Below are 56,262 nucleotides of genomic sequence, written 5' to 3' on the forward strand. Positions count from 1 at the left end.
CGGGCCAACGAGTGTGGAGGCGGGCGGGAGGCGGGGTGGGTGGGGGCGGGGGAGGCCCCCCAAGGCTGCGGTCAGCCTCGGACGCCGCGGAGGACCATGGCCACCGCCGCCTCCGTGATCTGGTCGGGGTCTTCCGCCGCGCCGAGTTCGATGCGGCGTACTGCGGCGTCGACGATGCCTTGGAGCAGCATCGCCGCGAGGCGGGGTTGCTCGTGGCCGAGGTCGGCCAGGGCTTCGACGATCATCGTGATGAGTCCGCCGTGGGCGGCGCGGATTTTCTCGCGTGCGCCCGCGTCCAGTTCGCCGGCCGAGATGGCGACGACGGCTCGGTGTCGTCGGTCGCCGACCAGCGCGAGCTGGCGGCGCACGTACGCCTCGATCTTCGCCTCGGCCGTGTCCGCGCGCGCCATTGCCGCCTCGACCTCGGCGGCCCATACGGGGAAGTCGACGGCGCACAGTTCTTCGACGACCGCCGCACGCGAGCGGAAGTACTCGTACACGGAAGAGCGCGCGAGTCCCGTGCGCTCGGCGAGGGCGGGGAAGGTCAGCGCTTCCGTTCCGCCTTCGGACAGCAGGGTGCGGGCGGCGTCCAGAAGGGCGCCGCGCTGCATCGTCCGGTGCTCGGCCACAGAGGCCGCTCGAATCCTTGGCACGCCACCACTCTACGGACGGCGGGCCCGTCGTGGCACTCCGCGTCGTGTCTCCGTGCCGAGGATCAGCGTCCGACGTCGGCGAGTTTCGCTCTGAGCTGCAGTACGGACTTGGTGTGGATCTGGCTGACCCGGCTCTCCGTGACGCCGAGTACGTTGCCGATCTCGGCGAGGGTGAGGCCCTCGTAGTAGTAGAGGGTGACCACGGTTTTCTCGCGCTCGGGGAGGGTGTTGATGGCCCGCGCCAGCAGACGCCGCAGCTCTCGGTCCTCGGCGATCTCGACGGGGTTGTCGGCGGCCGTGTCCTCCAGTGTGTCCATCAGGCTGAGCCGTTCACCGCCCTCGCCGCCGGCGTGGAGGAGTTCTTCGAGCGCGACGACGTTCGCCAGGGAGAGCTGGCTGAACACGCCGTGGAGATCCTCCAGGGCGATGCCCATCTCGTGGGCGACTTCCGCCTCCGATGGGGTGCGGCGCAGCTGCGCTTCGAGGGTGGCGTAGGCGCGTTCGACGGCGCGGGCCTTTTGTCGTACGGAGCGCGGGATCCAGTCCAGGGCGCGCAGTTCGTCGATCATCGCGCCGCGGATGCGGGTGATGGCGTAGGTCTCGAATTTGATGGAGCGTTCGGGTTCGAACTTTTCGATGGCGTCGATCAGGCCGAAGACTCCGGAGGAGACGAAGTCGGCCTGTTCGACGTTGGGTGGTAGTCCGACGCTGACCCGGCCTGCGACGTATTTGACCAGGGGTGAGTAGTGCAGGATCAGCTGCTCCCGCAGTCGTCCGTCGCCCGACGCCTTGTAGGAGCGCCACAACTCGTCGAGCGCAGTGGGCGCGGTGGGGCGCACGCTGCCGCGCGCGGCGGGTGGTACTGCCGCGCGGTCAGACCCGGAGGTGTGCTGGGGCATTCGTCGCCTTGAGCCGTTCTGCCGAGACGGTGGTGGGTGGGTGCGTGAAGGGGAGATTGCCTGTGAGCGTAGCGTGACCGATGTGTTGCGGTGCGCGAGGATCGGGGGTTCGGGCGTGCGCAGATACGTTCCGCTAGCCGCACCTCGTCGTCACCTCGTACAGCGTGGCGACAGCCGGCCGAGAGGTCGGACGCGTGTTCCCGGGGGGTGCGCGGCGGGATGCGGTGACGTGGCCGACGGGGCCCCGTCGGCCGGTTGCGTCCACGTCGCTATGCCCCCACGGATCGACTCCGCATGCCGAAGCGAGGCAAACCTGGATTCTGCGGTCATTCCCCTCACCCTTTCACCCGTTCGCCCCAGGTCAAGTACCGCCTCGCCGGGAACCTTCGGCGTGCTCGGCGCGTCGCGCCAACTCCCAGCGGTCACCGCACCTTTGAACGAATCCGAGGGACTGCAGCTCGAAGAGCTTGCCCTGCGTGAGGTCGCGTGGGGTGCCTGATTCGCGTGCCAGGTGGGCGGTGTCCGTTCCGCCGCGCGCTGGCAGGGCTTCCAGTACGCGGGCCGCGACGGGGTCCAGCAGGTCGCGGGTGAGGGTCGGTCCCCGGCGTTCGGGGGCGAGGTCGCCGATGCTGCCGACGAGTTCGACGACATCGTCGGCGTCGGTGACCACCGCTGCTTCGCCACGGAGGAGTTGATGGACTCCGGCGGACAGCGAGCTGGTCACGGGGCCGGGAATGCCCATGGTGTAGCGGCCCATTGCCATGGCGCGTCGGGCGGTGACGAGGGAGCCGCTGCGGAGTTCGGCTTCGACGACGACGGTTCCTCTGGTGAGTGCGGCGATGACGCGGTTGCGTTGGACGAAGCGGCTGCGGGTGGGGTGGTCTCCGGGCGGTAACTCGGCCAGCAGGATTCCTTGTTCGGCGATCCGTCCGATCAATTCGGTGTGTCCTCGCGGGTAGGCGTAGTCGACGCCGGAGGCGAGTACGGCGATGGTGGGGCCGTTCGCGGCCATGGCTCCGCGGTGGGCTGCTCCGTCGACGCCGTATGCGGCGCCGGAGACGACCGTCCAGCCGCGGTCGGCCAGGCCCGCGGCCAGGGTGGCGGCGAGATGGGCGCCGTACTCGGTGCAGGCTCGTGCGCCGACGATGGAGACCGAGCGCAAGGCCCAGAGTCGGAGGTTGGCACGTCCGCGTACCCACAGGCCGATGGGGCGGCTGTCGCCCAGGTCGTCGAGTTGTCCGGGCCATTCGTCGTCGCCCGGGCAGAGGAAGCGGCCACCTAGTGCGGTGACGGCGGCGAGGTCCGCGGCGGGGTCTGTGCGTTCGGCGCGGAGCCTGAGGCCGGCGAGCTTGTCCCGGCCTGCGTCTTTGGGCGGGTCGGCGTCGGGGGAGGACAGTGCCTGCCACAGGGCCACAGGACCCATTTCGCGCAGCCAGCGACCGGCGGTCTCGTCACCTGGTTCGAGGATGCGGGTGAGTGCCGCACGGGCTGTGCGCTGCGGCGTGTCGGGCTGGTGGCGCACCGGCTCCTGGGCGTCTGGCGGACGGGGAGCACGTTCCGGTGCGGTTCGATGCGTCGCGCCTCCGCTCTCGCTGCCGCTCGGGCGGCGTGGGGTGCTGTCGTCGGCTTCCTCCGTGGCGAAGCCCCATGTGTCGGTCCCGCTCATCTCTCCCCCGTCGTGCGGCCGTTGCGGCTGCGTGTATTCCCTGTTCGTGTGACCGCTCAGGCAGTGGGCTTGAGCGGCCGCTGCGGCCCGCAAGGTGCGCTCATGGTCCGGCGGTCGCCGTCACCGCTCCTCGTCGTACGCCGGTGCGGAGTTCCAGTGCCCAGTTGACGTCTTCGGTCGTCGGGCGGTCGCGGCCTGCGAGGTCGGCCGCGGTCCAGGCGACGCGGAGGACGCGGTCGAGGCCACGTGCTGTCAGCAGGCCACATTCGAGGTCGCGTTCCACTTGCGCGAGTGCGCCGGGCTGGACCTGCCAGCGGGTTCTCAGTTCGTGGCCGGGCACTTCGCTGTTGGTGCGCCACGGGGTGTCGGCGAAGCGCGCCGCTGAGCGTTCGCGGGCGGCGCGTACGCGTTCGGCGACTGTCGCGGAGGATTCGGCGCCACGGCCGAGGGCGATGAGTTCGGAGCGTGCGACGGGTTCCACGGCGATGCGTAGGTCGACGCGGTCCATCAGGGGTCCGGACAGACGGGCGCGGTAGCGGCGGATCGAGGACGGCCTGCATTCGCAGCCGCCGCCGATGGTGCCGTGTCGTCCACAGGGGCAGGGGTTGGCCGCGAGGGTGAGGAGGAAGCGTGCGGGCATGCGCATCATGCCCGCGGCGCGGGCCACGACGACGTGTCCGGATTCCAGAGGCTGGCGCAGGGCGTCCAGGACGCGTGCGTTGCATTCGGCTGCTTCGTCGACGAAGAGGACGCCGTGGTGGGCGAGCGATACGGCGCCGGGGCGGGGCAGTCCGCTGCCGCCGCCCACGAGGGCGGCCATGGTCGCGGAGTGGTGCGGGGCGCAGTAGGGCGGGCGGTCGACGAGCGGTTGCCCTGGTGGAAGGGTGCCGGCTACCGAGTGGACGGCGGTGACCTCCAGGGATTCCTTGGGTGACAGGGGTGGCAGCAGCCCGGGTAGGCGTTCGGCGAGCATGGTTTTGCCGGCTCCGGGTGGGCCTTTGAAGAAGATGTGGTGGCGTCCCGCGGCGGCCACCTCCAGGGCGCGGCGGGCGGTGTGCTGGCCCGCGACGTCCGACAGGTCGAGGGTGCGGTCACCGGGGGGCAGGCCGGCGCCGGCGCCGGTGCCGGGCACGATGAGCCCGGCGAGCAGGGGGTCGGGGCGTCCTTCGCCCGGGGCGTCGTCCTCCTCGGGCACCGGTTCGTCGGTGAGGACGGCGATGAGCTGACGCAGGCTGCGGACGCCGAGGACGGAGATGCCGGGGACGAGTGATGCCTCGGCGACGGTCCTTTCCGGTACGACGACCTGGCGGTATCCGGCGTCGGCCGCGGCCAGGACGGCGGGCAGCACGCCCCGAACGGGGCGGACCCGGCCGTCCAGGCCCAGTTCGCCGATCATCATCAGGTCGGTCAGTTCTCGTGGGTCGAGGCGCTCGGCGGCGCCGAGGACGGCGCATGCCACGGCGAGGTCGAAGCCGCTGCCGCCTTTCGGGACGGATGCCGGGCTGAGGCCGACGGTGAGCTTCTTCTGCGGCCATTCGGCTCCGGAGTTCACCACCGCGGCGCGTACCCGGTCCTTGGACTCGACGAGGCTCTTGTCGGGGAGTCCGACGAGGGTGAAGGCGGCGACGCCTGGTTCGAGGTCGGCCTGGACCTCGACCACGACGCCTTCGACGCCGACGAGGGCGACGGAGCAGGTGCGGGCGAAGCCCATCACGCCACCCCCCGTGCGTGGTCGACGACCGGGGCACCGCGGGCGGGCAGCAGCACGCCGACGACATCGATGCGCACTCCGCCGGGCGGCGGCCCGCCGTGCCGCTCCAGCCAGCGTTCGGCCAGGAGGCGCAGGCGCTGGGTCTTCTCGGGACGAACTGCTGCCATGGGGTGCTCGTACCAGCCGGCGCGGCGTGTCTTGACCTCGCAGATCACGAGGGCGTCGCCGTCGGCGGCCACGATGTCGATCTCGCCGTCGCGGCAGCGCCAGTTGCGCTCCAGGATGCGCATGCCGGCCTGGATGAGGCGTCGGACGGCGAGGTCTTCGCCGTAGCGTCCGAGGGCCCGCCGGGCGTCGGTCGGCTTGGTGGCCGGTGCGTGGGAGTCGGCTGTGTCGGTCTTGCCCGGTGGGGGCGCTACGCGTTTTTCGGCGTCGGGTCGGCGGGCCCCGGCGTTACGGCGGCGCCCGGGGGCGGATCCGGGCCCGTTCCTGGGGTCCTGTGCCGGGTCCGGGCGCGTCCTGCCGTGGCCTCGGCTTGGGGTCCTGGGCTGCGCCCCGCCCGGCTCCCCAGGTGGCGTTCGGCGCCCCGGCGGTGTGCACCCGAAGGGCGCCGCTCCGCCGCCACCGCCGCCCGGCGTTCCGCCTTCGCCGGGCACTCCCCGGCCTGATGGCCCGCCGCGCCCGAACCCTTCCCCGTGTCGGCCGGACTCGCTCTCGCTCCGAGTCCCTGTGCTGTCGTACGCGCTCGGGGCCCCGTCCGGGCCGGGCATGCCTCCCGCGGCCTGTGCTCCGTACCTGGCCTGCCGGCCTGCCTCCATGGCGTTCATGCGGCACCACCTCCGGCACCGACAGTGACGCCTGCACGCCAAGCTGTTGGATCTTGGTGGATAACCCTTCAGCTGTGGATAACCCGGTCACCCACAGTGGTGATCAGCGGCGCACACGTAGCCGGCTGGGCCGTGCAGCCAACTCTGGTTTACGAGACTCAGCCGACCCTTGGGCTCAGACCAGCCGCAGGCACGCCCACCCGAGGCACAACCCGCGGCCCGCCCCTCAGCGCCCACAGCCGGCCATCCGCAGCCACCCAGCACGCCCGGCCGGCCAGAAAGGCCCACGCCCCTGAGCAACCCATGCCTCGGCGGCCCCGAGTCCCGAGGGAGCCCCTCAGCTCCCCGGCAGATCGAGGTCGCTCTTGTTGAGCTCCTCGATATTCACATCCTTGAACGTCAGGACGCGCACCTGCTTGACGAAGCGCGCCGGGCGATACATGTCCCAGACCCAGGCGTCGGCCATCGAGACCTCGAAGAACACCTCACCCTGCACCGAGTGCACCTGCATCTCGTAATCGTTGGTGAGGTAGAAACGTCGCTCGGTCTCGATCACGTACTTGAACAGCCCGACGACGTCGCGGTACTCCCGGTAGAGCTTCAGCTCCATCTCGGTCTCGTACTTCTCGAGGTCCTCGGCGCTCATGGCAGATCCCCTTCAGCCGTGCGTCCCCCTATTGTGCGTCAGACCCTCTCGGTCTCCAGGAGCACCGGCGCACTGGGGGGCCCTTCGTCGAGCAGCGTGCGCAGCAGCTCGGCGAGTCTGGTCGGATACACCGTCTCATGCGACGCGGACAGTTCCTCGAAAGTCCACCACCTCAGTCCCGAGACGCTGCGTCGCTCCAGGTCCGTCTGCCCGCTGGTGTCGGTCGCAGTCCGGTCCGTCCGCCCCAGGTAATACCACTCGTCCTGCTCCCATTGACGTCCGTCGAAGGGGAAGGAGCAGCGGCGTTTCCACAGGACGGGGCCGAGGGCTGCCCGGGTGATGCCGGTCTCCTCGGCGAGTTCGCGGCGCGCCGCCTCTTCGCGGGTCTCGGTGCCTTCCACGCCGCCGCCGGGGGTGAACCACCAGGTCTCGGTGGGACGGGCCGGTTCGAAGCCGTGCAGGAGCAGGATCCGGTTGTCGGGATCGAGCAGCACGACGCGGGAGACCTGGCGCACCTCGGTCGGCCGGTCGGCGGCCGTCTCGCCTCGGTCAGCCGCCTCGTCACGCTCGGCTGCCTCGTCGCGACGGGCCGCCTCGTCGCGGTCAGGCACGGGCGCTGCCCTTGCGCCGGGTGAGGGGCCCGTGGGCGGCGCCGCCGAGGATGAGGACGGTGCCGGCGATGACGGCGTAGGTGATGGGCCGCAGCGGGCCGGGCTGTGAGGTGCCGCCGGGCAGCTCGGAGAAGGCCGCCGGGCGGTCCATCATGCCGACGCTGCCGATCGGCCAGGCACGGGCGTCCACACGGGCGCTCACGGCGCTGCGCGGCACTGAGCCGTGGTCACCGTCCGTGAGGTGGACGCGGGAGTCGAGGGAGTCGCTGCGGTGGTCGCCGAGCAGGAAGAGCTGGCCGGTGGGGACCTTTGCCTTGAAGCCGGTGGGTGAGGCGGGCCCGTCGCTCTGCAGATACGGTTCCTCGACCGGAATGCCGTTGACGGTCAGACGGCCTTCCTTGGTGCAGCAGGAGACCTTGTCGCCCCCGACGCCGACGACGCGCTTGACCATCGGCAGGTCGCCCCACACCGAGTCCTTGAAGACGACGACGTCGCCGCGGCGTATCTCGGAGCCCTCGACCCGTTCGGCCAGGACCCGGGCCCCGGCCGCGATCGTCGGTGCCATCGAGTCGGTCGGAACCGTATACGGGCGGTAGATCAGTGCCCCCCATACGAAGCCGCCCAGGAACAGCGCACAGCCGACGGCCACGGCCAGACCGGACAGCACACTGCCCTTGGTCCGGCCGCGGCCGTCGGTCCTGCGTTCCGTACTGCTGCTCATCCCAGCGCTCCCACCCCGCGGGACCGGCCCGCGTCGAAGATCTGGGACGGCACCCTACCTGGGGGTACGTTCCGCGGTCAGCCTCCTGCGGCGCCACAGCACGATCGGCACCGCTCCGGCGAGCCCCAGCGCGGCCGGCGCCGCCGCCATCGCCTTGTTGATCCCCGGCTGGTCGAAGGTGTCCGGCACCGGCAGCGTCGACCAGCGGTTGATGGGCCAGGCGATGGTGAAGGCGCGGCCGACGACCTCGTCCACCGAGACGGTGCCGTTGCCCGGGAGGTTCTGGTGGTAGCGGGAGTCGAGGGAGTCGTCGCGGTGATCGCCCATGACCCAGATCCGGTCCTTGGGGACGTGGATCGGGCCGAACTCCCGGTCGCCGCAGGGGGTGGCGCCCGGGAAGACGTAGGAGTCCTCCTTGAGGGCCTTGCCGTTGACCTTCACCGGGCCGGTGCCGTGACACTCGACGGTGTCCCCGCCGACCGCGATCACCCGCTTGATCAGGTCTTTCTCCTCGGCCGACGGCATCAGCCCGATGAAGCTGAGGACCTTTTGCACGGGGTTCGGCTCGGGGGTGGGTGCTTCGTTGAGCCAGCCGCCCGGGTCGTGGAAGACGACGACCTCGCCGCGCTCCGGCTTCGAGCCGAACCACGGTGTCAGTTTGTCGACGAGGACCCGGTCGCCGCGTTGCAGGGTGTCCTGCATGGAGTCGGACGGAATGGAGAACGCCTGCACCAGGAACGTCTTGATCAGCAGCGCGAGGATCAGCGCGATACCGATGAGAATCGGTAGCTCTTTCCAGAAGGCGCGCGGCTTTTTCCCCGTCGTCATGCTGCCGCTCTCCTCCTCGGCCGCCGACCGGTCCGTCCTTGCTGACTGCTGCGCCTGCGACTGATGCACGGAACTCGTCGCCGCCTGCGGAATTTCACCGTGCCCTGCCGGCTCCTCGGGCTCTTCGGTTCCGGACCGCGCGCCGACCGCCAAGTCCCCCACATCTGCTCCTTACTCCACGCTCTCGCCCGCCCGTCAACCGGTGCAGGCCCACCACTCCCATAACGAGCGGGAGTTCCGCAGGGGTCGGGAGTACGGCCAAAGTCTCGGAGGACACCCTATGTGGCGCACCGACTCCGGACGCCCTGGCGCCCGGCGAGTCGTGCACGGTTGAGAAGGTGTCGGGTTCTTCGAGTTGCCGCCAGTGACTGAACGGCCAGGCGATCACCACGGCGCGGCCGACGACATTTTCCTCCGAGACCGTGCCACGGTACGGCTCGTCGAGGTGGAAGCGCGAATCCGCGGAGTCGGAACGGTGGTCACCCATCACGAAGATCCGCCCGGTGGGAACGTTCACGGTGAATTTCAGCGTGGACGGCGGATTTCCGGGGTGGACGTACGGTTCGGTGAGCGGGGTTCCGTTGACCGTCACGCGGTTCTGCTTGTCGCAGCATTTGACGGTGTCGCCGCCCACTCCGACGACGCGTTTGATGAGGTCCTGTTCATCGGCGGACGGCAGCAGCCCGATGAAGGTCATGAATTCCTTGAACTGCTTCACGCCCGGTCCGTCTTCAGCGGTTTGCGCCTGCTCGCCCTTGAGCCAGCCTCCCGGGTCCTTGAAGACGACGACCTCGCCGCGCTCCGGCTTCGAGCCGAACCACGGCGTGAGTTTGTCGACGAGAACCCGGTCGCCGATTTTGATCGTCTGCTCCATGGAGCCCGACGGAATCACGAACGCCTGCACAAGGAAGGTCTTCAGCACCAGCGCGATGGCCAGCGCCACCCCGATGAGGATGGGGATTTCCTTGATGTAGGAGCGTTGCCTGCGGCGCTTGATGCGCTTCGCCTGCCGTCGTCGCTCGGCCCGCCCGCCGGTCGCCTGGCGGCCTCCACGGCCGTCTGCGGGCTCCACGGCCTCTGCGGGCTCTCCTTTGCCGTGGCGGGTTCCTGTGCTGTTCTGCTGCCCGTGACGGGGCCGCCCCCGATTACCCATGGGGGCCTGCCGGGGCCGGTATGTCGTCGAAGGCCCGCGGCCGGTCGAGGGTGGTCCAGCGGCCGACCGGCCAGGTGATCCAGTCCGCCCGGCCGATCACCTTGTCGACGGGGACGGTGCCCCCGCCCGCCTCACCGAGGTGGTCGCGGGAGTCGCGGGATCTGGCGCGGTGGTCGCCCATCACCCACAGCTTCCCCTCCGGCACCTCGATGTCGAACTCCACCGAGGAGGGTGCGTTCCCCGGGTAGAGATAGCCCTCGGCCACGGGCTCACCGTTCACTTCGATCCGCCCCCGTTTGTCGCAGCAGGTCACACGGTCGCCGCCGACCCCGATCACGCGCTTGACGTAGTCGGTCTCAGCGGGCCGGGCCAGGCCCAGCGCCGCGCCGGCACCGCGCAGCAGCGCCGTGACGGGATTCTCCCCCGGCTCCCTGTGAACGAAAGACCCCGTGCCGTCGAACACCACCACATCGCCCCGCCGCGGGTCACCGCCGAATCCGTACGCCAGCTTGTTGACCAGCACCCGGTCGCCGATCCGCAGGGTGTTCTCCATGGAGGAGCTGGGGATCAGGAACGGCTGCGCGACGAAGGCGCTGAGCAGCAGGAGGAAGGCCGCGCAGAGGACGAGGAGGGTGGCCGGCCGCTGCCGGAGCCGGGCGGGGCCGGCGAGAAAACGCGCGGAGCGCGACCTCTGCTCCGGCCCCTTGTCGGGGGCGGGAGAGCGGTCGCGCTCCGAGAGCTGTGCGTCGTTGTCCATCGGGCCCTGAGCCTATCCGGCCGGGTCCGGACCTCGGACGTGAGCTTGGCTTTGCGTTGCTCCGGCGCAAAAAATCGCGGTCCGGAGCGGCACGACTCAGTTGTCGCGCTTCTCCTTGATCTTCGCGGCCTTGCCGCGGAGCTCACGGAGGAAGTACAGCTTGGCGCGACGGACGTCACCGCGGGTCACGACCTCGATCTTCTCGACGATCGGGGTGTGCACCGGGAAGGTGCGCTCCACGCCGACGGAGAAGCTGACCTTGCGGACCGTGAAGGTCTCGCGCACGCCGGCGCCCTGACGGCGGATGACAACGCCCTTGAACTGCTGCACACGGGAGCGGTTGCCCTCGATGACGCGGACGTGGACGTTGACGGTGTCACCCGGGCGGAAGGCCGGGACGTCGGTGCGCAGCGACGCGGAGTCGACGGAGTCGAGAAGGTTCATGACCTACTGCTTTCTTCGCTGATGCCACAGGTCATCAACGGGATATCGGGATGATGTTTCGGATGCCGTTCCGTCGGGCGGGCGTCGTTCCCCCTGTGGCAGGGGCGCGCGCCGGACGCACACAGCAGCGGCCTATTCTTCCACGCCGTCACTCGTACGCCCAAATCGGCCGTCGTCACGGGCGGACCAGCCGAGGGCGGCGAGGATCGCGCGGTCATGCTTGTCGAACGCGGTGGGGTCGGCGCGCTCGATCAGATCGGGGCGGTTGAGGTCGGTGCGGCGGAAGGCCTCGTCGCGTCGCCAGCGGGCGATCTTGCCGTGGTGCCCGCTGACCAGCACGTCGGGGATGCCGCGGCCGCGCCACTCCGGGGGCTTGGTGTAGACGGGGCCCTCCAGGAGGTCGGCCATCGCTCCGGGGGCGAAGGAGTCGTCCTGGTGGGAGGCGGCGTTGCCGAGGACGCCGGGCAGCAGTCGGGCGATCGCCTCGACCATGACCAGGACCGGGGCCTCGCCGCCGGCCAGGACGTAGTCGCCGATGGAGACCTCGCGGACGTCGAGGCGGGAGCCGTACTCCTCGACGACGCGGCGGTCGATGCCTTCGTAGCGGGCCGGGGTGAACACCAGCCAGGGCTTGGCGGAGAGTTCCACGGCGAGCTGCTGGGTGAAGGGCTCCCCGCTGGGGGTGGGCACGACGATCACCGGTTCGCCGTCTCCGGAGGCGAGCACCTCGTCGAGCGCCTCGCCCCAGGGCTCGGGCTTCATGACCATGCCGGGGCCGCCGCCGTAGGGGGTGTCGTCGACGGTGTTGTGCTTGTCGTGCGCCCAGTTCCGCAGGTCGTGGATGCGCACGTCGAGCTGTCCGCGGGCGCGGGCCTTGCCGACGAGGGAGACGTTCAGCGGTTCGAGGTATTCAGGGAAGATCGTGACGACGTCGAGCCGCATCAGGTGTCCTCGCGGCCGGCGGCGACCTCGGCCTGGCTGTCGTCGAGGAGGCCGGGCGGCGGGTCGATGACGGCGCGCTGCTCCTCCAGGTCGATCTCCGGCACGATCTCGCTGACGAACGGGACCATGACGTCGCTGCCGTCGGGCCGCTTGACGATCAGCAGGTCCTGGTACGGCAGGTGGGAGACCTCGGAGATGCGGCCGACGACGGCGCCGTCGCGGGTGACGACGTCGAGGTCGATCAGCTGGTGGTCGTAGAACTCCTCGGGGTCCTCGGGGACCTCCTCGGGGTCGACCTCCGCGATCAGCAGGGTGTTGCGCAGCGCTTCGGCGGCCGTGCGGTCCTGGACGCCTTCGAAGCGCAGCAGCAGCCGGCCGCTGTGGACCCGGCCGGTCGCGATGGTGAGCGGTCCCACGGAGGAGGGTTCCGTGGCGAGGACGGCTCCGGGCCCGAGCCGCAGCTCCGGCTCGTCGGTGCGCACCTCTACGGTGACCTCGCCCTTGATGCCGTGGGCGCGGCCGATCCGCGCGACTACCAGCTGCACTGTGGCTTTCCTTTTCTCATGCGGCGACGACAACGGGCCGGGGTGGGCCGTAGCCCTCCCCGGCCCGTGCCGGTGTATCGATGCTCAGCGGACCTGGTCCACGTCGACGAGGTCGACGCGGATGCCTCGGCCGCCGATGGCGCCCACGACGGTCCGCAGCGCGCGGGCGGTACGGCCGTTGCGGCCGATCACCTTGCCGAGGTCGTCGGGGTGGACCCGCACCTCGAGCACACGCCCGCGGCGCAGGGTGCGCGAGGCTACCTGCACGTCATCGGGGTTGTCGACGATGCCCTTGACGAGGTGCTCGAGGGCTTCCTCGAGCATGCTCAGGCCTCGGTCGACTCGGAGGTGGACTCGGCCTCAGCAGCCTCGTCCGCCTTCTTGTCAGCCTTCTTCGCCTTCGGGGTGATGGCCTCACCCTTGGGCTCGTCGCCGGAAGCCTTGGCAGCGGCCTCGAAGAGGGCGCGCTTGTCGGCCTTCGGCTCGGCGACCTTCATGGGCGCCGGGGCGGGCAGGCCCTTGAACTTCTGCCAGTCGCCGGTGACCTTGAGGATGGCCATGACGGGCTCGGTCGGCTGCGCGCCGACACCCAGCCAGTACTGGACACGCTCGGAGTCGACCTCGATGCGCGAGGGGTTCTGCACCGGGTGGTACAGGCCGATCTCCTCGATGGCCCGGCCGTCACGGCGGGTACGGGAGTCGGCGATGACGATGCGGTAGTGAGGCGCGCGGATCTTGCCCAGACGCTTCAGCTTGATCTTGACTGCCACGGAAGTGGTGTCTCCTGGTCTTGACGTGGTGGGGCACAACGGGATGCCACGTGGGGTTGCGGTACTCGGTATGCCCGATGGACGCGTCAGCCGGAGGAGAGAGGGGTCCTATGCGACTGTCGAGTACAGCTAGCCATTGTGCCACACGCCCCGGAGTCAGCCGACCGCGGCCACCTCGGGGATACGGAAGGGCTTGCCGCAGCCGCCGCACACGATCGGCGCCTGGGCGAGCACTGAGGGGACGACTCGGACATTGCGTCCGCAGTCGCAGACGGCCTTGACGCGGACGCCGCCTCCGGAGGAGCCGTGCCGGGCCGCGGGGCCGCGGAAACTGCGGGTGGTGTCGGTGGCCGTGGCGGCGGTGTGCGCCTTGAGGGCCCTGGCCAGTCGTTCGATGGTGGGGCGGTAGCGCCTCCTGGCCTCGGGGTTGAGCGTGACCAGGGAGAAGCCGCTGCTGGGATGCGGTTCGTCGACGTGGTCCAGGCCCAGCTCCTCGGCGATCGTCAGGAACCGGCGGTTGTGGTAGCGGCCTGCGCGGGAGGTGTCGCGGATGCCGCGGGCGGCGGCGATGCCGTGGACTGCCTCGTGGAGCAGCCGTTCGAAGGAGAGCTCCGCGCCACAGGCGGACGAGGACTCCCCGATCAGGGATTCGGGCGCGGCCAGATCCGGCAGCTCGGGGTGGTGCCGTTGAATATCGGCCCACGCGAGCGCCAGTTCGGCGGCGAGAACAGGCGGTGTCGTGCTCACGTCGTGACAACGAGCCGGACAGGCCCAGTGTTCCGATTCCGGGGCATCCCAAATAATTTGCACGTACCAGTCAGTTTCTGGTCATGGGTTATGCCGAGGGCCGGGTGCGCCGATCTGCGGAGAAGGCGCCCAGCGGCTACCAAGCCGGTACGTACCCCCGCGTACGCCGCACGGCGTAGTGCGGTCGTATCCCGGGACGGTGATCACGGCCGCGATGGTACGGGTGATCTCCCCTGCCCGCGCGGCCGGCCCGGGGGCGGGTTCGTGCGTGCGCCGTCGCGAAAGAGGGCCGTATGCCCCACCGTAGGGGTTCTCCACGCGGGGCTCGGCGGCGGGAGGCGCAGGTGACGCTCTTGCCATGGCGAAACTGGTCGGGCCGGGGCACCCTGGAACGGCGCTCCAGGGAGCGGGCCCGGCGCATACGGGGGCGCGCGGGAGACAACCCCGGCGCAACCCCTGGACGCCCGGACGGATGCGCAGTTGTCTGGAACTCGGGGGCGCACAACGCGCGAAAACGGGGGCGATCGGCACTGAACAGCTTCGGGTTCTCGGCGAATAGGGGCGCATTCGATGTCACCCACGCTCGTACGGCACCACCTTCCGAACTCCGGTCCCATGGGATCCGATGACCTTCCCGCACCGACCGGCACCAAGGCGCGCGCCCGTGACTGGGCCGAGATCCAAGAACGCATGCTGGTGCCGCTGTACGAAGCCGCTTACGACCGTTTGGGTGTCGGTTCCGGCACCCGGTTGCTGGGTCTGGGTTGCGGTTCCGGCCTGGCGTTGCTGCTCGCCGCGGGACGGGGGGCGCAGGTCAGCGGTGTCGACTCGGACGAGTGCCGGCTGGAGCTGGCCCGTGAGCGGCTCACGCCGGACGGTATGCCGGAGGTCACCCGGCTGGTCAGCGGTGGCCTGGAGGACGCGGCCGTGGGCGAGGCACCGTTCAATGTGGTGACGGCGTTCCACCCGGTGGGCTGCGTCAGCAGCGAGCAGGGGCTGACGGCTGCGCTGACGGCGTCGGCCGGGCTGGCGGAGCGCGGCAGCGCGATCGTGCTGGGCGGTTGGGGGCCGGTGGAGCGGTGTGCGACGGCCGGTGTGCTGCGGGTGGCGCAGCGGCTGGCCGATCCGTTGCGGACGGCGGGCGGCTGGCGGCCCAGTCGCCGGGACGACCTGGAGGATCTGGCGGAGCGTGCGGGGCTGCGGCCGGACGGTTCGGGCCGGGTGGCCTGCCCGTTCGGGTACGCGGATCTGGCGAGTGCGGTGCGTGGGCTGCTGTCGACGGGGTTGTTCGACGCGGCGCTGGAGGTGACCGAGCAGCGGCTGGTGGAGAAGGAGTTGGCGGAGGCGCTGCATCCGTATCAGCGGGCGGACCGGACGGTCTGGATGCCGAATGTGTTCCGGTATCTGATCGCGCGGACCCAGTAGCGGCTCCTCGCGGAGGGCGCAGCCGGCTGTCGTGCATGCGCGAAGCCCCCGGTCACCAGGAGGTGGCCGGGGGCTTCGCGGATGACAGGGGCCGGGGTCAGCCCATGAACTTCTTGAACTCCTCGGGGAGTTCGAAGTCCTGCGGTTCCTGGCTGCCCTGAGGCAGGCCCAGCGGGTTGCCGGACTGGGCGGCCTCGCGGCGGGCTGCCGCGGCCTCCTCGTCGGCCTTGCGCTTCATCGGGTTACCGCTCTTGCGCTTGCCCTTGGCCTGCTTGACCTGCTTCTTCTTCTTGGCGCCGCCGCCACCCATGCCGGGCATCCCGGGCATGCCCGGCATGCCGCCGCCCTGGGCCATCTTCGACATCATCTTGCGGGCGTCGAAGAACCGCTCGACGAGGTTCTTGACGGCGCTGACGTCGACGCCGGAGCCCTTGGCGATACGGGCGCGGCGGGAGCCGTTGATGATCGTCGGTTCGTGGCGCTCGGCCGGGGTCATCGACTTGATGATGGCGGCCGTGCGGTCGACCTCGCGCTCGTCGAGGTTGTTGATCTGGTCCTTCATCTGCCCCATGCCGGGCAGCATGCCGAGCAGCTTGGAGATGGAGCCCATCTTGCGGACCTGCTCCATCTGGGCCAGGAAGTCGTCGAGGGTGAACTCCTTGGGGCCCTTTTGGAGCTTGGCCGCCATCTTCTCGGCCTCGGCCTGGCTGAAGGTCTGCTCGGCCTTCTCGATGAGCGAGAGCATGTCGCCCATGCCGAGGATGCGGGACGCCATGCGGTCCGGGTGGAACGCGTCGAAGTCGTCCAGCTTCTCGCCGTTGGAGGCGAACATGATCTGCTTGCCGGTGACGTGCGCGATGGAGAGCGCGGCGCCACCGCGGGCGTCGCCGTCGAGCTTGGAGAGCACCACGCCGTCGAAGCCGACGCCGTCGCGGAACGCCTCGGCGGTGTTGACGGCGTCCTGGCCGATCATCGCGTCGACGACGAAGAGGACCTCGTCGGGGCTGACCGCGTCGCGGATGTCCGCGGCCTGCTGCATCAGCTCCTGGTCGATGCCCAGGCGGCCGGCGGTGTCGACGATGACGACGTCGTGCTGCTTGCCGTGGGCGAACTCGATGGAGTCCTTGGCGACCTTGACGGGGTCGCCGACGCCGTTGCCCGGCTCGGGCGCGTAGATCGCGACGCCGGCGCGCTCGGCGACGACGGAGAGCTGGTTGACGGCGTTGGGGCGCTGGAGGTCACAGGCGACGAGCAGTGGGGCGTGGCCCTGGCCCTTGAGCCAGCGTCCGAGCTTGCCGGCGAGGGTGGTCTTACCGGCGCCCTGGAGGCCGGCCAGCATGATGACGGTCGGCGGGGTCTTGGCGAAGCGCAGCCGGCGGGTCTCGCCGCCGAGGATGCCGACGAGCTCCTCGTTGACGATCTTGATGACCTGCTGGGCGGGGTTCAGCGCCTGGGAGACCTCGGTGCCGTTGGCGCGCTCCTTGACCTGCTTGATGAAGGCGCGGACGACGGGCAGTGCGACGTCGGCCTCAAGGAGGGCGATACGGATCTCGCGCGCCGTGGCGTCGATGTCCGCCTCGGAGAGGCGGCCCTTGCCCCGGAGGTTTTTGAAGGTACTCGCCAAGCGGTCGGAAAGCGTATCGAACACGGCGGTCGTCGATCCTCGGGGTCGGGGGCGGAGACAATCGCCTCCTAGGGTATCCGGCCCGGCAAGCGGGCCACCGCTGCCCGCCGGTCGTGGGGCCGGCGGGCGGGCGCGGGCGCGGTGGCGCGGGTCACTCCAGCGCGGTCTGTACGGCGCGGGCGACGGCTGTGGCCCGGTCCGTGGGCAGGGGGTCGCCCTTGGTGTCGGTGACGTAGAACGCGTCGACGGCGTTGGCGCCGAGGGTGCTGATGTGGGCGCTGCGGACGGTGACGCCGGCGTCCTCCAGGGCGCGGCCGATGCGGTGCAGCAGGCCGTGGGCGTCCTGGGCGCGGACCTCGATGACGGTGGCGGTGCGGGAGCTGCCGGGGGCGACGGTGACGCGGGGTGGCGGGGCGAGGACGGCGCGGGAGCGCCGGGCGTAGGCGCGTTCGCGTTCGGCCAGGCGGGCGGGGACGTCGAGGGAGCCGTCCAGCGCGCGGATCAGGTCCGCGCGCAGCAGTACGGCCTGGGGCAGTGAGCCGTATTCGGCGGCGACGCGCCAGTTGAGGAGGAGGACCGGGCCCTGGCCGATGGGGTCGAGGACGCGCAGGTCGGCGGCGCGGACGGTGAGGCGGTGCAGGGCCAGTACGCCGGCCGCGGCGGCGAGGACGCCGGGTTGGTCGGGGACTGCGATGAGGAGTTCGACGCCGACGGGCTCCTGGCCGTCCGCGGTCGGTTCGGTGTCCTCGGCGTCGGCCGGGGCTTCGCTGCGGGCGTGCAGGGCAAGGACGGGGCCGCCGGTGCGGCCGGCTTCTATGGCCAGGCGCTCTTCCTCGGCGGTCGGCTCGTCGGCGCCGCGGTTGTCCGGTACGTCTTCGCCGGCGAGTTGTGCGGCGACGCGTGTGACGAGGTCGGTGACGAGGCCGTCGCGCCAGGTGCTCCAGGCCGCGGGGCCGGTGGCGAGTGCGTCGGCCTCGGTCAGGGCGTGCAGCAGTTCGAGGGTGCCGGCGTTGCCGACGGCGTCGGCGACGGCGCCGACGGTCGCGGGGTCGTCCAGGTCGCGGCGGGTGGCGGTCTCGATGAGCAGCAGGTGGTGGCGGACGAGGGTGGCGATGACGGTGACGTCGCGGGTGTCGAAGCCGAGCCGGGTCGCCACGTCGCGGGCGATGGTCTCGCCTGCCACGGAGTGGTCGCCGGGCCAGCCCTTGCCGATGTCGTGGAGCAGCGCGGCGACGAGGAGCAGGTCGGGGCGGTGTACGCGGCGGGTGAGGGCGGCGGCTCGTACGGCGGTCTCGACGAGGTGGCGGTCAACGGTCCAGGTGTGCACGGCGTTGCGCTGGGGGCGGCAGCGGACGCGTTCCCAGTCGGGCAGCAGTTGCGTGATGAGGCCCTCCGCTTCGAGGGACTCCCATACGGGCACGGTGTGGGCGCCGGCGCCGAGGAGGGTCACCAGTTGTTCGCGGGCTTCGGCGGGCCACGGTACGGGCAGGGGCCGGGCGGCTGAGGCCAGCCGGCGTACCGCGTGCATCGACAGCGGCAGGCCGGCCTGGGCGGCGGCGGCCGCGGCGCGCAGGGCCAGGACGGGGTCCCGTTCGGGGCGCGCGGTGCGGGCCAGTACGGCTTCGCCGTCGTGTTCGACGACGCCTTCGGCGAGCGGCGAGCGTTCGCCCTTGCCGGCGGTGCGGCCCTGCAGGAGGCCGCGAATGAGGGGTTTGACGGACCGGGCGCGCAGGACCCGGCCGACCTCGCGCCAGGTGACGTCGCTGGCGTAGGAGATGGTGCGGGCGGATTCGTAGACCTCCCGCAGCAGGGTGTCGGCGTCGAGGAGGCCGAGGGCCGCGGCGACCTGGTCCTGTTCCTGGAGGGAGAGGCGGTCGGTGGCGCGGCCGGTCACCAGGTGGAGGGCGTCGCGGGTGTCGAGGAGCCGGGTGCGGGCGGCTTCCAGGCCGCCGCGTGGGGCGTCGGCGAGCCAGGAGGCGGCGACGGCCCGCAGGGCGGTGGCGTCGCGGAGTCCGCCGCGGGCTTCCTTGAGGTCGGGTTCGAGGAGGTATTGCAGTTCGCCCTGCCGGTCGGCGCGTTCCTGGCACAGCTCGTGGAGTTCGGGCAGCCGTTTGGGGGCGCTCTCTCGCCAGTCGGCGTAGGCGCTGGTGCGCAGGCCGGCGGTGAGTTCGGGGTCGCCGGCCAGGTGGCGGGCGTCGAGCAGGCCGAGTTGCACCTTGAGGTCGTCGCGGGCGGCCTTGCGGGCCTCGGAGGGGGTGCGGACGGAGTGGTCGAGGTGGAGGCCGAGGTCCCAGACGGGGTACCAGAGGCGGTCGGCGAGGGCGGCGACGGCGGCGGTGTCGGCGCGGCCGTCGTGCAGCAGGAGGAGATCGAGGTCGCTGCGGGGGGAGAGTTCGCCGCGGCCGTAGCCGCCGACGGCGACGAGGGCGGCACCGTGGACGCCGGAGGTGCGGACGGCGCCGTCGAGGAGGGCGACGAGCCAGTCGTCGGTGAGCCGGGCGAGGGCGGCGCGGCGGTCGGGTCCCGTGGGTGCGTCGTCCTGGAGGAGCTTGCGCCGGGCAGCGGGGTAGCCGCCGTCGGTGCCGGTGGTGGGGGCGGTCTCCGGGGCGGTGTGCGGGTCCGGCGCGGCGGCCGGTCCTGCCGTGTCCTCGACGCTGTCGGTCAACTCGGGCGCTCCTTGGTCGTGTTGTCCCCCGCTGCCGCCGGGCCCCGTTCTTCAGTCTGGGCCGCGGCGGGGCCTGCGGCCATTCGCCGCGCGGGCCGGTCCGCCCGGCTCCGCCCCACCGGGCGGTTGTCCGGGAGTGCCCCGGCTCCGGCTCCGGCGGCGGGTGCCGCGCGGAGGCCGGAGCCGGGGCCGCGTACCGGTTTCCCGGTGTCATGCCGGCTACGTCCCCGGGGTGGCCCGGGTGCGTAGGTCGTGCGGGTGTGTCAGAGCGCGTCGGGGCCGCGCTCGCCGGTCCGTACCCGTACCGCTTCGTCGACGGGGACGCTCCACACCTTGCCGTCGCCGATCTTGCCGGTGCGGGCCGCGTTCACCACGACCTCGACGACCTCTTCGGCGTCCGCGTCGTCGACGAGCACCTCGACGCGGACCTTGGGCACCAGGTCGACGGTGTACTCCGCGCCGCGGTACACCTCCGTGTGCCCGCGCTGCCGTCCGTATCCGCTGGCTTCGGTGACGGTCAGGCCGTGCACGCCGAATGCCTGCAGGGCGTCCTTCACCTCGTCGAGCCGGTGCGGCTTGATTACTGCCGTGATGAGCTTCACGCGTCCACCTTCTTTGTCAGGGCCTCGCCGAGTGCCGGGCCCTTCCGGGCCACCGTGCCACCGCCCGCGCCGGTGAAGTCGTACGCCGTTTCGGCGTGCGCGGCCTGGTCGACGCCGGCCATCTCCTCGTCCTCGCTGACCCGGAAGCCCATCACCAGGTCGATGACCTTGGCAAGGACGTACGAGACGACGAGGGAGTACAGCAGCACGCAGACCACACCGATCGTCTGCTTGCCGAGCTGTTCGAAACCGCCGCCGTAGAAGAGGCCCTTGGCCTCGCTCTGCACACCGCCGGTGGCGAACAGGCCGACCAGCAGGGAGCCCGCGACACCGCCCACGAGGTGGACGCCGATGACGTCGAGCGAGTCGTCGTAGCCGAGCTTGTACTTCAGGCCGACGGCCATGGCGCACAGCACACCGGCGATGACGCCGACCGCGATGGCGCCGAGGGGGCTGACGGCGCCACAGGCCGGGGTGATCGCGACGAGTCCGGCGACCGCGCCGGAGGCGGCACCCAGGGTGGTGAAGGAGCCGTGGCGCAGCTTTTCGTACGCGAGCCAGCCGAGCATCGCGGCGGCGGTGGCGACCTGCGTGTTGACGAAGGCGACCGCGCCGATGCCGTCGTCGTTGCCGAGCCAGGAGCCGGCGTTGAAGCCGAACCAGCCGAACCACAGCAGGCCGGCGCCGAGCATCACCAGGGGAAGGCTGTGCGGCCGCATCGGGTCCTTCTTGAAGCCGATGCGCTTGCCGACGACGAGGATCACGCCGAGCGCCGCGGCACCGGCGTTGATGTGCACGGCCGTGCCGCCCGCGAAGTCGATGACCCCCAGGTCGAAGAGCCAGCCGCCCTCGGCCCACACCCAGTGGGCGACGGGGAAGTAGACGATGGTGACCCACAGGGCGATGAACAGGGCCCAGGCGGTGAACTTCACCCGGTCGGCGAGCGCACCGCTGATCAGTGCGGGCGTGATGATCGCGAACATCAGCTGGAAGACCGCGAAGACATAGACCGGGATGGTGGTGGCGCCCCACAGCTCGGTCAGGCCGATTCCGCTGAGGCCGGCGTAGTTGCCGTTCCAGCCGATGAAGCCGCCGCTGTCGGTGCCGAAGGCCAGTCCGAAGCCGTAGAGGACCCAAAGAATGGTCACGATGCCCAAGCTGATGAAACTCATCATCAGCATGTTGAGCACGCTCTTGACCCGGACCATGCCGCCGTAGAAGAAGGCGAGACCCGGGGTCATGATCATCACCAGTGCGGAGCAGATCAACATGAACCCGGTGTTGGCCGGGCTCAGTGTGACCTTGTCTGCTGCGAGCGTCAGGATGCCTGGGGGCATCGGCGTCTCCTCGTCGTCGATGCGGCCCGTGCGGGCGAAACTTTGGTGGGCCGACTTTCGCCATGAGGTTGTCGCAGCGTGGTTTCGGCCAAACCTTGCCGGTGTTTCACCGCAGTGACGAAGACGGCCCCCGTGTTACGCCCCGATGAACGGCGAGATCATTGCGCCCCCACCCGTTCAACCCGCCGAAACCGGTCATCGACGACCCCGGAAAAGGGCCCGGCCACGGCTGCCACCCGCGTGACCTGGCATGGGGGAGCCGAGTCGGGCTGTACGGGGTGGATGGCCGTGGCCGGGGGCTGGGGACTGCTCTCAGACGGCCTCCGCCGCGGTCTCCGGCAGTTGGCGGGAGAGCTCCTCGGTCAGCTGGATCACCTCGGCGACGCCTTCGAACTCCCGGGCCGCGGTGTCCACGGTCTTGCGCAACCGGGTGTTGACCCGCTCGGAGCGGACCTGCCGGGCGAACGGGATCGCCTGCTGCGCCATCGCGGCGCAGGCCTCCGGCTCCTTCTGCAGCAGCCGGACGGTGGCCATCCCGATCAGGTTCAGCGCATACGAACGCTGGTGCTCGGGGTCCTTGCCGAACAGGTCGACGGCGCGCTCCATGACCGGCTCGGCCAGCGAGGCGTAGGTGGGGCTGCGGCCGGCGACATAGGCGAGGTCCCGGTAGGAGTGTGCGTTCTCGGCGTTCAGCTCGGCCTCGGAGAAGAAGCGGATCCAGTCCGGCTCGGGCTCGCCGGGCATCGCGTCGGAGAAGGTGTCCTCGGCCATCCGGACCGCCCGCTTGACCTTGCTGGGCTGGCCCATGCCGGCGTACGCGCGGGCCTCCATCGCATACAACATTGCCTGGGTGCGCGCGGTGGCCGTTTCCCGACTGCCGTACTGCGCCAGATGGATCAGCTCCAGGGCGTCGTCCGGGCGGCCGAGGTGGATCATCTGGCGGCTCATGCTGGAGAGGATGTACGAGCCCAGGGGGCGGTCACCGGCCTCCTTGGAGGCGTGCAGGGCCAGCACGAAGTATTTCTGCGCGGTCGGCTGGAGCCCGATGTCGTAGCTCATCCAGCCGGCCAGCTCGGCGAGTTCGGCGGCGACCTTGAACAGCCGCCTGGAGACCGGCTCGGGCTGCGGCTCCTGGAGGAGGTCGGTGACCTCGTGCAGCTGGCCGACCACCGCCTTGCGGCGCAGGCCGCCTCCGCACTGCGCGTCCCACTGCCGGAACATCGCGGTCGTCGACTCCAGCAGGTCGAGCTCCGGCTGCGACAGCCGGGCGGGCCGCTTGGCCCGGTCCGGCTGCGGCGCCGCGCCGCCCTGCCCCGCGGGCACCGGCACCAGCCAGCGCTGCATCGGCTCGATGAGGGTGGGGCCCGCGGCCAGCGCCAGCGAGGTGCCCAGGAAGCCGCGGCGTGCCAGCATCAGATCGCTGCGCGAGAACTCGCTGATGAGGCTGACCGTTTGCGGTCCTGCCCAGGGCAGGTCCACTCCGGAGACGGACGGGGACTGGTGCGCGGAGCGCAGCCCCAGCTCCTCGATGCCGACCACACAGCCGAAGCGTTCCGAGAAGAGTTCGGACAGGATCCGCGGAATGGGCTCGCGGGGCTGTTCACCGTCGAGCCAGCGGCGCACCCGGGAGGTGTCGGTGCTGATGTGGTGGGCGCCCATCTGACGGGCCCGGCGGTTGACCTGTCGCGCCAGCTCTCCCTTGGACCAACCGCTGCGCACGAACCACGAACCCAACTGCGCGTTGGGACGTTTGACGGTGTCGGTGCCGCCTGTACCGCCGGATCCGGCGGTGCCGCCGTTGCCGCCCACTGGAACGCCCCCACTCCGCTAGTCGCCTCGTCGCGAACCACCCACAGCATGCCGCCTGTTGCGACGCCTGTCCGGGGTACATCTACCCGAGCACGGTTTCCGGCCACACCTCCGGCCGGTGCGGGAACGGTGAATTGCCACCGGCATACCCGTGCGAACGATGCCTCTCCGGGGTTCGTGCACCGAAAGTAATCCTACGATCACGCCCCTCGCGAGGGCGATCGCGGAAACGCCACCATTCGCCACCCCTACGAATGAACTCCCCGGCGGGCTCTCGCGATTGACTTGACACGGGTTGAACAGGGCCTGTTGGAGCGGAGCGCGGGAGGGGGTGCGCACCGCACCGCACCACCCGACGCACCCCACTGCGCCACCGGCACCGCGGACCGTCGACGGAGCGTCACCACTCCGACGCCGGCCCGCCGCCTCGTAACCACAGACACGCATCACCCGTTGGAGGGGGCATGGGCTTCACGATCGCCGGCATCCGGGAGATTCGATCCGGCTCGCGGCGCCGCGCCCGCTCGTCCGAGAGCACGGCCGTGGCGGAATACACCGGGCTGTGGGGCTGGGCTGTCGCTCCCGGAGCCCGTGCGGCGCGTGCCGGCAGCGGACGTACGGACTGCTCGTGCGGTGCCGCCGACTGCCCCTCCCCCGGCGCCCATCCACTGGCCTTCGGCCGGGAGCTCGCGGCGGGGGCGACGCTGGAGGAGGCCGCCGCGGCCTGGGCGGAGACCCCGGGCGCCGCCGTACTCCTCCCGGTGGGCCGGTCGTTCGACATCCTCGACGTGCCGGAGGCCGCGGGCCGCGTCGCCGTGGCGCGTCTGGAGCGGATGGGGCTGCCGCTGGGCCCGGTCGCGGCCACCCCGACGGGCCGTGCGCTGTTCTTCGTCGCTCCGGGGGCCGCGGCCGAGCTGCCGGACCTGCTCTACCGGATGGGCTGGGACGACGCCGACCTGGACCTGCGCCCGTTGGGCGACGGCGACCACATCACCGCGCCCCCCTCCGACCTCGGCGGCCACGGCCCGATGCGCTGGCTGCGCCCGCCGAGCCTGGACACCGCCGGCTGCCCGCCCCAGGCCCGGCTGCTGCTGGGCACCCTCGCCTACGTGTGCAACCGCTCCTGCGCCTGAGTCCGGCGGCTCGATCCACCGGATGCCCCGGCCTGTCCGGGCTGCGCCGTCGGTGGCCGGCGACTCCGCCCGAGGGGCCGGCCGCGATGCCTCCGTTCGACGCCTCGGCCGGCGCCTGTGTAGCCCCTGTGGCGCCCAGGGGTCGACGGTCCGGAACGGCGACGGCCCCCGGCGCCCGCAGAGAGCGGGTGCCGGGGGCCGGGGACGGACGGGGCGCGGGGCCGCGGGCGGGCGGCCGGCGCGGCGGCGTCAGTCGAGCAGGGCGTCGACGAACGCCTCGGGCTCGAAGGGCGCGAGATCGTCCGCGCCCTCGCCCAGACCCACCAGCTTGACCGGCACGCCCAGCTCGCGCTGGACGGCGACGATGATGCCGCCCTTGGCGGTGCCGTCGAGCTTGGTGAGCACCACGCCGGTGATGTCCACGACCTCGGCGAACACGCGCGCCTGGACCAGGCCGTTCTGGCCGGTGGTGGCGTCCAGGACGAGCAGCACCTCGCCGACCGGGCCGTGCTTCTCGACGACGCGCTTGACCTTGCCGAGCTCGTCCATCAGCCCGGTCTTGGTGTGCAGCCGTCCCGCGGTGTCGATGAGGACGACGTCGGCGACCTCGGCGATACCTTCCTTCACGGCGTCGTAGGCGACCGACGCCGGGTCGCCGGCCTCCGGGCCGCGGACCGTACGGGCACCGACCCGCTCGCCCCACGTCTGCAGCTGGTCGGCGGCGGCGGCGCGGAAGGTGTCGGCCGCACCGAGGACCACGGACTTGCCGTCGGCGATCAGGACCCGGGCGAGCTTGCCGGTGGTCGTGGTCTTGCCGGTGCCGTTGACGCCGACGACCATGACGACGCCCGGGATCTCCTCGCCGCCGTTGCCGATGGCGTTGTCGGTGTGCACCGAGCGGTCGGCGTCGGTGCCGATGAGGGCGAGGAGTTCCTCGCGCAGCAGTGCGCGCAGCTCCTCGGGCGTACGGGTGCCGAGGACCCGGACCCGCTCGCGGAGCCGTTCGACCAGTTCCTGGGTGGGCGCGACGCCGACGTCGGCGGTCAGCAGGGTGTCCTCGATCTCCTCCCAGGTGTCCTCGTCGAGGTGTTCGCGGGAGAGCAGGGTCAGCAGGCCCTTGCCCAGGGTGTTCTGCGAGCGGGAGAGCCGGGCCCGCAGGCGCACCAGCCGGCCCGCGGTCGGCTCGGGGACCTCGATCGCCGGGGCGGGCGGCGCCTCGGCTTCGGCGACCGGTGCCTCGGCGGTCGGCAGTCCGACTTCTTCGATGGTGCGACGCTCTTCGTCGCTGGGGGTCTCGGCCTCCTCACCGACCTGCGGCTCTGCGGGAGGCGCGGTAACGGAGGGCGTGGCAGGGGTGGCCGGCGGGGACGGCGGCAGCTGCTTCTTCTTGCGGCCGCTGACGACGAGCCCGCTGATCGCGCCGAGCACGACCACGGCGATGACTACAGCAAGGATGACGATTTCCATAACCCCTCCAGTATCAGTCACTCGCCGCTTCGGGGGACTGCACGCGCCGAACCTGGATGTGTACTATCCGGATTCAATCCCCGTGACCCGCTCGGGGCGCACCGGAAGGTGAATCCGGATGTTTGATGTCCTGGTTCTGGGGGGTGGCTTCGCCGGGCTGTGGAGCGCCGCCGCGGCGACCCGCCTGTTGCGCGCGCAGGGCGGTACGGCCGCAGGCCACCGCGTCGCGTTGCTCACCCCGCTCCCCGATCTGACCCTTCGCCCCCGCCTGTACGAGGCCGATCCGGCGCGCCTGCGGGTGCCGCTCGACCGGGTGCTCGGCCCGGTCGGCGTCCGGCTGATCGCTGCCACCGCGACCGCGGTCGACACCCGTCGGCGCCGGGTGACCGCCGTTGCCGCCGACGGCAGCCGCACCGAGGTGGCGTACCGCCGGCTGGTGTTGGCAACGGGCAGCGCGGTGGTGCGGCCACGGTTCCCCGGCGTCGCTCAGCTGCACGACATCGACAGTCTGGACGCGGCGGTGCGGCTGGAGAACCATCTGCGGGCGCTGCCGGGCACGCCGGCCGGGCCGGGCCGCTACACCGCGGTCGTGGTGGGCGCCGGTTTCACCGGTCTGGAGATCGCCGCGGAGCTGGTCGGCCGGCTGCGCACCCGGGCGGCGACCCACGGCGCCGAGAACGAGGTGCGGGTCGTCCTCGTCGAGCGCGCCGAGGCGGTCGGAGAGGGGCTGGGGGCGGCGGCCCGGCCGGTGATCACCGCGGCGCTGGACACGCTGGGCGTGGAGCGCCGCCTCGGCGTCACGGTCAGCGGGCTGGACGAGCGCACGGTGCGACTCTCGGACGGCAGCAGGCTGCCCGCGCGGACGGCGGTATGGACCGCCGGCATGCGGGCGAGTGCGCTGACCGCGCAGATCCCCGCGCCCCGTGACGAGCTCGGGCGGCTCGTCGTCGATGCCCGGCTGCGGGTGCGGGGCGTTGACGCCGTCCACGCGGCCGGGGACACCGCGGCGGCTCCCGCGGGCGGTGGCCGCACCGTGCTGCAGAGCTGTCAGCACGCGATGCCGCTCGGCAAGGTCGCGGGGCACAATGCCGCGGCCGCGCTGCTCGGCCTGCCGCCGGTGGACTTCGCTCCCGGCCCGTACCGCACCTGTCTGGATCTCGGCGAGGCCGGTGCGGTGGCCACGGCCGGCTGGGAGCGGACGCTGCGGCAGGGGTCTGAGGGCTTCGCGAAGGAGCTGAAGCGCGCCATCAACGAGACCTGGATCGTTCCGCCGGTCGACGATCCGGCGGAACTGCTGCGGCAGGCCGACCACCGCGTCACACACCGGCGGACAGCGGCCTCCCCTGCCTGATCAGCGGGGTGCGGCTGGATCCTTCGACGATAATGGCGCGGGCGTGGCCTCGTTGTGGGATCCAAAGGGACGTACGAGTGGAAGTTGGATCAAAGTACGATGGTCCACGGCCACGCAACGCGCGTAGAGTCCTGGCAACATCCGGCCAGGCACCACAGCCGCTGCCTGCACCTCCTCTCCCCCGGGGGTGCCTCCCAGATCCCCCCGCACGGAGAGACCTGCACCATGGGCACCATGTCCGCTCACGAAACCGAAGGCGCCGTCGAGACACGAGGCATCGAGCCCGTCCCCGACCACGAGCGCCAAGGCCGCGTCCGCGAGCTCTTCCCCACCTGGGTCGCCGCCAACATCAGTGTGCTGTTGCTCACCATGGGCGCCTCGCTCGTGGTCAACAACGCACTGAACTTCTGGCAGGTTCTGCTGGTGGCCACGGTCGCCGCGGCCATCGCCTACGGCATGGTGGGCGTGCTCTCGGTCTCCGGCAAGTGGGGTGGAGCGCCCGGCGCGCTGCTCTCCCGGGCCGCCTTCGGCGTCCGCGGCAACTACTTCCCCGGCGCGATCCTCTGGGTCGCCCGCTTCGGCTGGGAGACCATCAACGCGGTCACCGGCGCGTACGCGGTGCTGACCGTGCTGCACCTGCTGTTCGGCGTCGAGAGCAACAACGTCCTCGTCGTCATCACCCTGCTCGCCTTCGTGGCGGTCACGTTCCTGGTGAGCGGCATGGGCCGCAAGGCGCTGAACGTCTGCAACAAGTACTCGACGTACCTCTTCGGCCTGTTCAGCATCATGGTGCTGGTCTACCTGGTCGCCACAATGGACTGGGACGCCGTCTTCGCCAAGAAGGCCGGCACCACCGCCATGGTGATCGCCGGTATCGGCACGATCGCGGCCGGCGGCATCAGCTGGGTCCCGACCGGACCGGACTTCGCGCGCTACCTCCCGCACTCCGCCTCCGGCAAGAAGATCGTCGGCGCGACGGTTTCCGGTGCGGCGCTGGTGCTGCTTCCGATGGTGCTGATGGGCGGCGTGATGGCCGTCTCCAGCCCGAAGCTGGCCGGTCAGAACACCGACCCGATGTCCTTCCTCGGCAACATCCTGCCGACCTGGCTCGCCGTGCCCTACCTGATCACCGCGCTGGTCGGCATGGTGCTGATCAACAGCCTCTCGATGTACTCGGCGGGATTCACGGCCCAGACGATGGGCGTCAAGCTGCCGCGCGCCATGGCGGTCAGCATCAACGCCGTCATCAGCCTGGTCGGCGGCCTGTTCATGATGCTGGTGGCCAAGGACTTCATCGGGCAGTTCATCGCCTTCCTGACGCTCCTCGCGGTCTCCTTCTCGGCCTGGATCGGCGTCTACGCCGTCGACATGGCCCGCCGGCGCAGGATGGCGGTCCGCTACGACGCCGCCTCCCTGATGGACACCGGCCCCACCAGCCGCTACTGGTACGCCGGCGGCTACTGCTGGCAGGCCATGTCGGCCTGGGCGGTCGCGCTCGCCGCGGGCCTCTGCTTCACCAAGGTCCAGTGGTTCACCGGCCCGCTGGCCACCACCTGGATCGGCGAGAACGGCCTGGGCTGGGCGGCCACGATCGTGATCGCCGCGGCGGTCTTCGCGGCCCTGCCCGCCGCCAGGGAGAACGTCACCCCGGCCGCGTCCGGGGAGCCCGAGGCGGCCCGGCAGCCGGTCGAGGCCCGCTGAGCCCGCGGCTCCTTCGGCCGCCGCCCTAGTGATCTGACGCCACGTCAGCTAACGTCCCCTTCGCCCACCTCCCTGGCGAAGGGGACGTCCGCCATGCCCGTCACGGTCCTGCGCTTCAACCTCGTCGACCCCGCCCCCACCCCCGCAGCCCTGTCCGCGCGCTATCGGGCGGCCGTCGAGATGGCCGCCTTCGCCGACGACCGCGGCATCAGCATGATCCAGACCGAGGAGCACCACGCCACCGGAAATGGCTGGATGCCGTCCCCGCTGACCTTCGCGGGCGCCGTGTTCGGCGCCACCCGCCGGATCGGCGTCACCGTCTCCGCGCTGATCACCCCGCTGCACGACCCGCTGCGGCTGGCCGAGGACCTCGCCTGCCTCGATCTCCTCAGCCACGGCCGCCTGGTGACCGTCGCCGGCCTCGGCTACCGTGCCGAGGAATACGCCGCGCACGGCAGGGACTGGCACCGGCGGGGCGCGCTCCAGGACGAGGCGCTGGAGACCCTGTTGGCCGCCTGGACCGGCGAGCCGTTCACCTACCAGGGCCGTACGGTCCGCGTGACCCCGCAGCCGTACACGCAGCCGCACCCCCTCCTGCTGATCGGCGGCAGCTCACGCGCCGCGGCCCGTCGCGCGGCCCGCCTCGGCCTACCGCTCTTCCCCAGCGCGCACCTCCCGGAACTGGAGGCGTATTACCACGCCAAGCGCGCGGAGTTCGGCACCGAAGGATGGGTACTGCTGCCTCCCGCGCGCACGTCCTTGCTGCATCTCTCAGAGAATCCGGACCGCACCTGGGCGGAGCACGGGCGCCATCTGCTGCACGAGGCCCGGACATACGCGTCCTGGCAGTCCGCCGACATCCACTCCGCCGTACGCTCCGCGGCGAACGACGTCCAGGCCCTGCGCGAGGAGGGCGTCTACCGCATCGTCACCCCTGACGAGTGCGTTGAGCTCGCTCAAGAGGCAGGCGCCGAGGGCTCGTTGATCCTGCATCCGCTGTGCGGCGGGATGCCCGTCGACGAGGGCTGGCGATCGCTCCACCTCTTCGCCGAACGCGTCCTGCCCCGCATCAAGGACTGAGCCGGCGCACGCGTCCCGCCGTCTCCTCGGGTAAGAGACCTCCCGGAAGGCCCCGGGACGACGCGGAACCCTTCGACCGGAAAAGCTACTGCCCCGGCTCATTGATGAGCCGGGGCAGTACCCAGAACTGAGGAGAAGGACTGGCGGGGGGGGGTTAGCCCATCTCCTCCAACGCCTTGCCCTTGGTCTCCTTGACGTACCGCAGTACGAAGGGGATCGAGAGCAGAGCGAAGACCATGTAGATCACGTAGGTGCCCGACAGGTTCCAGTCGGACAGGCTCGGGAAGCTGGCCGTGATGGCCCAGTTCGCGATCCACTGCGCGCAGGCGGCGACGCCCAGCGCGGCGGCACGGATCCGGTTCGGGAACATCTCACCGAGGAAGACCCAGACCACGACGCCCCAGGAGAGCGCGAAGAAGAGCACGAAGGCGTGCGCGGCGATCAGCGCGACCGTTCCCTCGGTGGCCGGCAGGGTGCCGGCCGCGGTCTTGGCGGCGAACGCCCAGGCTTCGAGGCCCAGGGCGAGCGCCATGCCGACCGAGCCGATCAGCGCCAGCGGACGGCGGCCGATCTTGTCGACGAAGAACATCGCGATGACGGTGCCGATGATGTTGATGATCGACGTCGTGAAGCTGTAGAAGAACGAGCTGCTCGGGTCGATGCCGACGGACTGCCACAGCGTCGAGGAGTAGTAGAAGGCGACGTTGATGCCGACGAGCTGCTGGAAGACCGACAGTCCGATACCGACCCAGACGATCGGCAGGAAGCCCATCTTGCGGCCGAGCAGGTCCTTGAACGTCGACTTGTGCTCACGGCGCATCGCGTCCTGGATCTCGACGACCCGGGTGTCCAGGTTGACGGTGTGACCCTCAACCTCCGAGAGCACCTCCTTGGCCCGGGTGATCTTGCCGACGGAGATCAGGTAGCGGGGCGACTCGGGAATCACGAAGGAGAGCAGGCCGTAGATGATGGCCGGCACGACCATCACGCCCAGCATCCACTGCCATGCCTCGAAGCCCGCGAGCTTGCCGCGCTGGTCGCCGTCGGCGAGGTTGAGGATGCCCCAGTTGACGAGCTGGGAGACGGCGATGCCGACGACGATCGCGGCCTGCTGGAACGAGCCGAGACGGCCGCGGTAGGCCGACGGCGAGACCTCGGCGATGTAGGCCGGGCCGATGACCGAGGCCATGCCGATCGCGATGCCGCCCAGGACCCGCCACATGGCCAGGTCCCACAGGGCGGTCGGGAGGGCGGAGCCGACGGCGCTGACGGTGAACAGCACCGCGGCGATCTGCATCACCCGGATACGGCCGATGCGGTCAGCGATCCGCCCGGCCGTCGCCGCGCCGATGGCGCAGCCGATCAGGGCGATGGCGATCACCTGGGCGAGGACGGCGGATCCGACGTCGTAACGTCCGCGGATCGCCTCGACGGCACCGTTGATCACGGAACTGTCGTAACCGAAGAGGAAGCCGCCCATCGCGGCAGCCGCGGTGATGAAGATGACATGGCCGAGGTGGTCCGGGTGAGCCTTGCGGCCTTCCGGAACCGTCGGCTGCGCGGTGCTGGTCAACGTGTACTCCAGTGGCCCGGCTGCGCTGCCGGGCGTAGGGGGCTGGCCCTACAAGTGGTGCATAGGTTGGGGGTACCCACCACTTGAAGGTAAAAGCAACGTTGCCGAGACTATGCCTTCAAGTTTCGAAGTCAATAGGGCGTAATGAATTTGTTTCCCGGTCCCGCGAGAGAGGTTTCGTTCAAGTTGTGAACAGATCCTCACGCAGGCGACGCTTTCCCCGCGCAACCCGGCTCAACGCAGCCGCTGACTGATGACCTTTGATACTCCGTCACCTTGCATCGATACGCCGTAGAGCGCGTCGGCGACCTCCATCGTCCGCTTCTGGTGCGTGATCACGATCAGCTGGGAGCTCTCCTGCAGCTCTTCCATGATCCGGATCAGCCGCTGCAGATTGGTGTCGTCCAGCGCGGCCTCGACCTCGTCCATCACATAGAACGGACTGGGCCGCGCCTTGAAGATCGACACCAGCAGCGCCACGGCCGTGAGCGACCTCTCACCACCCGACAGCAGGGACAGCCGCTTGACCTTCTTGCCCGGAGGCCGCGCCTCGACGTCCACACCGGTCGTCAGCATGTTGCCCGGATCGGTGAGGATCAGCCGGCCCTCGCCGCCCGGGAAGAGCCGGGAGAAAACCCCCTCGAACTCGCGCGCGGTGTCCTGATACGCCTCGGTGAAGACCCGCTCCACCCGCTCGTCGACCTCCTTGATCACCTGCAGCAGGTCCGTCCGCGTCTTCTTCAAGTCTTCAAGCTGTTCGCTGAGGAACTGGTGCCGCTCCTCCAGGGCCGCGAACTCCTCAAGGGCCAGCGGGTTCACCTTCCCGAGCTGCTGATACGCCCGCTCGGCGGCCCTGAGCCGCTTCTCCTGCTCGGCCCTGACGTACGGCACCGGCTGGTTGCGCGGATGCTCCGGATCCTCCGGCAGCACCTCGCCCTCGGCGGGCGGCGACGGAGCGACCGGCTGGTCGGGGCCGTACTCCGACATCAGCCCGGCCGGCTCCACCCCCAGCTCCTCCAGCGCCTTGGTCTCCAACTGCTCGATACGCATCCGCTTCTCGGCGCCCAGCACCTCGCCCCGGTGCATCGAGTCGGTCAGCTTGTCCAGCTCGGACTTCAGCTCCCGGCCCTGGTTGCGCTCGGCCACCAGCGCCTGCTCGCGCTCGGCCTTGGCACGCTCCGCAGCACCCCGCTCCTCCTCGGCCCGGACGACCGAGACCTCGACGTGCGCCAGCAGCTGCCGCGCGCCGGAGGCGACCGCCCCGGCAACCTCGGCCTCGTGCCGCAGCCGGGCACGCCGCTGCTCGGCTCGCGCCCGCGCCTCGCGCTCGGCGCGCGCACCCCGGTCCAGTGCGTCGGCCCGCCCGGCGAGCGCCTTCACCCGCTCCTCGTGGGTACGCGCCTGGAGCCTGGCCTCCATCTCGGTCTGCCGCGCGTTGGCCCCGTCGGCCGCCAGACGGTCCCGTACGGAGGTGTCGGGCTCCTCGTCGGTCACGCCCGGGGCCTCCTCGGCCACCGCAAGCCGCTCGGCCAGCTCCTCGGCCTCCTCGGTGGCCCGTTGCAGCGCTTCCTCAGCCCTGGCGGCCGCCGCGCCGGACCGCTCGGCCTCGCCCGCCGCCGCCCGCGCCTGGCCGCCGAGCCGCCCCAGATCTCCCGCGACCTTGGACTTCTCCCGATCCGCAGCGCGCCGCCGCTCCCCCAACTCCTCGACCAGGGCGGCACACTCCGTACGCCGCTCCTGCGCGGCCCGCTGCGCCCCGGCCAGCTCCTCGCAGCGACCCGCAAGCTCCTCCAGCTCGGCCGCCGCCTCGTCGACGGACGCCTGCACCTCCAGCAGGCTCGGCGCGCCGGCCGACCCGCCGTGCGCGAAATGCGCCCCGAGAAGATCACCCTCGCCGGTGACGGCGATCAGCTCCGGGCGCGCGGCCACCAGGTCCTCGGCGTCCTCCAGCGTCCCGACCACCACCACATCGCGCAGCAACCGGCCCACCGCGGCCGTCAACTCCCGCGGCCCTCCGACCAGTTCGGCGGCACGCACCGGCTCGGAACGCGGGCCCGGTACGCGGTGGGCGGCCGGCGCGGGGATACGGCCGGCAGCCTCGCCCGGCGCCCCGGCAGACGCACCACCCGCCGCACCTTCACCGGGCACCGCGGCCGCATCGTCTGCCCCGGTCGCCTGTGGGCCGATCACCGCACGCCCGCCCGTACCGCCGTCCGGCCCCGGGCCCACTCCGTCGTGGTCCGGCGCACCGGCCGGCCGCGCCGGACCGGGCACCCGCGGCACCCCGCCCTGCGCTTCCACAGCATCCACAGCATCCATGGCATCCACCGGCGCGACCGCGCCGCCCGCCGCGTCTCCCTGCGCCCCGTCCCCTGCTACCGGGGAGGACGCCACGGACTGCCCGTCCACCGTCCCCGCTGCCGCGCGCGCCGCGAGCTGCTCGGTGTCGGCCAGGGCGCCCAGCACCATCGCCGCCCGCCCCGCGTCCTGCTTGCGCAGCAGCCGGATGGCCTCGGCAGCCGTGGCGGCGTCGGTCACGGCGATCGCGTCCGCGGCCGCGCCGAGCGCCGCCGCCACCGGGACCTCGAAACCGGGCGTGACCTGCAGCAGTTCCGCCGCCGGACCGAGCACCCCGGTCAGGCGGTCCGCCGCGGCCAGGAGCGCGCCCGTCCCGTCCTTGCGGCGCAGTCCGAGCGCCAGCGCGTCGTGCCGCGCGGCGGTCGCGGCGCGCTTGCGCTCGGCCCCGGTCAGCGCCTCCCGGGCGGCGGTCAGCGCGCCCTCCGCCTCCGCCAGTTCCTGCCGGGCCGCGTCATGGCGGGCCGCGGTCTCCTCGTCGTCCGCGTCCAGCCCGTCGACCTCGGCCTTGAGCTGCTCGTACGCCTCCTGCGCGGCGGACGCCCGCTCCCGGGCGCCGTCCCTGGCCTCGGCGAGCCGGCCGATCTCCGCCTGGGCCGAGGCCGCCCGGCCGCGCGCGGCGGTGACCTGGCCGCTCAGCCGTGCCAGGCCCTCGCGGCGGTCGGCGATGGCGCGGGCCAGATCGCGCAGCCGCCGCTCTTCCTCCGCCAACTGCCGCTCCAGCCCGGCGCGGTGCTCCACGGTGTCCTCCAGCGCCCGGCTCGCCGCTTCCAGAGCGGCCTCCAGCTCCGCTTCCTGCTCCCGGATACGGGCGGCCTCGCGCTCCATGTCCTCGGGGTCACGCCCGCGCCGCTCGTCGGGCGGGGCCGCGGAGGCGCTCTTGACGCGGGCCTCGGCCAGCGAGATCGTGCCGCGCACCCGCTCGGCGAGCTGCGACAGTTCGTACCAGGTCTGCTGGGCGCGCTGCAGCCGCGGCGTCAGGTTGCGGACTTCTTCCTCCAGCACCGCCTCACGCTGCTGGGCAGCGCGCAGCCGGGCCTCCGCGGCTTCCTTGCGTTCCTTCAGTGCCGCCTCGTCGGCGATCTCGGCGCGCAGTGCGCGGCGCATGGTGACGAGGTCGTCGGCGAGCAGCCGCAGGCGGGCGTCCCGCAGGTCGGCCTGGATGACGGCGGCCCGCCGGGCGACGGCGGCCTGCCGTCCCAGGGGCTTGAGCTGGCGCCGCAGCTCGTCGGTGAGGTCCTGTACGCGGGCGAGGTTGGCCTGCATCGCGTCCAGCTTGCGCAGCGCCTTCTCCTTGCGCCTGCGGTGCTTGAGGACGCCCGCCGCCTCCTCGATGAAGGCCCTGCGGCCCATGGGGTCGGCGTGCAGTACGGAGTCGAGCTGTCCCTGGCCGACGATGACGTGCATCTCGCGGCCGATGCCGGAGTCCGACAGTAGTTCCTGGATGTCCAGCAGCCGGCAGGTGTCGCCGTTGATCTGGTACTCGCTGCCACCGTTGCGGAACATGATCCGGGTGATGGTGACTTCGGCGTACTCGATGGGCAGCGCACCGTCGGAGTTGTCGATGGTAAGCGAGACCTCGGCCCGGCCCAGCGGCAGCCGGCCGGTCGTGCCGGCGAAGATGACGTCCTCCATCTTGCCGCCGCGCAGCGACTTCGCCCCTTGCTCGCCCATCACCCAGGACAGCGCGTCCACGACATTGGACTTGCCGGAACCGTTGGGCCCCACGACGCAGGTGATGCCGGGCTCGAACCGCAGCGTCGTGGCGGAGGCGAAGGACTTGAAGCCTCGCAGGGTCAGACTCTTGAGATGCACGCCTTTGGACTCTACCGGCCACCCGTCCGGGAGCGGCCTCAACATTCCGTGCCGCGATCCGCCGCCCTGCGCCGCCGGCCTGCCGGGTACGGGCCCCGGGTATACGGACGGCGTTCACTTTCGGTTTCACCGGTCAAGGCGCAGGGCACATCATGCGGTAAGAGAGACGCCGCGCGGCTGGTGCGGCCGCTGAGGAAACAGATGGCGGGGGAATGACGAAGGGACGCCGAAGCGTCCCTTGCAGTTCTTGAACAGAGCTATGCGTCAGGCGGCTGTCGAGCAGCCCGACCGGCCCTTGGGTTGAGGTCAGGTGAGCGCGGGCTCCGCCTGGGGTACGTCGATGTCGAGCATCGAGTCGTCGTGCCGTGCGGCAGCTGCCAGCATGTCGTTCTGGGCCTGCATCCGAATGAGTTCGGATTCCAGGTCCTGGACGCGCTGCTGAAGCCGTCGCATCTCGGAGTGGACTCGGGGGTCGGAGCCGCCGACGTAACCGAGAAGCGCCTTTGCCATGATGGATGGTCCTCCACAATGAGTGACCGACCGAAGCGGTGTGGGTCGTGTAGGGATTCGCACCCGCGGTGCTTGTCATTACTGGTGCACTCAATGCCAAACAGCTAAGGTGCGCGGGGATTCCAGAGTCTCACCAAAAGGTTTGAGGGTCAACACGATCACACCCCGTATCGTCGGGCACCTGAGAGTGCGCGGCCGTGAAGGCACTGCGCCGACTCTCCAGAAAGGTCCCGCGGGGCGTGGAGATCATCCGTACAGCGGCAGCCTTGCACGGGTCGGCCGAGTTGGCAACCACCAGGGGTTATCTCCTGTGAGCTGCTGACAAAGGCGGGGCCCGCGATCACTGCCACGGGCCCCGCGGCGCCTTTCCGGGGGCGCGCTCAGCGAATGGCGAAGGTGTCGTAACCGCCCCGTGGCGTGTCCCATATCTCAGTGACTCCGTCGACCCTGCCGGGCGTGTCTCCCGTCCGCAGCCATTCCAGCAACTGATCGCAGCGGTCCTTGGACCCCTCGGCGACCACCTGGACCCGGCCGTCGCCGAGATTGAGCGCGAATCCGACGAGGTCACCGATGCGCAGCGCGTTCGCGCGGGTGAACCAGCGGAACCCGACGCCTTGGACTTGACCGCGCACCCAGGCGGTCAGACGGACATCTTCGTTCATGTGTGCACGTTAACCGGCCAATTGCTCCGTGGGCACATGGGCCCCTTGCGCCATGGCGTACAGTCCCCCGACAACGAAACTCACCCGTTCGGGTGAACCATGTTGAGCTGAGGACGGAAGGAAGACAGCGGATGGGCCGCCATCGACGCTCTGCTCCCCCCACGCCCGAAGCCCTGCGTACACCGCCTGTTGACACCCCGGCACCCGCGTCCGCCGCCTCGGCCTCGGCCCGGCACCGCGGCCGGCGTGCGGTGCGGGCAGGCCGGATGGCGCCCGTACGTACCGGCTTGCTCGGTGCCTCCGCCGCCATGGCGATGGGAGCTGTCGCGGTCGCCTCCGGACTGATCCCCGGAAACGGCCAGTTCGAGGTGGGCGCGGAGGGCGACGGCGACCGCATACGCGCCCGCGCTCTGCAGGACACCGAACAGCAGGGCGGCCGCTCCGCGACGCCCACGGACCGCGGCAGCGACACGGCCAGCCGTAGCGGCGCACGTCCGAAGGCTCCGGAGACCGACCGGCCGTCGTCCGCGGCGGCCCCCTCGACCTCGCCCTCCCCCAGCCGGACGGCCACGTCGCCGAGCGCCAAGACGCGCTCGCAGCAGCCCGAGCGGAGCGCCGACCGGAGCACCTCCGCGTCGCCGAAGCTCTCGGCGACGCCGTCGAAGACCTCGGACGGGACGTCGTCGGCGGAGTCCCAGGTGCTGTCGCTGGTCAACCAGGAGCGCGCCCAGGCCGGCTGCTCCCCGGTGACCGCGGACAAGGAACTGGGCACTCTGGCCCAGCGGTTCAGCGACGACATGGCGGCGCGCGGGTTCTTCGACCACACCGATCCGGACGGCGACACCCCCTGGGACCGCGCCCGGCAGATGGGCATCAGCGACCTCGGCGGCGAGAACATCGCCCGCGGCCAGGCCGACGCGCAGGCCGTGATGGACTCCTGGATGGACAGCCCGGGCCACCGCGCCAACATCCTCAACTGCGACTACAAGACTCTCGGTGTCGGAGCCCACTTCGGCTCCGGCGGCCCGTGGTGGACGCAGGACTTCGGCTTCTGAAGCAGCCGCCGGCAGGGCGCGTGCCCCCGGCCGGGCCGGACGTCGGGGTTCAGCCGATGCGGGTCGGGCGGGGCGGACGCTGGCAGCGGGGACAGAAGTAACTGGAGCGGTTCATCCAGGGACGGCGGCGGATCGCGGTGCCGCAGCGGCGGCAGGGCTCGTCCTCGCGGCCGTAGGCGTCCAAGGAGCGTTCGAAGTAGCCGGACTCGCCGTTGACGTTGACGTAGAGGCTGTCGAAGCTGGTCCCGCCGACGGCGAGCGCCGCGTTCATCACGTCCCGCACATGACCGAGCAGCTCGGCCGTGCGGGGACGGGTGAAGGTGGCGGTCGGCCGCTCGTAGTGCAGCCGGGAGCGCCACAGCGCCTCGTCGGCGTAGATGTTGCCGACGCCGCTGATCAGCGACTGGTCGAGCAGCGCGCGCTTGACGGTGGTCCGGCGGCGGCGCAGCGCGTCGTGGAAGGCGGCGTCGTCGAAGGCCGGGTCGAGCGGGTCCCGGGCGATGTGCGCGATCACGTCGGGAAGGTGGTCGGGGTCGCCGGGCACGGTGTCGTGCAGCGAGAGCCCGCCAAAGGTCCGCTGGTCGACGAAGCGGAGCTCGGTGTCGGCTCCCTCCGCGCCGGCGGGTGGGGTCCCCGGGGTGAAGCGGATCCGGATCCGCAGATGCTTCTCGTCCTGGGCGTCCTGCGGCTGGACCAGCAGCTGGCCGCTCATACCGAGGTGGGCGAGGATCGCCAGGCCGTGGGTGACGGACGGCGTGATCATCGGGGTGATGCCCTCGGCCGCGGTCTGTGCGGCCGGGCCGCCGCCGGTCACCGGGAGCCAGAGGTATTTGCCGCGGCGGCGCGCCTCCCCGAGGCGCAGGCCCGTCAGACGTGCCGCGAAGTCGCTCGCGCCGGCGGTGTGCCGGCGGATCGCACGCGGGTGCAGGACCTCGACGGTGTCGATCGTGCGGCCGCTGACCCAGCGCTGGAGTCCTCGGCGTACGACCTCGACCTCGGGCAGCTCGGGCAAGAAAGCTCCTCGGGAAAGGCTTCTGACCCTGTCCGAGGCGGCGGTGCCGTCCGAACAGGGTCAGAAGGGGAATTCAGTGTGCCGACGACGAGGTGTCGTCGGAAGCCGGAGCCAGGTCCTCGGCCGGCGGCGGCGTACCGTCGCCGGAAGCCTCCTCGGCCTTAGCCGCTTCGTCCGCCGCGGCGCGAATCGCACGCCACGCGGACTCCGCCGCCTGTTGCTCGGCTTCCTTCTTGCTGCGGCCGGTGCCGGTGCCGTACGAGACACCACCGACGCGGGCAGCAGCAGTAAAGGTCTTCTCGTGGTCGGGGCCGGTCTCACTGACCAGGTACTCCGGGACGCCGAGGCCTTCGGTCGCGGTGAGTTCCTGGAGGCTGGTCTTCCAGTCGAGGCCCGCGCCCAGACTGGAGGACTTCTCGATGAGCGGGTCGAAGAGCCGGTGTACCAGCTCGCCGGCCGCTTCGAGGCCCTGGTCGAGATAGACCGCGCCGATCACCGCTTCAAGGGTGTCGGCGAGGATGGATGCCTTGTCCCGGCCGCCCGTGCCTTCTTCGCCCTTTCCGAGGCGGATGAAGGCGCCGAGGTCGAGGCCGCGGCCCACCTCGGCAAGCGCACGCGAGTTGACCACCGCGGCCCGCAGTTTGGCCAGCTGGCCTTCCGGCAGGTCGGGGTGGATGCGATACAGCGTGTCCGTGACCACGAGGCCGAGCACCGAATCCCCGAGGAATTCGAGCCGCTCGTTGGTGGGCAGACCGCCGTTCTCATACGCGTACGAACGGTGCGTCAGTGCACGCACCAGAAGGGCGGACTCGAGCTTGTACCCGAGCCGCCCTTCCAGAAGCGTGTGGGACGAGGCTGTGTCCGCCGGTGTCGGTTCCTCCCCGCGCTGGCGAGGGGACGAATTGGCGTCTGACATGGAGCCTGTCACCAGCCGCTCAGACCTCGAGGACCTGGCGCTTGTTGTAGGTGCCGCAGCTCGGGCACGCGATGTGCTGCTGCTTCGGCTCATGGCAGCGCTCGCACGACACCAGGGTGGGGACCGCAGCCTTCCACTGCGACCGGCGGTGGCGCGTGTTGCTGCGCGACATCTTCCGCTTCGGAACAGCCACGGCTACTTCTCCTGCTTCTCGTCGACGTGCGCTGATCGAGGCGCGTCGCCGCTCATGTTGTCCTTCTCGCCGTCCTGGTTGGTCCCGGCGAGTCCCTGCAGTGCCGCCCAACGAATGTCGACGGCATCGTGGTGGTGGTCCGGGTCGTCCGCGAGCCGCACTCCGCATTCGGAGCACAGGCCCGGGCAGTCGTCCTGGCACACCGGCTGCAGCGGCAGTGCAAGCACCACCGCGTCCCGCAGCACGGGTTCGAGGTCGAACATGTCGTCCTCGAGGAAGAGGGTGTCCTCCTCGTCCTCGGCGTCGTCGCCGGATTCCGCGGGGCGGGTCCGGGCGTCGGCGTCGGGGTAGGAGAACATCTCCTGGAAGTCCGCGTCGAGCTCTCGCTCCAGCGGCTCCAGACACCTTACGCACTCCCCCTTCACGGATGCACGGGCGGTGCCTGTGACAAGCACCCCGTCCATGACCGATTCCAGGCGGAGGTCGAGTTCGATCGGCGCGCCCTCGGGCACTCCGATGACCTCATTGCCGAGGTCCCGGGGGGCCTCGGCAGTGCGGGAGAGCCGCTTGAGCGTGCCGGGACGACGACCCAGCTCGCGTGTGTCGAACACGAGCGGGGAACGGTGGTCGAGGCGGGCGTTGATGGCTTCCTGCTTTCTGTACTGCGGAACGAGCCGCCCGGTCCCGGTTCGGAACCCGGGCAGCAAAGATCGCGGACGTACGCGCGACCGAACAGCCAGGATACTTGACGGGCCCCGATAGACCCAATCCGCTGCCGGCCGCCGACCGGACCCCTACTGACGTCGCTCTTCGTACTCCCGGAGCTGATCAAGGTTGATCATGCTGGTGTCGAAGAGACTGGTCTCGTCGAGGGCACCGGCCTGGGCGCTCTGGTCCTGCGGGGCGTGCTGCGGCTGCTGGGGCACCTGCTGCTGGACGTAGCCGGTGTTGGGGTCGTAGCCCTGCTGCTGCCAGCCGTAGCCGTAGGGGTCCTGCTGCTGGACGTACTGGGCCTGCTGGGGCTGCTGATAGCCGTAGACGTCCTGCTGCTGATAGCCCGGGTCCTGGTAGTAGCCCTGCTGGGGCTGGAGGGGCTGCTGCAGGTCCTGATACTGCTGGTGATCTTGGTGCAGCTGGTGGTCCTGGTGCTGCTGCGGCTCGGGGATCTGCGGCGGCGCCTGGGGCTGCGGTGGGGCCTGGGGCGGCGCCTGGTCCGCGCCGATGCCCGCCAGACCGGCCAGATATTCGGCGTCCGCCTGCGGCTGCCCGGACTGCGGATCTCCCTGGGCCGCCATGTGGGCGCCGAGCTCGTCGACAGCCCGCGCGCCCTGGAGCTTGTCGCGTCCGCGCCCGACCGCCTCCAGCGTCTTGGTCAGCACGGCCTGGAAGGCGCCGAACTTGGCGTCCACATAGGCGTCGGCACGCTGCCTGAGGGTCTCCGGGTCGGCGCTGCGCTCCGGGGCCTGGGTGCCGTCCTCCTCCGGGTAGCCGGGCTCGTAGGAGCCCGGGTCACGGCCGAGCAGCTTCTCGCGGCCGCGGTCGACGGACCCGATGGTCTTGGTGAGCACGACCTCGAAGTTGGCGAGCTTGCTGTCGACGTAGTCGTCGGCCTCGGCGCGGATCTCCTCCGCCTCCCGGCGGGCCTCCGCGAGGATCCGGTCCGCCTCTTCCTGGGACTGCCGGGCGACCTCGGTGTCGGAGATCAGCGAGCCGCGGTGGGCGTGTGCGGACTCGATGATCCGCTCCGCCTCGGCGCGCGCCTCCTCGACCAGCTGCTGCTGCCCACCGAGCAGCTCCTGCGCCTGCGCGAGGGAGCCGGGCAGTGCGGCACGCACCTCCTCCAGCATGGCGAGCAGCTCCGCGCGGTTGACCACACAGGAGGCCGACATGGGCATGGACCGGGCGCTGCCGACGGTCTCGACGATGTCGTCGAGCTTCTTCTGCACGTCCACCTTGGACTCGCCACTCTCTGAAGGGATGGAACGACGGAACGGGACGACTGTACGGCCACGAGCCCTCGGCCCGACACCTGCTGACGCCTCATCAACCGGGCGGGGCACTCACGGCGCCCCGCGCCGCGTCACTGCTTCTTCTTCAGGCGTTCGGTGAGGGCTTCGTAGACGAACGGCGGGACCAGGTGGGCGACGTCGCCGCCCCAGGCCGCGACCTCCTTGACGAGGCTGGAGGAGAGGAAGCTGTAGGTGGGGTTGGTGGGGACGAAGAGCGTCTCGACACCGGAGAGCCCGTTGTTCATCTGGGCCATCTGGAGTTCGTAGTCGAAGTCGCTGACGGCGCGCAGTCCCTTGACGATGGCGGGGATGTCGCGCTGCTTGCAGAAGTCGACGAGCAGGCCGTGGAAGGCCTCGACCTCGACGTTGCCGTACTCGGCGGTGGCCCGGCGGATCAGGTCGATCCGCTCCTCGACGGTGAACAGCCCCTGCTTGGACTGATTGATCATCACGGCGACGTGGACCACGTCGTACAGCTTGGAGGCACGGGCGATGATGTCCAGGTGCCCGTTGGTGATGGGGTCGAAGGACCCCGGACAGACGGCGCGGCGCAACTCGATTTCCTCGCTCTCCGAACTGGTCATGACACGCTTGTTGACGTCGATTCGGTGGACGCCGAAGCGGCGCGACCGTACCAAAGCGTCCCCTCGCCGTAGCGACGGGCCTTGATCGCTTCGAAACCGTCCGGCCAGGGGAAGGTGCCGCCTCTGGTGCTTCGCTCCACCGTGACGAGTGCCTCCTCCGCAAGCCACCCCTGACCACGGAGTGTGAGCAGAATCTCGCGGAGATCCGCGTCCGTCACGGCGTACGGAGGGTCCAGGAACACGATGTCGTAGGGGTCGCCCGGAGCCGGTGTCGCGGCGGTCTGCTCGGCCTTGCCGACCCGTACCTCAACGCCGGGCAGGCCGACCGACCGGACGTTGTCCCGGATGGTGCGGGCCGCGCGGGCATCGGCCTCGACGAGCAGGACGTGCGCGGCACCGCGGGAGAGGGCTTCCAGACCGACCGCGCCGGAGCCGCCGTAGAGGTCGAGCACCCGGGCGCCGGCCAGCGGTCCGTCGAGCGACTCCCAGGTGGAGAACAGGCCCTCGCGGGCCCGGTCGGAGGTCGGGCGGGTGCCGTTTCCCGGTGGTACGGCCAAGCGGCGGCCGCCGGCCGTACCGGCGATCACGCGGGTCATGGGCCCGTCCTTACGTTGTGCGGGTCGGTCTGAGGAGAGCCCGGGGGCTCCGTCCTCCCACGATATTGCGTCGGGTACCGCTCGACGCCCGTCCGAGCTGCCCGGTGCCCTCGGGAGCGGTGATCGATCTCACGTGGGCGGCGGCCCGTCCGCGCCTGTGCCCGGCGCCGGAGGCCGGTCAGCCCTTGTCGAGGTACTGCTCCCGGTCGTCGTCCAGGAGGGCGGACAGCGCGATCCGCAGCTCCGGATAGCCGGCCAGCTCGGGATCGTCGGTGACCAGCGCGGTGGCCTCCTCCCTGGCGGCCGCGATCACCTCCTCGTCCTCGATGACCGTCAGCATCCGCAGCGAGGTCCGCACGCCGGACTGCGCCTGCCCCAGGACGTCGCCCTCGCGTCGCTGCTCCAGGTCGATTCGGGAGAGCTCGAAGCCGTCGAGGGTGCCGGCCACGGCGGCGAGCCGGGCGCGGGCCGGGGCGGCCTCGGGCATCTCGGTCACCAGCAGGCACAGGCCCGGTGCGGCGCCCCGGCCCACGCGGCCGCGCAGCTGGTGCAGCTGGGAGACGCCGAAGCGGTCGGCGTCCATGATCACCATGGCGGTGGCGTTCGGGACGTTCACGCCGACCTCGATGACGGTCGTGGCGACCAGCACGTCCAGCTCGCCGGCGGCGAACCGGCGCATCACGTCGTCCTTGTCGTCCGGCGCCATCCGGCCGTGCAGCACCGCCACCCGCAAGCCCTGGAGGGGGCCCTTGGCTAGCTGCTCGGCGACCTCCAGGACCGCGAGCGGTGGCCGCTTCTCCTCGGCGTCCTCCGGTGTCCCCTGCTGGGCGGCGGCCCCCTTTTCTCCCTTGGCCCCCTTCTTGGCGCCCTTGGGGGCGTCCTCCTCGTCACCGATGCGCGGGCACACCACGTAGGCCTGGTGGCCGCCCTCGACCTCCTCGCGGACGCGTTCCCAGGCGCGAGCGAGGAAGTGCGGCTTGTCCTGGGCGGGCACCACATGGCTGGCGATCGGTGAGCGTCCGGCGGGGAGTTGGTCCAGGACGGAGGTCTCCAGATCGCCGAAGACGGTCATGGCGACCGTGCGGGGAATGGGCGTCGCCGTCATCACCAGCAGGTGCGGTGGCTGCTTGCCCTTGTTGCGCAGGGCGTCGCGCTGCTCGACGCCGAAGCGGTGCTGTTCGTCGACGACGACCAGGCCGAGGTCGTGGAACTGCACCTTGTCCTCGATCAGGGCGTGGGTGCCGATGACGATGCCGGCTTCGCCGGTGACCAGGTCGAGCAGCGCCTGGCGCCGGGCGGCGACCCCCATCGAGCCGGTCAGCAGGACCACTTTGGTGCCGTGGTCGGCGCCGCCGAGCATGCCGCCCTCGGCCAGTTCGCCCATCATCTCGGTGATCGAGCGGTGGTGCTGCTGGGCGAGGACCTCGGTGGGTGCGAGCATCGCGGCCTGGCCGCCGGAGTCCACCACGCCGAGCATGGCGCGCAGCGCGACCATGGTGTTGTGCGTGACCGTGAAGTGGTCGGTGACGTAGGCGTGGTCGGGGTGGGCGACGCTGATGCACTGGACGGGTCTGCGTCCGACGTGTTCCACGGCCCGGACGTCGCGGCGGAAGCGGCGGTCGTCCGCGGGCCAGGTGGCGCATGGGCCGGGCGCCGCGCGAAACGCCGGGTAGCCGTCCGGCAGCGCCAGGAGAACGTCGTGGGCATCCCCGGCGGGCCGCAGGCGTGCGTGGCCGCCCAATGAGCGAACGAGCCAGGCGAGGTCGTCGGCCAGCCGGCGCGGGGCGGCGCGGAACGCCGCGGGCTCCTCGCCCGGCTGGCCGCCGGGCTCCTCCGGCGCGAGGGTGCCGGCGGTGTCCATCAGCCCTTGGAGCAGGGCCAGCCGGTCCTTGAGCGGGGCGTTGCGGTAGGCGTCCGGCACGGCGGGTCCGTGCGGTGCGGCGGTCGTGCGGCCGGGGGCCGCGGCGGTCTGCCGGTCGCCGGCCAGCGCGCACCCGAGCACGTACGGGTCGAGCGGACGGTCCTCGCCGCCGTCCAGGTCCACCGGGGCCGCCGGGGCGATCGACCACCTGGGCCGGCCGTCGGCGGCACGGAGGTCGGCCCGCAGCTCGCGCGTCGTCAGCACGCGCGTCCTCGGATCGTGCCCGACCGTGCGGCCTGCGGGCGCATCGGGCGCGTGCGCGTCCTCGGCGACGATCCAGAGGTGTTCGTCGTCGCATTCGACGGAGCTGCCGTCGGACAGGACCAGGCGCCAGACGTCCCGTTCGCCCTGTGGGAAGACGCCGTCCACCACGGCGAGCTCACCGCTCGGCACCACCACCTCGCGGCCGACGGCCATCTCCCCCATGGGGCGGAACCCCTGGGGTGTCAGCACCAGTGCGTCCAGCGGCTGGGCCTTGCCCGAGCCCACCTCGCCCTGCAGGAGGCGGTGCATGGGGTGGTCCGTCGCCAGGTCGTCGAAAATCTCCCGGCTGACCTTCTGCTGGCCTTCCGTGAGGGTGAAGGGCAGCTTGGCGTCGAAGGCGTCCAGGATGCCGTCCGCGATCAACGATCTGGGGACGGCGGGGAGTTGGGTCTCCGCCAGGCGGCGCCGGGCGAGCGCGACCTGGAGGACGAACGCCTCGTCCCACTTCAGCCGGGCCCGTGCGTCGGCGATGTCGGACTTGCTGTGCGGCCGGTGGATCTTCAGCAGCGCCTCGGTGAGCGGCACGAGAGCGCGGCCCTCGCGCAGCGCATCGGGCAGCGGGTCGACGGCGTCCTGGGCGCTGGGCAGCACCGCGTCGACCGCCTTGGCGAGCTTCCAGGACGCCATCTGCTGGCAGGCCGGGTAGATCGGCATGAGCTGTTGGGCGAACGCGTCGACGGCTTCGCTGTCGGTGTCGCGGTCGAGGAGTTCGTATTCGGGGTGGGCGAGCTGGAGTTTGCGGTTGAAGACCGAGACCTTGCCCGCGAACATGGCCCGGCGGCCCGGGGTCAGATCCTTGTGCGGCTTGTGAATGCCCTTGCCGAAGAAGACCAGCTGCAACCGGCCGCTGCCGTCGGTGAGGGTGACCTCCAGACGCTGCCCTCTGCCGTGGTTGAACTTCAGCACCCTGGCGTCCGCGACCTGCGCGACGACCGTGACGTGTTCGTCCAGCGGCAGGTCCGCGAGCCGGGTCAGCTCACCGCGCTCGGCATAGCGCCGGGGATAGTGGTGCAACAGGTCCCCGACCGTGTGCAGGTCGAGATGCTCGGCCATCACCTTCGCGGTGGTGCCACCGAGGATTTTCTTCAGGGGTTCGTCGAGCGCTGCCACGCGGTCCATTGCACACCACACCACTGACAACGGGCGACAATCGCCGCCATTACCGCCTCGGATATTCGGCGGCGACGCCTTTCGCCGCTTGTCGCGGAGAACCGTCGGCTCCTCCCCCGCCGGGCAGGCCCTATTCGACGCCGATGAGCAGCGGAACCGCGTACTGCCCGCCCTCGTAGACGACGGTGTCCACGGCGAGATGCCGCTCGCGCACATGCCGCTCCAGCCGCTCGCCGAGCGTCTCGGGAACCTCGGCCCCCAGGACGAGGGTCACCAATTCCCCGCCCGCGGAGAGCATCCGGTCGAGCACCGTCATCGCGATCTGTGCCAGGTCGGCTCCGATGACCGCGACATCGCCGTCGATCAGGCCGAGGATGTCCCCGGCCTGGCAGACCCCCGCCATCGTCCAGGACTGCCGCTCCGCGACGGCCAGCTCGGCATGGCGGGCGGCCCCCGCTGCCGACGTCATCGCCACCACGTCCTCGTCGAAGCTGCGGCCCGGCTCGTGCACGGCCAGCGCCGCGAGGCCCTGGACGGCGGAGCGGGTGGGGATGAGCGCGACGCGTACGCCCTCGGTGCGGGCCTCTTCCGCCGCGGCGGCCGCGGTGTGCCGCAGGTCGGCGTCGTTGGGCAGCAGCATCACCTCGCGGGCGTGCGCCTGGCGGATGGCCTGGACGAGTTCACCGCTGGCGGGCGGCTCTCCGGGGCGCACGGACACCGTGGTGGCGCCGGCCTGCGCACAGAGGCCGGCCAGCCCGTCACCGGGCACCACCGCGACGACCGCCCGGGCCGCCATCACGGGCTCCTTGGCCCGGGAGGCGCCGCCGAAGTGGGTGATGCGGATGCGGTAGGGCCGGCCCGCCTCGATGCCTGCTTCGACGGCTGCCCCCGCGTCGTCGACGTGCACATGGACGTTCCACAGGCCGTCGCCGCCGACCACCACGAGCGAGTCGCCGAGGGCGTCGAGCCGGGTGCGCAGCCGTGCGACGGCGCTGTCGTCGGACTCCAGGAGGTAGATCACCTCGAAGGCGGGCCCGCCGTCGTCGGGAGCCGCGCAGCCGCCGGCGTCCCCTGCGTCGGGCACGTCGCAGCCGGCCGCCTCCGGGAGCGGGGCGTCGGCCCGTACGACGACGGGTGCGGCGGACACCTCTCCCGAGAGGGCGTCGGCGAGGGCCCCCAGCAGGGCGACCAGGCCGCAGCCTCCGGCGTCCACGACGCCGGCGCGGCCCAGGACCGCGAGCTGCCCCGGGGTGGCCCGGAGCGCGGCGCGGGCACCTTCGTGGGCGGCCCGTGCGACCTCCGCGGCGTCGCCGCCGGCCTGCTCCGCGGCATCCGCGGCGGCCGTCGCGACGGTCAGGACGGTGCCTTCGACCGGGTGGGCGACCGCCTCGTACGTGGAGGCGGCGGCCCGGCGCAGTGCCCGGCGCAGCGCCTCGGACGAGGTGTCCGCTCCGTCACCGCCGGTTCCGTCCGCCGCCGCGAGGACTTCCGTCATGCCGCGCAGCAGCTGGGCGAGGATGGTGCCGGAATTACCGCGGGCGCCGATCAGCGCGCCGTGTGCCATGGCGCCGATGGCGTCGGCGAGACGGGGCGCGGTGCCGGTGGAGGCATGCCCGTCGAAGGCGGCTTCCACCGCGCGGGCGGCCGATTCGAGGGTCAGATAGAGGTTGGTGCCGGTGTCACCGTCGGCGACCGGGTACACATTGATCGCGTCGATGCGCTCGCGTTCCCGGCCGAGTGACTCCAGGGCCAGCCCGCACCAGGCGCGTACCGCGGTGGCGTCGAGCGGGTAGGGCACGTTCGTCCTCCTGGGTCACGGGATGCACCGCACAGTAGCCGCGCTCCGCCTGGGAGGCCGGGGCGGGGCCCGGGGCGCTCATGGTAGTTTCGTTGTACGCGAGCGGTCGTTGTATGCTGCTCCGGTTGCCCGATGGAAATCGGGCCATTCCTCTCCTGGCGAAGCCGGTCGGTCAATGCACTCGGCTCGTCGGGATTTCACCGTAAGTGCATCTGAAGTCTTTGGAGTGACCCGTGGCTGCCAACTGCGACGTCTGTGGCAAGGGGCCGGGCTTCGGCAAGAGTGTTTCGCACTCGCATCGCCGTACCAACCGTCGTTGGAACCCCAACATCCAGACGGTGCGTGCAGTGATCGGGCGCACGCCGAAGCGGCTGAACGCCTGCACCTCGTGCATCAAGGCCGGCAAGGTCTCGCGCTGACGTCTTAGCCGTAGCGCAGCCCAGCCGGTTGCTTGGGAAGGCCGGTCCATCGAGAGATGGGCCGGCTTTTGCCTTTCCTGGGGGCGGGTGAGCCCGGGAAAGGCGAGTTCGGGGCGGGCGAGCGCCCGCCCCGTTCCGCGTCCGGCCGTCAGTGCGCGCCGCGCGTGCGCCAGCCGTGGTCGACGGGGCCGATGCCCGCGCCGAGCCGGAAGCCGGCCGCGATGGCGCCGGTGACGTAGTCCTTGGCGGCCGCGACCGCCTGCGGGACGGTCTCTCCCTTGGCGAGCTGCGAGGCGATGGCGGCGGCGAGGGTGCAGCCGGTGCCGTGGGTGTGCCGGTTGTCGTGGCGAGGGGCGCGCAGCCAGTGTTCCTCGGTGCCGTCGGTGAGCAGGTCCACGGCGCTGCCGCCGTCCTCCTGACCGGGGCGGGGCGGCAGGTGTCCGCCCTTGATGAGGGCCCAGCGCGGCCCGAGTTCCAGGATCGCGGTGGCCGCCTGCCTCATGTCGGCCTCCTGCGCGACCTGGATGCCGGTCAGCTGAGCGACCTCGTCGAGGTTGGGGGTGGCGACCGTGGCCGTCGGCAGCAATGCGGTGCGCACGGCGTCGAGGGCGCTTTCAGCGAGCAGCGCGTCGCCGTGCTTGGAGACCCCGACGGGGTCGACGACGACCGGCACCCGCAGGGCGGCGAGGAGTTCCGCCACGGTCTCGACGAGCACGGCCGAGGAGAGCATTCCGGTCTTGACCGCCTGGACGCCGATGTCGTCGACGACGCTGCGGAACTGGGCACGCACCGCCTCGGCCGGCAACTCCCACGCGCCTTGGACGCCGAGCGAGTTCTGCGCGGTGACGGCGGTGAGCGCGCTCATGCCGTGGGTGCCCAGCGCCAGCATCGTCTTCAGGTCGGCCTGGATTCCCGCGCCGCCGCCGGAGTCGGAGCCGGCGACGGTCAGGACGCGTGGAGGTATCTGCATACCGTCGAATCTACTCGGCGGCACGGGGCCGGCCGGCGGCCGCCCGGAGGACCGGACGCCGCCGCGGCGGGCGGGCTATTCGGCGTCCCCGTTGTCCCCGAAGTGATCCCAGCCGGCCTTCGCCCAGGGCGCGCCGTCCACCGTCACCTGGGGCAGCGCGGAGGGGTTGAGCACCTCTCCGATGACCTTCCACCGGGCGGGCAGCTTCACATCGGGCGGGAAGGTGGCCACGATCGCGTGGTCCTCACCGCCGTTGAGCACCCACTGCATGGGGTCCACACCGCAGGCCGTGCCGATGTCGGACATCTGCGAGGGGATGTCGATGTGGGCGGACCGCAGGTCGATGCGGACCTTGCTGGCCTCGGCGATGTGGCCGAGGTCCGCGACCAGTCCGTCACTGACGTCCGTCATGGCCGTGGCGCCGAGTCCGGCGGCCGCGGGGCCCGCGTGGTACGGCGGTTCGGGCCTGCGGTGGGCCTCCACGAACGCCCGCGGCGAGCGGAATCCACGCGAGAGGACGGCGTGCCCGGCGGCGGACCAGCCGAGCCAGCCGGTCACCGCGACGACGTCGCCGGGCTGGGCGCCGGCCCGGGTGACCGGTTCCTGATTGCGCAGATCACCGAGTGCGGTGATGGCGACGGTGATGGTGTCGCCGCGTACGACGTCGCCGCCGACCACCGCGGCGCCGGCCACCTGGCATTCGTCGCGGAGCCCGTCCATCAGCTCGCTGGCCCAGGTCGCGGGGAGTTCCGCGGGGACGACCAGGCCGAGGAGGATCGCGGTGGGCACCGCGCCCATCGCCGCGATGTCGGCGAGGTTCTGCGCGGCGGCCTTGCGGCCGACGTCGTAGGCGGTGGACCAGTCGCGGCGGAAGTGCCGGCCCTCCAGGAGGATGTCCGTACTGGCCACGACCCGTCGGTCGGGCGCGGTGACCACCGCGGCGTCGTCTCCCGGCCCGATCCGTACGGCCGGAGTGGTGGTGAGCCGGGAGGTGAGCTCCCTGATCAGCCCGAACTCCCCCAACTCACCCACGGTGCCCTTCATGCTGTTGCCCTTCCCACGCGTACGGACGGTCCGTACTCCGCTGACGCCTGCACCGCTCTTGCCGTGTTCACCGCGCGGGTCTCCCCGCTCCGCACGGTGACGCGGTACCGTGGCGTCCCTTCTTCCCACATGATCCTCGTAGCCGCCGCCCTGGAGGTCCCGTGGTACAGGCGTACATCCTGATCCAGACCGAGGTCGGCAAGGCCTCGGCGGTGGCAGAAGTGATCGCGCGGATCCACGGCGTGCTCCAGGCCGAGGATGTGACCGGTCCCTACGACGTCATCGTGCGCGCAGAGGCCGACACGGTCGACGAGCTGGGCCGCATGGTGGTCGCCAAGGTCCAGCAAGTGGAGGGCATCACGCGCACTCTGACCTGCCCGGTCGTCCATATCTAGCTCCCCCGTATGCTCGGCCGGGTGATCTCTTCGCGTCGCCGGTATGTGGCTTGGCCCCTGCTCACCGTCCTGTTCGCGGCGGTGAGCTGTTCCTCTTCGGACGTCGCTGTCCCCTCCCCCGAGGGTGAGGCCGCACGACACTGCAAGGCCCTGCACAAGGAATTGCCCTCGGCCGTGAACGGCCTGGAGCGGGGTACCGCGGAGCCCGTCTCCGACTTCACTGCCATCTGGGGCGATCCTGCCGTGCAATTGCGGTGCGGTGTGCCGAAGCCCGACGTGTTGACGTACGGGAGTGAACATTACAACCCTCGCGCCGACGCCGCGGAAGTCGACGGCGTCGAATGGCTCTTCGAGAAGCAGTCGGACGGATACCGCTTCACAACGGTGTTGCGAAAGGCTTTCGTCGAGGTGACCGTTCCGGGAAAGTACGCCCCCGAGGTGAATGTGCTCACCGCGTTCGCGCCCGCCGTGAGGAAGACCGTCCCCAAGGGGGTGTAGGCCGGCGCCGTGACGGCGCCGGCACCGCGATCAGCGCAGGCCCGTGGAACGGTGCAGCGCCGACTGGATGAGCCGGTCGATCAGCTCCGGGTAGCTCACACCGCTCTCCTGCCACATCCGCGGGTACATCGAGATGGGCGTGAAGCCGGGGAGCGTGTTGATCTCGTTGATCACGAACTCGCCGTTGTTCTGAAGGAAGAAGTCCGCGCGGACCAGGCCCTCGCAGGACGCCGCATCGAACGCCGCGACCGCCAGCTCCTGGACCCGGGCGGTCTCCTCGGCGCTCAGCGGCGCCGGCACGATGCCGGCGGCGGAGTCGATGTACTTCGCCTCGAAGTCGTAGAAGTCGTGTGCGGTGACCGGCGGGATCTCGGCCGGCACGCTGGCCCGCGGGCCGTCCTCGAACTCCAGCACCCCGCACTCGATCTCGCGGCCGCGCAGCAGCGACTCCACGAGGATCTTGGGGTCGTGCCGCCGAGCCTCCTCGATCGCGTCGTCCAGGCCGGAGAGGTCGTCGACCTTGGTGATGCCCATCGACGAACCGGCACGGGCGGGCTTCACGAACAGCGGCCAGCCGTGCTCCCCGGCGAAGTCCACGATCTTCTTGCGGGCGGCGGCGGGGTCCTGCTCCCACTCGCGCGGGCGGATGACCTCGTACGGCCCGACCGGCAGCCCGAAGGAGGCGAACACCCGCTTCATGTAGTCCTTGTCCTGGCCGACCGCGGAGGCGAGGACGCCCGAGCCGACGTAGGGCACTCCGGACAGCTCCAGCAGCCCTTGGAGGGTGCCGTCCTCGCCGTACGGGCCGTGCAGCACGGGGAAGACCACATCGACCTCGCCCAGCGCCTTGGGCACCGAACCGGGCTCGCTGTAGACGATCTCGCGGTTGGTCGGGTCGACCGGCAGGACGACTCCGCCCTCGGTGGACTCGGCCAGATCGGCCACATTGGGCAGCCGGCGGTCCGAGATGGCCATCCGCGCGGGGTCGTCGGCGGTCAGCGCCCAGCGGCCGTCGGACGTGATGCCGATGGGCAGCACGTCGTACTTCTCACGGTCGATGGCGGCCAGCACGGCTCCGGCGGTGACCACGGAGATGGCGTGCTCGGAGCTGCGTCCGCCGAACACGACGGCGACGCGGGGCTTGTGGGAGAAGGTCTCGCTGCTCATATCGGGTCGAGGGTACCTGCTGACCGGCCCGGAGTCAGTGCTGCGGCGGCCGTTGGTGGCGCCGTGCCGCCGACCAGGCGGCACGGCGGCGGGTGCGGCCGCTCATCGCTGCCCCTCCCGGACCTCCCGGCCTTTCCCGGACCGACGGCTCAGTGCCGCTCCGGCTTGGCGCTGCGCGACATCAGCTCCTTGAGCGCCACCATCGGCGGCTTGCCCTCGTGGACGATGTCCACGACGGTCTCGGTGAGCGGCATGTCGACCCCGTGCCTGCGGGCCAGGTCCAGCACGGACTCACAGGACTTGACGCCTTCCGCGGTCTGCTTGGTGACCGCGATGGTCTCCTCCAGCGTCATCCCGCGGCCGAGGTTCATGCCGAAGGTGTTGTTGCGCGACAGCGGCGAGGAGCAGGTGGCGACGAGGTCGCCCATCCCGGCCAGGCCCGCGAAGGTGTGCGCGTCGGCGCCCATGGCCAGGCCGAGGCGGGTGGTCTCGGCGAGCCCACGGGTGATCAATGAGCCCTTGGCGTTGTCGCCCAGGCCCATGCCGTTGGCGATCCCGACGGCCAGCGCGATGACGTTCTTGACCGCGCCGCCCAGTTCGCAGCCGACCACGTCGGTGTTGGTGTACGGGCGGAAGTACGGGGTGTGGCAGGCGGCCTGCAACCGGCGGGCGACCGCCTCGTCGACGCACGCGACGACGGCGGCGGCGGGCTGCCGGGCGGCGATCTCCTTGGACAGGTTGGGCCCGGTCAGGACCGCGACCCGCTCCGACGGGACCTTGGCGACCTCTTCGATGACCTCGCTCATGCGCTTGGCGGTGCCCAGTTCGACGCCCTTCATCAGGGAGACCAGGACCGTGTCGGCGGGCAGCAGGGGCGCCCATTCGGCGAGGTTGCCGCGCAGCGTCTGGGAGGGCACGGCGAGCACGGTGAAATCCGCGCCGCGGGCCGCTTCCGCCGGGTCGGTGGTCGCCCGTACCGACTCGGGAAGCTCGACGCCGGGCAGGTAGTCGGGGTTGGTGCGGCCGTTGTTGACGGCGTCGACGAGGGCCGCGCGGCGTGCCCACAGGGTCACCTCGCATCCCGCGTCGGCGAGCACCATCGCGAATGCGGTGCCCCAGGACCCCGTGCCGTAGACGGCGCAGCGCGTCACTTGCCTTCATCCTCCTGTGCCTGCTGGGTGCTTCGGGTCTGCGGTGTGGCGGCCGGTTCGGTGGCGGTGGCCGGCGTGGCGGCCCGCTCCGCCCCGTTGGCTTCCGCGGCATGGGCTTCCGCTGCGGTGGCGGCCTTGGCGGCCACGCGGGCGGCCCGCCGCTCCCGGGCGATCGCCTTGCGGTAGTCGTACACCTCGGCGGGGACCGGCTCGTCGCGGATCTCGGCCAGCTGCTGGGTGATCGCGGCCATGATCGTCTCCGTGACGGCGCGCAGCACCTCGGCGGTGGGCTCCTTGCCGTAGAACTCGCTCAGGTCGACCGGCGGTCCCGCCTTCACCCGCAGCGTCTTGCGCGGGAGGAGCCGGAGCTTGTTCTCCTTGGCGTACGGCGGCATGGCGTCGTTGGCGCCCCACTGCGCGACGGGGATGACCGGCGCCTTGGTCAGCAATGCCACGCGGGCGGCACCGGTCTTGCCCTGCATGGGCCACATCTCGGGGTCGCGGGTGAGGGTGCCCTCCGGGTAGAAGGCGACGCATTCGCCCCGGTCGATCGCGGTGACGGCGGCCCGGAAGGCCGTCGCGGCGTCGGTGGTTTCCCGGTAGACGGGGATCTGACCGGTGCCGCGCATCATGACGCCGACAAAGCCGCTCTTGAAGAGCCCGGCCTTGGCGAGGAATCGCGGGACCCGCCCGGTGTTGTACTGATAGTGCGCATAGGAGAGCGGATCAAGATACGAGTTGTGGTTGACCGCGGTGATAAATCCGCCGTCGGCCGGAATGTGCTCCATTCCCTGCCAGTCCCGCTTGAACAGAACCAAGAGCGGCGGTTTGCAGATGACCGCGGCCAAGCGGTACCAGAAGCCGATTCTGCGGCGGGACACTGGGACACCCTCCTTGTGGACTGCTGCGCTGCTGCGAGCCGGCAGCCGCACAAGTGTCGCCCCAGGTACCCGCTATGTCGAGAACACCGTAACCCCGCCGCTCCCGAACGGCGGCGGCAGCGGGTCAGAATGATGCCGATGCGAAGAGACGGAGCGGATGTGGGCTGGAGTCTGGTGGTCCCGTTGAAACCGCTGGTGCGAGCCAAGAGCAGGCTCTCCCGGGCCACCGGTGAGGAGTTTCGGCCCCGGCTGGCGCTCGCCTTCGCCCTGGACACCGTCACCGCGGCGCTGGCCTGCGCGGACGTCCGGGATGTGGCGGTTGTCACGGACGATCCCCTGGCCGGTGAGCGGCTTGCGGCCCTGGGGGCGCGCATCGTGCCCGACGCTCCGGCCCGGGGGCTCAACGCCGCGCTGGCACACGGCGCCGCCGCCGTACGGGCGCGTCGGTCCGGCGCCGCGGTGGCCGCCCTGAATGCCGATCTGCCCGCGCTGCGCACCGCCGAACTGGAACTGGTGCTCCATTCCGCCGCGCTATTTCCGCGCGCATTTCTCGCAGATGCCGCGAATATCGGAACAACACTTCTGACCGCGACTTCCGGGACGGAATTGGAACCGGCATTCGGGGGGCCATCCCGGGCACGTCACCTCGCGTCCGGGGCGCGGGAGATCGTCGCGGTGGAGGTGCCGTCGGTCCGCCGGGACGTGGACACCGGCGAGGATCTGCGCGCCGCGCTGGCGCTGGGCGTGGGCCCGCACACCGCGCGTCAGACGTCGCAGCTGGGGGGCGGGGCGGCTGCCGGGGCGGACGGCGCAGCCGCGGTCGAGGGGCAGCCGTCGTCGCGGCTCAGAACGTCTGGAGCGTGACGAGGACGACGCGTCGGCCGTCCCCCTCTCCCGCGACGTCGACACGGACCCGCTGACCGGGCCGCAGCAGCCGCAGGCCGCCGGCGTCGAAGGCCGCCGCGTCGAAGGGCAGCGGGGTGCCGTCGTCCAGCAGCACGCTGCCGGAGTGGGTCTCGGAGTCGTAGGTGTACGCGGTGGCCTGCATGGGCCAAAGCCTAGACGCCGGGCCGGGCGCGGGGAGCCCGGCCCCCGAACGCACCGCGGGCCGGGCTCCCCGAAGGGAGACCGGCCCGACGCGTGGCGTCGCCGCTCCGCATTACCGCTTGCGGGCGGTGGTCTTCTTGGCGGTGGTCTTGCGCGCCGTGGTCTTCTTGGCGGGGGCCTTCTTCGCCGTCGCCTTCTTGGCG

52 protein-coding genes and 1 pseudogene (1 of these 53 only partly in view) are annotated in these 56,262 nt (G+C 71.2%); 10 read left to right on the top strand and 43 right to left on the bottom strand.

The features are described from left to right. Nucleotides 1–71: 71 nt before the first annotated feature. The 17 genes and pseudogenes from ACH4FH_RS19965 to ACH4FH_RS20045 all read right to left on the bottom strand — a co-directional run bounded on the left by ACH4FH_RS19965 (nucleotide 72) and on the right by ACH4FH_RS20045 (nucleotide 13,920). The gene (locus ACH4FH_RS19965) at nucleotides 72–611 is read right to left on the bottom strand and encodes a TetR/AcrR family transcriptional regulator (protein ID WP_398557366.1); all 540 of its coding nucleotides are present in this window, start codon (nucleotides 609–611) and stop codon (nucleotides 72–74) included. A 104-nt stretch (nucleotides 612–715) separates the two neighbouring features. Then, complete coding sequence (gene whiG, locus ACH4FH_RS19970; protein WP_398557201.1) at nucleotides 716–1,552, bottom strand: RNA polymerase sigma factor WhiG; 837 nt, start codon at nucleotides 1,550–1,552, stop codon at nucleotides 716–718. Between the two features lie 361 nt (nucleotides 1,553–1,913). Next, nucleotides 1,914–3,218, bottom strand: coding sequence for a DNA-processing protein DprA (gene dprA / locus ACH4FH_RS19975; RefSeq protein WP_398557202.1), 1,305 nt, complete (start codon nucleotides 3,216–3,218; stop codon nucleotides 1,914–1,916). Nucleotides 3,219–3,318: 100 nt separating this feature from the next. Further along, entirely contained in the window at nucleotides 3,319–4,929 is a 1,611-nt protein-coding gene (locus tag ACH4FH_RS19980; protein WP_398557203.1) for a YifB family Mg chelatase-like AAA ATPase, read from the bottom strand. Next, a pseudogene (locus ACH4FH_RS19985) lies at nucleotides 4,929–5,285 on the bottom strand (YraN family protein); the annotation flags it as partial. The gene ACH4FH_RS19980 and the pseudogene ACH4FH_RS19985, both read right to left, overlap by 1 nt. A gap of 808 nt (nucleotides 5,286–6,093) precedes the next feature. Beyond that, the gene (locus tag ACH4FH_RS19990) at nucleotides 6,094–6,402 is read right to left on the bottom strand and encodes a DUF2469 domain-containing protein (RefSeq protein WP_003980220.1); all 309 of its coding nucleotides are present in this window, start codon (nucleotides 6,400–6,402) and stop codon (nucleotides 6,094–6,096) included. 38 nt (nucleotides 6,403–6,440) lie between these two features. After that, entirely contained in the window at nucleotides 6,441–6,917 is a 477-nt protein-coding gene (locus ACH4FH_RS19995) for an NUDIX hydrolase (protein WP_398557367.1), read from the bottom strand. Between the two features lie 88 nt (nucleotides 6,918–7,005). Beyond that, nucleotides 7,006–7,734, bottom strand: a complete 729-nt coding sequence (gene lepB, locus ACH4FH_RS20000; RefSeq protein WP_398557204.1) for a signal peptidase I — start codon at nucleotides 7,732–7,734, stop codon at nucleotides 7,006–7,008. 54 nt (nucleotides 7,735–7,788) lie between these two features. Continuing rightward, nucleotides 7,789–8,562 carry a signal peptidase I gene (lepB, locus tag ACH4FH_RS20005; protein WP_398557205.1) on the bottom strand — a complete coding sequence of 258 codons (774 nt, stop codon included), beginning with the start codon at nucleotides 8,560–8,562 and terminating at the stop codon, nucleotides 7,789–7,791. 94 nt (nucleotides 8,563–8,656) lie between these two features. Beyond that, a complete protein-coding gene (gene lepB, locus ACH4FH_RS20010) occupies nucleotides 8,657–9,715 on the bottom strand; it encodes a signal peptidase I (RefSeq protein ID WP_398557206.1) in 1,059 nt (352 codons plus the stop codon). Beyond that, the gene (gene lepB, locus ACH4FH_RS20015) at nucleotides 9,708–10,472 is read right to left on the bottom strand and encodes a signal peptidase I (protein WP_398557207.1); all 765 of its coding nucleotides are present in this window, start codon (nucleotides 10,470–10,472) and stop codon (nucleotides 9,708–9,710) included. Before lepB (ACH4FH_RS20015) ends, lepB (ACH4FH_RS20010) begins: the two co-directional genes overlap by 8 nt. Nucleotides 10,473–10,568: 96 nt before the next feature. Further along, nucleotides 10,569–10,916, bottom strand: a complete 348-nt coding sequence (gene rplS / locus ACH4FH_RS20020) for a 50S ribosomal protein L19 (RefSeq protein ID WP_393895657.1) — start codon at nucleotides 10,914–10,916, stop codon at nucleotides 10,569–10,571. Between the two features lie 132 nt (nucleotides 10,917–11,048). After that, nucleotides 11,049–11,858, bottom strand: a complete 810-nt coding sequence (gene trmD, locus ACH4FH_RS20025) for a tRNA (guanosine(37)-N1)-methyltransferase TrmD (RefSeq protein ID WP_398557208.1) — start codon at nucleotides 11,856–11,858, stop codon at nucleotides 11,049–11,051. Further along, complete coding sequence (gene rimM / locus ACH4FH_RS20030) at nucleotides 11,858–12,403, bottom strand: ribosome maturation factor RimM (RefSeq protein WP_398557209.1); 546 nt, start codon at nucleotides 12,401–12,403, stop codon at nucleotides 11,858–11,860. Before rimM ends, trmD begins: the two co-directional genes overlap by 1 nt. Before the next feature lie 84 nt (nucleotides 12,404–12,487). Continuing rightward, nucleotides 12,488–12,727, bottom strand: coding sequence for an RNA-binding protein (locus ACH4FH_RS20035; protein ID WP_003980229.1), 240 nt, complete (start codon nucleotides 12,725–12,727; stop codon nucleotides 12,488–12,490). A 2-nt stretch (nucleotides 12,728–12,729) separates the two neighbouring features. Further along, a complete protein-coding gene (rpsP, locus tag ACH4FH_RS20040; protein ID WP_398557210.1) occupies nucleotides 12,730–13,173 on the bottom strand; it encodes a 30S ribosomal protein S16 in 444 nt (147 codons plus the stop codon). Between the two features lie 156 nt (nucleotides 13,174–13,329). Then, nucleotides 13,330–13,920, bottom strand: a complete 591-nt coding sequence (locus ACH4FH_RS20045; protein WP_393895661.1) for a hypothetical protein — start codon at nucleotides 13,918–13,920, stop codon at nucleotides 13,330–13,332. 570 nt (nucleotides 13,921–14,490) lie between these two features. Between ACH4FH_RS20045 and ACH4FH_RS20050 the strand changes: the two genes are divergently transcribed. Then, entirely contained in the window at nucleotides 14,491–15,345 is an 855-nt protein-coding gene (locus ACH4FH_RS20050; RefSeq protein ID WP_398557211.1) for a methyltransferase domain-containing protein, read from the top strand. A gap of 97 nt (nucleotides 15,346–15,442) precedes the next feature. Here ACH4FH_RS20050 and ffh read toward each other — a convergent pair whose 3' ends face one another. From ffh to ACH4FH_RS20075, 5 genes are all read right to left on the bottom strand, one after another. Then, nucleotides 15,443–16,993, bottom strand: a complete 1,551-nt coding sequence (gene ffh / locus ACH4FH_RS20055; protein ID WP_398557212.1) for a signal recognition particle protein — start codon at nucleotides 16,991–16,993, stop codon at nucleotides 15,443–15,445. A gap of 127 nt (nucleotides 16,994–17,120) precedes the next feature. Further along, entirely contained in the window at nucleotides 17,121–19,634 is a 2,514-nt protein-coding gene (locus ACH4FH_RS20060; protein ID WP_398557213.1) for a [protein-PII] uridylyltransferase, read from the bottom strand. 263 nt (nucleotides 19,635–19,897) lie between these two features. Next, entirely contained in the window at nucleotides 19,898–20,236 is a 339-nt protein-coding gene (locus tag ACH4FH_RS20065) for a P-II family nitrogen regulator (RefSeq protein WP_393895665.1), read from the bottom strand. Continuing rightward, nucleotides 20,233–21,573 carry an ammonium transporter gene (locus ACH4FH_RS20070; RefSeq protein ID WP_398557214.1) on the bottom strand — a complete coding sequence of 447 codons (1,341 nt, stop codon included), beginning with the start codon at nucleotides 21,571–21,573 and terminating at the stop codon, nucleotides 20,233–20,235. Before ACH4FH_RS20070 ends, ACH4FH_RS20065 begins: the two co-directional genes overlap by 4 nt. Nucleotides 21,574–21,885: 312 nt before the next feature. Continuing rightward, on the bottom strand, nucleotides 21,886–23,382 hold the full coding sequence (locus ACH4FH_RS20075) for a hypothetical protein (protein ID WP_398557215.1): 1,497 nt from the start codon (nucleotides 23,380–23,382) through the stop codon (nucleotides 21,886–21,888). 464 nt (nucleotides 23,383–23,846) lie between these two features. Here ACH4FH_RS20075 and ACH4FH_RS20080 point away from each other — a divergent pair, with 464 nt between their 5' ends. Then, on the top strand, nucleotides 23,847–24,515 hold the full coding sequence (locus tag ACH4FH_RS20080) for a bifunctional DNA primase/polymerase (protein WP_398557216.1): 669 nt from the start codon (nucleotides 23,847–23,849) through the stop codon (nucleotides 24,513–24,515). Nucleotides 24,516–24,764: 249 nt separating this feature from the next. Here ACH4FH_RS20080 and ftsY read toward each other — a convergent pair whose 3' ends face one another. Further along, on the bottom strand, nucleotides 24,765–25,982 hold the full coding sequence (ftsY, locus tag ACH4FH_RS20085; RefSeq protein ID WP_398557217.1) for a signal recognition particle-docking protein FtsY: 1,218 nt from the start codon (nucleotides 25,980–25,982) through the stop codon (nucleotides 24,765–24,767). A 118-nt stretch (nucleotides 25,983–26,100) separates the two neighbouring features. On the opposite strand from ftsY, the gene ACH4FH_RS20090 reads away from it, so the two are divergent. The 3 genes from ACH4FH_RS20090 (at nucleotide 26,101) to ACH4FH_RS20100 (ending at nucleotide 30,114) form a co-directional block, all read left to right on the top strand. Beyond that, entirely contained in the window at nucleotides 26,101–27,333 is a 1,233-nt protein-coding gene (locus ACH4FH_RS20090; RefSeq protein ID WP_398557218.1) for an NAD(P)/FAD-dependent oxidoreductase, read from the top strand. A gap of 225 nt (nucleotides 27,334–27,558) precedes the next feature. After that, the gene (locus tag ACH4FH_RS20095; RefSeq protein WP_398557219.1) at nucleotides 27,559–29,034 is read left to right on the top strand and encodes a purine-cytosine permease family protein; all 1,476 of its coding nucleotides are present in this window, start codon (nucleotides 27,559–27,561) and stop codon (nucleotides 29,032–29,034) included. A gap of 93 nt (nucleotides 29,035–29,127) precedes the next feature. Continuing rightward, the gene (locus ACH4FH_RS20100) at nucleotides 29,128–30,114 is read left to right on the top strand and encodes an LLM class flavin-dependent oxidoreductase (RefSeq protein WP_398557220.1); all 987 of its coding nucleotides are present in this window, start codon (nucleotides 29,128–29,130) and stop codon (nucleotides 30,112–30,114) included. A 154-nt stretch (nucleotides 30,115–30,268) separates the two neighbouring features. Here the strand turns inward: ACH4FH_RS20100 and ACH4FH_RS20105 are convergent, their stop codons facing one another. The 4 genes from ACH4FH_RS20105 to ACH4FH_RS20120 form a co-directional block, all read right to left on the bottom strand. Further along, nucleotides 30,269–31,687 (bottom strand): sugar porter family MFS transporter, encoded by a 1,419-nt coding sequence (locus ACH4FH_RS20105; RefSeq protein ID WP_398557221.1) that lies wholly within the window; start codon nucleotides 31,685–31,687, stop codon nucleotides 30,269–30,271. A gap of 234 nt (nucleotides 31,688–31,921) precedes the next feature. Then, complete coding sequence (locus tag ACH4FH_RS20110) at nucleotides 31,922–35,857, bottom strand: AAA family ATPase (RefSeq protein ID WP_398557222.1); 3,936 nt, start codon at nucleotides 35,855–35,857, stop codon at nucleotides 31,922–31,924. A 306-nt stretch (nucleotides 35,858–36,163) separates the two neighbouring features. Beyond that, nucleotides 36,164–36,367, bottom strand: a complete 204-nt coding sequence (locus ACH4FH_RS20115; RefSeq protein WP_398557223.1) for a hypothetical protein — start codon at nucleotides 36,365–36,367, stop codon at nucleotides 36,164–36,166. A 380-nt stretch (nucleotides 36,368–36,747) separates the two neighbouring features. Further along, nucleotides 36,748–37,029: an acylphosphatase gene (locus tag ACH4FH_RS20120; RefSeq protein WP_398557224.1), complete on the bottom strand. Its 282-nt coding sequence runs from the start codon at nucleotides 37,027–37,029 to the stop codon at nucleotides 36,748–36,750. Between the two features lie 131 nt (nucleotides 37,030–37,160). Here ACH4FH_RS20120 and ACH4FH_RS20125 point away from each other — a divergent pair, with 131 nt between their 5' ends. Further along, nucleotides 37,161–38,084 (top strand): CAP domain-containing protein, encoded by a 924-nt coding sequence (locus ACH4FH_RS20125; RefSeq protein ID WP_398557225.1) that lies wholly within the window; start codon nucleotides 37,161–37,163, stop codon nucleotides 38,082–38,084. A gap of 49 nt (nucleotides 38,085–38,133) precedes the next feature. On the opposite strand, the gene mutM is transcribed toward ACH4FH_RS20125, so the two are convergent. The 9 genes from mutM to ACH4FH_RS20170 all read right to left on the bottom strand — a co-directional run bounded on the left by mutM (nucleotide 38,134) and on the right by ACH4FH_RS20170 (nucleotide 48,487). Continuing rightward, a complete protein-coding gene (mutM, locus tag ACH4FH_RS20130) occupies nucleotides 38,134–39,096 on the bottom strand; it encodes a bifunctional DNA-formamidopyrimidine glycosylase/DNA-(apurinic or apyrimidinic site) lyase (RefSeq protein ID WP_398557226.1) in 963 nt (320 codons plus the stop codon). A gap of 73 nt (nucleotides 39,097–39,169) precedes the next feature. Next, entirely contained in the window at nucleotides 39,170–40,012 is an 843-nt protein-coding gene (gene rnc / locus ACH4FH_RS20135; protein WP_398557227.1) for a ribonuclease III, read from the bottom strand. A 19-nt stretch (nucleotides 40,013–40,031) separates the two neighbouring features. Next, a complete protein-coding gene (gene rpmF, locus ACH4FH_RS20140; RefSeq protein WP_052859918.1) occupies nucleotides 40,032–40,205 on the bottom strand; it encodes a 50S ribosomal protein L32 in 174 nt (57 codons plus the stop codon). A gap of 2 nt (nucleotides 40,206–40,207) precedes the next feature. After that, on the bottom strand, nucleotides 40,208–40,849 hold the full coding sequence (locus tag ACH4FH_RS20145; protein WP_398557368.1) for a YceD family protein: 642 nt from the start codon (nucleotides 40,847–40,849) through the stop codon (nucleotides 40,208–40,210). A gap of 150 nt (nucleotides 40,850–40,999) precedes the next feature. Next, nucleotides 41,000–42,157, bottom strand: a complete 1,158-nt coding sequence (locus ACH4FH_RS20150) for an ATP synthase F0 subunit B (RefSeq protein WP_398557228.1) — start codon at nucleotides 42,155–42,157, stop codon at nucleotides 41,000–41,002. 128 nt (nucleotides 42,158–42,285) lie between these two features. Beyond that, nucleotides 42,286–42,768 (bottom strand): pantetheine-phosphate adenylyltransferase, encoded by a 483-nt coding sequence (gene coaD / locus ACH4FH_RS20155; RefSeq protein WP_398557369.1) that lies wholly within the window; start codon nucleotides 42,766–42,768, stop codon nucleotides 42,286–42,288. A gap of 26 nt (nucleotides 42,769–42,794) precedes the next feature. Next, a complete protein-coding gene (gene rsmD / locus ACH4FH_RS20160; protein WP_398557229.1) occupies nucleotides 42,795–43,394 on the bottom strand; it encodes a 16S rRNA (guanine(966)-N(2))-methyltransferase RsmD in 600 nt (199 codons plus the stop codon). 178 nt (nucleotides 43,395–43,572) lie between these two features. Then, complete coding sequence (locus ACH4FH_RS20165) at nucleotides 43,573–46,698, bottom strand: helicase-related protein (protein WP_398557230.1); 3,126 nt, start codon at nucleotides 46,696–46,698, stop codon at nucleotides 43,573–43,575. 121 nt (nucleotides 46,699–46,819) lie between these two features. Next, on the bottom strand, nucleotides 46,820–48,487 hold the full coding sequence (locus ACH4FH_RS20170; RefSeq protein ID WP_398557231.1) for a DAK2 domain-containing protein: 1,668 nt from the start codon (nucleotides 48,485–48,487) through the stop codon (nucleotides 46,820–46,822). 233 nt (nucleotides 48,488–48,720) lie between these two features. Between ACH4FH_RS20170 and rpmB the strand changes: the two genes are divergently transcribed. Beyond that, a complete protein-coding gene (rpmB, locus tag ACH4FH_RS20175) occupies nucleotides 48,721–48,906 on the top strand; it encodes a 50S ribosomal protein L28 (protein ID WP_018087178.1) in 186 nt (61 codons plus the stop codon). A gap of 148 nt (nucleotides 48,907–49,054) precedes the next feature. On the opposite strand, the gene thiD is transcribed toward rpmB, so the two are convergent. Next, a complete protein-coding gene (thiD, locus tag ACH4FH_RS20180) occupies nucleotides 49,055–49,876 on the bottom strand; it encodes a bifunctional hydroxymethylpyrimidine kinase/phosphomethylpyrimidine kinase (RefSeq protein WP_398557232.1) in 822 nt (273 codons plus the stop codon). A gap of 75 nt (nucleotides 49,877–49,951) precedes the next feature. Continuing rightward, complete coding sequence (locus ACH4FH_RS20185) at nucleotides 49,952–50,920, bottom strand: thiamine-phosphate kinase (RefSeq protein WP_398557233.1); 969 nt, start codon at nucleotides 50,918–50,920, stop codon at nucleotides 49,952–49,954. 161 nt (nucleotides 50,921–51,081) lie between these two features. Between ACH4FH_RS20185 and ACH4FH_RS20190 the strand changes: the two genes are divergently transcribed. Then, the gene (locus ACH4FH_RS20190) at nucleotides 51,082–51,315 is read left to right on the top strand and encodes an Lrp/AsnC ligand binding domain-containing protein (RefSeq protein WP_398557234.1); all 234 of its coding nucleotides are present in this window, start codon (nucleotides 51,082–51,084) and stop codon (nucleotides 51,313–51,315) included. 9 nt (nucleotides 51,316–51,324) lie between these two features. Next, a complete protein-coding gene (locus ACH4FH_RS20195; protein WP_398557235.1) occupies nucleotides 51,325–51,813 on the top strand; it encodes a DUF3515 domain-containing protein in 489 nt (162 codons plus the stop codon). Nucleotides 51,814–51,843: 30 nt separating this feature from the next. On the opposite strand, the gene ACH4FH_RS20200 is transcribed toward ACH4FH_RS20195, so the two are convergent. The 3 genes from ACH4FH_RS20200 to ACH4FH_RS20210 form a co-directional block, all read right to left on the bottom strand. Next, nucleotides 51,844–52,980: a D-alanine--D-alanine ligase family protein gene (locus ACH4FH_RS20200; protein ID WP_398557236.1), complete on the bottom strand. Its 1,137-nt coding sequence runs from the start codon at nucleotides 52,978–52,980 to the stop codon at nucleotides 51,844–51,846. Nucleotides 52,981–53,129: 149 nt separating this feature from the next. Next, nucleotides 53,130–54,131 (bottom strand): NAD(P)H-dependent glycerol-3-phosphate dehydrogenase, encoded by a 1,002-nt coding sequence (locus ACH4FH_RS20205; protein WP_398557237.1) that lies wholly within the window; start codon nucleotides 54,129–54,131, stop codon nucleotides 53,130–53,132. Then, nucleotides 54,128–55,012: a lysophospholipid acyltransferase family protein gene (locus ACH4FH_RS20210; RefSeq protein ID WP_398557238.1), complete on the bottom strand. Its 885-nt coding sequence runs from the start codon at nucleotides 55,010–55,012 to the stop codon at nucleotides 54,128–54,130. The genes ACH4FH_RS20205 and ACH4FH_RS20210 overlap by 4 nt, the downstream gene beginning before the upstream one ends. Before the next feature lie 138 nt (nucleotides 55,013–55,150). Between ACH4FH_RS20210 and cofC the strand changes: the two genes are divergently transcribed. Then, the gene (gene cofC, locus ACH4FH_RS20215) at nucleotides 55,151–55,876 is read left to right on the top strand and encodes a 2-phospho-L-lactate guanylyltransferase (protein ID WP_398557239.1); all 726 of its coding nucleotides are present in this window, start codon (nucleotides 55,151–55,153) and stop codon (nucleotides 55,874–55,876) included. On the opposite strand, the gene ACH4FH_RS20220 is transcribed toward cofC, so the two are convergent. Together ACH4FH_RS20220 and ACH4FH_RS20225 are read right to left on the bottom strand one after the other, a co-directional pair. Then, nucleotides 55,857–56,060, bottom strand: coding sequence for a hypothetical protein (locus ACH4FH_RS20220; protein ID WP_398557240.1), 204 nt, complete (start codon nucleotides 56,058–56,060; stop codon nucleotides 55,857–55,859). The genes cofC and ACH4FH_RS20220 overlap by 20 nt on opposite strands. A 111-nt stretch (nucleotides 56,061–56,171) precedes the next feature. Then, on the bottom strand, nucleotides 56,172–56,262 hold the final stretch of the coding sequence (locus ACH4FH_RS20225; protein WP_398557241.1) for an HU family DNA-binding protein. It continues 581 nt past the right edge of the window; 91 of the gene's 672 nt are visible here — the last part of the coding sequence; its start codon lies off the right edge, out of view; the stop codon is at nucleotides 56,172–56,174.

Source organism: Streptomyces sp. NPDC017993 (genome assembly GCF_044328065.1).
Taxonomy (GTDB): Bacteria; Actinomycetota; Actinomycetes; order Streptomycetales; family Streptomycetaceae; genus Streptomyces.

What these genes read in the sequence shown, in the direction of transcription:
- rplS (WP_393895657.1), bottom strand. Translation starts at nt 10,916, where the DNA reads ATGAACCTTCTCGACTCCGTCGACTCCGCGTCGCTGCGCACCGACGTC.
- ACH4FH_RS19980 (WP_398557203.1), bottom strand. Translation starts at nt 4,929, where the DNA reads ATGGGCTTCGCCCGCACCTGCTCCGTCGCCCTCGTCGGCGTCGAAGGC.
- ACH4FH_RS19990 (WP_003980220.1), bottom strand. Translation starts at nt 6,402, where the DNA reads ATGAGCGCCGAGGACCTCGAGAAGTACGAGACCGAGATGGAGCTGAAG.
- ACH4FH_RS20165 (WP_398557230.1), bottom strand. Translation starts at nt 46,698, where the DNA reads ATGGACCGCGTGGCAGCGCTCGACGAACCCCTGAAGAAAATCCTCGGT.
- ACH4FH_RS20090 (WP_398557218.1), top strand. Translation starts at nt 26,101, where the DNA reads ATGTTTGATGTCCTGGTTCTGGGGGGTGGCTTCGCCGGGCTGTGGAGC.
- rnc (WP_398557227.1), bottom strand. Translation starts at nt 40,012, where the DNA reads ATGTCAGACGCCAATTCGTCCCCTCGCCAGCGCGGGGAGGAACCGACA.
- ACH4FH_RS20080 (WP_398557216.1), top strand. Translation starts at nt 23,847, where the DNA reads ATGGGCTTCACGATCGCCGGCATCCGGGAGATTCGATCCGGCTCGCGG.
- ACH4FH_RS20200 (WP_398557236.1), bottom strand. Translation starts at nt 52,980, where the DNA reads ATGAGCAGCGAGACCTTCTCCCACAAGCCCCGCGTCGCCGTCGTGTTC.
- whiG (WP_398557201.1), bottom strand. Translation starts at nt 1,552, where the DNA reads ATGCCCCAGCACACCTCCGGGTCTGACCGCGCGGCAGTACCACCCGCC.
- cofC (WP_398557239.1), top strand. Translation starts at nt 55,151, where the DNA reads ATGCGAAGAGACGGAGCGGATGTGGGCTGGAGTCTGGTGGTCCCGTTG.
- ACH4FH_RS20220 (WP_398557240.1), bottom strand. Translation starts at nt 56,060, where the DNA reads ATGCAGGCCACCGCGTACACCTACGACTCCGAGACCCACTCCGGCAGC.
- ACH4FH_RS20050 (WP_398557211.1), top strand. Translation starts at nt 14,491, where the DNA reads ATGTCACCCACGCTCGTACGGCACCACCTTCCGAACTCCGGTCCCATG.
- lepB (WP_398557206.1), bottom strand. Translation starts at nt 9,715, where the DNA reads ATGGGTAATCGGGGGCGGCCCCGTCACGGGCAGCAGAACAGCACAGGA.
- ftsY (WP_398557217.1), bottom strand. Translation starts at nt 25,982, where the DNA reads ATGGAAATCGTCATCCTTGCTGTAGTCATCGCCGTGGTCGTGCTCGGC.
- lepB (WP_398557204.1), bottom strand. Translation starts at nt 7,734, where the DNA reads ATGAGCAGCAGTACGGAACGCAGGACCGACGGCCGCGGCCGGACCAAG.
- ACH4FH_RS20195 (WP_398557235.1), top strand. Translation starts at nt 51,325, where the DNA reads ATGCTCGGCCGGGTGATCTCTTCGCGTCGCCGGTATGTGGCTTGGCCC.
- trmD (WP_398557208.1), bottom strand. Translation starts at nt 11,858, where the DNA reads ATGCGGCTCGACGTCGTCACGATCTTCCCTGAATACCTCGAACCGCTG.
- ACH4FH_RS20070 (WP_398557214.1), bottom strand. Translation starts at nt 21,573, where the DNA reads ATGCCCCCAGGCATCCTGACGCTCGCAGCAGACAAGGTCACACTGAGC.
- ACH4FH_RS20125 (WP_398557225.1), top strand. Translation starts at nt 37,161, where the DNA reads ATGGGCCGCCATCGACGCTCTGCTCCCCCCACGCCCGAAGCCCTGCGT.
- ACH4FH_RS20120 (WP_398557224.1), bottom strand. Translation starts at nt 37,029, where the DNA reads ATGAACGAAGATGTCCGTCTGACCGCCTGGGTGCGCGGTCAAGTCCAA.
- ACH4FH_RS20100 (WP_398557220.1), top strand. Translation starts at nt 29,128, where the DNA reads ATGCCCGTCACGGTCCTGCGCTTCAACCTCGTCGACCCCGCCCCCACC.
- ACH4FH_RS20035 (WP_003980229.1), bottom strand. Translation starts at nt 12,727, where the DNA reads ATGCTCGAGGAAGCCCTCGAGCACCTCGTCAAGGGCATCGTCGACAAC.
- ACH4FH_RS20095 (WP_398557219.1), top strand. Translation starts at nt 27,559, where the DNA reads ATGGGCACCATGTCCGCTCACGAAACCGAAGGCGCCGTCGAGACACGA.
- thiD (WP_398557232.1), bottom strand. Translation starts at nt 49,876, where the DNA reads ATGCAGATACCTCCACGCGTCCTGACCGTCGCCGGCTCCGACTCCGGC.
- lepB (WP_398557207.1), bottom strand. Translation starts at nt 10,472, where the DNA reads ATGGACAACGACGCACAGCTCTCGGAGCGCGACCGCTCTCCCGCCCCC.
- ACH4FH_RS19965 (WP_398557366.1), bottom strand. Translation starts at nt 611, where the DNA reads ATGCAGCGCGGCGCCCTTCTGGACGCCGCCCGCACCCTGCTGTCCGAA.
- rsmD (WP_398557229.1), bottom strand. Translation starts at nt 43,394, where the DNA reads ATGACCCGCGTGATCGCCGGTACGGCCGGCGGCCGCCGCTTGGCCGTA.
- dprA (WP_398557202.1), bottom strand. Translation starts at nt 3,218, where the DNA reads ATGAGCGGGACCGACACATGGGGCTTCGCCACGGAGGAAGCCGACGAC.
- lepB (WP_398557205.1), bottom strand. Translation starts at nt 8,562, where the DNA reads ATGACGACGGGGAAAAAGCCGCGCGCCTTCTGGAAAGAGCTACCGATT.
- ACH4FH_RS20185 (WP_398557233.1), bottom strand. Translation starts at nt 50,920, where the DNA reads ATGAAGGGCACCGTGGGTGAGTTGGGGGAGTTCGGGCTGATCAGGGAG.
- ACH4FH_RS20115 (WP_398557223.1), bottom strand. Translation starts at nt 36,367, where the DNA reads ATGGCAAAGGCGCTTCTCGGTTACGTCGGCGGCTCCGACCCCCGAGTC.